Here is a 57,671-nt window from a genome sequence, read left to right on the forward strand (position 1 = left end):
GGCCACGGCGGCCGGACCGTCCCACGGCTCCATCAGCGCGGCGTGATATTCATAGAACGCGCGGCGCTTGGCATCCATCAGCGGGTTGCCCGCCCATGCTTCGGGGATGAGCATCATCATCGCATGGACCAGCGGATAGCCACCCGCCACCAGCAGTTCGAGCGCATTGTCGAGGCTGGCCGTGTCGGACTGACCATGCGGAATGATCGGCCACATCTTGTCGAGGTCGGGACCAAGCAGTTCCGACTGCATCGAGCGGCGGCGCGCGTTGATCCAGTTCACATTGCCGCGAACCGTGTTGATTTCGCCGTTATGCGCGATGAAGCGGAACGGATGCGCCAGCTTCCAGCTGGGGAAGGTGTTGGTCGAAAAGCGCTGGTGAACCAGACCCAGCGCCGAAACGCAGAGCGGGTTCGACAGGTCCGGATAGAAGCTGCCGACCTGCGTGGCCAGCAGCAGACCCTTGTACACGATGGTACGGGTCGAGATGCTGGGCATATACAGTTCGGTCAGGCCCGGCAGACCATGCTTTTCGGCCAGAGCGGCCAGCGGGTTCTGCGTCTGCTTGCGGATGGCCAGCAGCTTGCGTTCAAAGGCGTTCTGGTCGGCGCAATGTTCACCGCGTCCGATGATGCACTGGCGAATCACCGGCATCGATTCCATCACGGCCTTGCCCAGACCATCGGTGTTCACCGGCACATCGCGCCAGCCGATCAGGGTCTGACCTTCCTTGGCGATGAACTTTTCAAAGAATTCAACCACGAAATTGCGGCTGGCTTCATCGCGCGGCAGGAAGCACATGGCCACCGCATAATCGCCGGGCTGGGGCAGGGTCAGACCCGCGCCCTTGGCCCAGTCACGCAGCAGCGCATCGGGGATCTGGATCAGGATGCCCGCACCGTCGCCCAACAGAGGGTCGGCGCCCACCGCGCCGCGGTGGTCGATGTTTTTCAGAATTTCCAGTGCCTGCGTAATAATGGCATGGCTTTTTTCGCCTTTGATATGCGCGACAAAACCCACACCGCACGCATCGTGCTCGTTACGCGAATCATAGAGGCCCTGGGGCTCTGGAAATCCCATCGATTGTCTATCCCACATTTCGCGCCCTCTGCCGTCTCTATGGCAGGGCGCAACCTGAACCCGTGTCTTTGGAACGCGAATCCCCCGCCCGCGCGAACGCGGGAGGAATACGCAACTTGCCCCATGACGTCAGAACGCAGCTTTTGCAACCGGCAATGGCCCAATTTGGCGTATTTGGCGCGTTTCAGGCGAAAGGATTTGCCGTTTGCGCGCCTTTTGTCAGTGTATTGATGCGTTGAGAGGGGTTTTGCGGCAACTATTTAACGTCGCGCAGCGAGGCCAGAGCCGCGCGCAGCGCATCACCCGTGCCATCAGGTGCCGGGGCCAGAGCGGGTTCGGGCGCCACGGATTTGGGGTTGCTCTGCGGTGCGCTTTGATGCCGATGCAGAGCTTGGGCCAGCCTTTCGAGCAATTCGACATGGCTGAGCGATTCGAGCGAAGCCGTCGCGACATGTTCCGCAACGCTTGGCCCATCCAGCGTGATCGAAGGGAAACCGGCCACCGACTTGGGCGTCGGGGCGGGTTGTTCGATGACGGGTTCGATTTTGGTCTGGGCCACAATTTCGGGCACAATTTCGGGCACCGGTTCGATGACCGTTTCCGGCACAAAGCTGGATGACGGGACGACCGGTGCGGCCGGGGCCGGGTCGATCTGGAAAAAGCGGAAGGGCTGGCTGATCGGTTCGGCGTTGGCCGATTGGGCCGGGGTTAGTTCCGCCAGCACCGATTCGGTCAGCACGGGGCGCTGCGCCACCACCTCAACGGGGGCCTGAACCACCACCGGCTGCGGCTTCCAATCCCAAGAGGGTTCTTCGGCCGGCGGGGGCGGGGCGGGCACATCGTGCAAAACCTGCCACGTTTCGGCCACCGGCGGGGGCGGCGAATAGCTGGGCGCGGTGCTTTGCTGATTGACCTGCGGGGCCGGTTCATAGGCGGGCTTTTCAACCGGGTGGTTGTCAAAGCCATGCTCGCCCAATTCGGCATGGGCCTGAATCGGCTGGCGAGCGGGAAAATCGGGATGGGCGTCGGCGCTGCGGCGGCGCAGGGGATTGGCTTCGCGCTGGGCTTCCTGCCACGCCTTTTGCGCATAGGTTTCGCGCGGGGCCAGTTTGCGCACCGCAACCCAGCCCAGCAGCGCGCCCAGCAGGCCAAAGGCCACCGCCAGCATCAACCGCGCCGTGGTGCCCAGCGGGGGCGTCGCCATCGGCAGGATCAGGTCCAGCTGTAAGGACAGAACGATGCGTTCAAGCAGTTCTCCGCGCACGGCCAGCGTCGAAAGCGCGAAAGTGGCCGCCAGCCACACCGGAACAACCGTGCCAAACAACGGATGTTGGGTGATGGCCTGCCAGCCTTGCCCTGCAGAAGGTGAATGCTTCGTTGCCAAGGTCCCGCCCTTACGTCCTGCTCGCTCGGTTTTCTGCGCTTTTCCGGGCGAATCGGTGTGTCATGCCGCTTCGCTACTCCGAAGAATTACATTAACGGGTGCCAGCATTTGGTAAACATTGAGATAACGCTTGGCATTGGTGGCCCAATCATGTGCGCTTTCGACATGATCGCGCCCCGCCGCCAGACGTTGGCCCCAGTTTGATCTATCCGAGAGCAATTCGGCAAGAGCCTTTGCACAGGCATCGGGATTATCCGGGGTAAACAAGGTGCCCGTGACCCCATCGGTCATCAATTCGCGGTGGCCGCCCACGTCGCTGGCCGCCACCAATTTACCCTGCGCCATGGCTTCCAAGGGCTTTAACGGCGTGACCAGATCGGTCAGGCGGCTCTTTTTGCGCGGATAGGCCATGATGTCGCAAAGCGCATAGTAACGCTCGACCTGGGAATGGGGCACGCGGCCCATAAAGCGAATCGCATGGGCTGCGCTCGACCCCGCCGCCCGTTCCCGCAGCGCCGATTCCATCGGTCCGCCGCCCACCAGCAGCAATCGCGCATCGGGATGCACCGCGATCAGGCCGGGCATGGCGTCGATCAGATCGTCGATGCCTTCGTAATCGTAAAAGCTGCCGATAAAGCCGATGACCGGGCCGTCACCCAGCCCCAATTCCTCGGCCAGCGCCGGTTCGCGCTGGGTCGGGTTGCCGAACAGGGCCAGATCGACGCCATTGGGCATGATGGTGATTCGCGCCGGATCATTGCCCCGCGCGATCAGGTCATCCTTCAAACCCTGACAGATGGTGACGACCGCATCCGCACCGCTCACTACGTGGTTTTCCAGGGTGCGGGTCAACATATACTTGATGTCGCCCTGTCGCCCGGTGCCATTGCCGACGGCGGCATCTTCCCAAAAGGCGCGGATTTCATAGACCAGCGGAATGCCCAGTTTTCGCGCGACGCGCAGCCCCGCCATCCCGCACAGCGCGGGCGAATGGGCGTGCAGCACATCGGGGCGCCACTGGCGGCACACATCCTCGATCGATTTGGCAAAGGCGCCGATTTCGCGCCATTCGCGCAGGCCCGCCGGCCCTTTCGCCTCGCCGCGGGTGCGGTAAAAGGTCAGGCCCTCGGCTTCTTCGCAATCCGGCCCATCGGCATAGTGGCGCAACCCCGTCACCCCGCGAACCTCCAGCCCCAGACCTTCCTGCGCCTTCAGAATCGCGCGGGTGCGGAACGTATAGCCACTGTGCAGCGGCAACGAGTGGTCGAGCAGGTGGAGGATGCGTGTCATGGCGGATTTCCTAGGCGATAAAGGCTTAACGTCCCGTCAACCGCTGCTTGCTATTGCCTGTTGCGTGGCTGGTCCTTTGCCGATTCCCGATCCTGTTTCGGGGTGGGTGATCGGATGGCAAAGAGGGCACCTCTTCGATGATTGACTATTTCGCGATCGCCTTGACCCATGGCCTGCTGGCGCTGGCCTGTCTGCGCCTGTTGACGCGCAACGATCTGGACCGCGACCCCGCGCCCGAAGAGGAAGTGCCATTGGAGGCCGAGGCCGAAAAGAAGGCCAAATGGAGGGGCCGCCGTGCTTGATCTATTCCTGACCGGATTTGTGGGCCTGATCTTGTTGATGGGTTTGCGGCGTCCCTTTGTCTGGGTGCTGGCCTATCTCTATGTCGACATCGTCGCGCCACAGAAGATCTCCTATGCGCTGCTGACCAATGTTCAGCTTTCGCTGGTGGTGTTCATGCTGGCGGTGGTCGGCTGGCTGTTCTTTGACAACAAACAGGGCGCACGGGTCAGCGGCCGTCAGGTGCTGATGGTGATGCTGCTGGTCTATTGCTATTTTTCCACCCAGTCGGCCGATTTCCCGGTCGAGGCGGCGGATAAATGGTCGTGGGTGTGGAAATCGCTGGTCTGGGCCATTTTCCTGCCGCTGGCGCTGCGCACGCAATTGCGTATCGAGGCCGCGGCTCTGGTGATGGTGCTGTCGGCGGGCGCGCTGATTATCGATGGCGGGCTCAAGACGATGGCGGGCGGGGGCGGCTATGGCGCGCTCAAACTGTTCATCAATGACAATAACGGCCTATACGAAGGTTCGACCATTTCCTGCGTTGCCATTGCCATCATTCCGCTGGTGCTGTGGCTGGCCAAGGACGGGACGATCTTTCCCGCCAACAGCAAGACACGCATCTTTGCCTATGCGCTGATCTTTGCCGCCTTGCTGATCCCCATCGGGACCGAGGCGCGCACGGGTCTGGTCTGCGCCGGGCTCTTGGCGGTGCTGATGATGCGGGCGGTCAAGTATCGATGGCTCTATGCCGGGGCTTTGGCACTGGCTGCGCTGTTGGTTCAGCCCTTGCTGCCCAACAGTTTTTCCAACCGCATGGGCACGATTGAAAACAACAAATCCGACCAGTCGGCCGCCACCCGCCTTGCGGTGTGGAAATGGACGCTGGGCTATGTGGCCGAACATCCCTTTGGCGGCGGGTTTGACGCGTTCCGCGGCAACAAGCTGGAAATCGTGACCAGCAATGACGATGGTTTCGGCAGCAATTCGACCAAGATCATCGATGAAGGCCGCGCCTATCACTCGGCCTATTTCGAAATGCTGGGCGAACAGGGCTGGCCCGGTCTGGCCATGTGGCTGACCTTGCAGATCAGCGGGCTGATCCAGCTTGAAGGCGTGCGTCGCCGTTTGCGCAAGAGCGAAGCGCCCTCCGACCGGCGCTATGCCGATCTGGCGCTGGCGTTACAGCAGGGGCACTTTGTCTATCTGTTGGGCGCGGGCTTTGTCGGCATTGCTTTCCAGCCGTTTGTTTACATGCTGATCGCGCTGCAAATCGCGTTGGTGCAACAGGTGCGGCGCAAGACGACGCCCGTGACCGTGGCCCAGCGCAAGATGCAGGTTCCCGGCAACAAGGCGCCCATGGCCACCGGAAAACCGGCCGGCGCCAACTGATCGCACAGCCCGGGGGGGATGGGTGGCCACGACAGCCTTTGATCGGACAGCACAAAGCGCTTCAGCCAGCCTGCCCGGACAACGGGCGCTGGCGCCCCAGCTTGACGCGCTGACGGGGCTGCGCGGATTGGCGGCATGGTTTGTCGTGCTGTTCCATGTCCGCGTCACATTGCGCGAGACGATCGGCCCTCTGGGCACCGCGATACTGAGCCAGGGTTATCTGGCGGTGGATCTGTTCTTTATCCTGTCGGGCTTTGTGCTGTGGCATTCCTGCGCGGAAAATCCGGCCTATCGCGGGGCGGGGGGGATGATGCGCTTCTGGTGGCGGCGGATCGCGCGGATCTGGCCTTTGCATCTGGTGATCTTGGGCGGGTTTGTGGGGTTTGTCGGGCTGCTGGCGATCACTGGGCGCGATACGTCCTTCTATCGCTGGGGTGAATTGCCGCTTCATGTGCTGCTGCTGCAAAACTGGGGCATGACCTCCGGGCTGAACTGGAACGAACCGGCATGGTCGATTTCCTGCGAGTGGGCGGCCTATCTGCTTTTTCCCTTTACGGTGATGATGGCCCCGTGGCGGCAATGGTCAACCGGGGCGCTGGTGGCACTGGGCTGCGGCTTTCTGATCGCGCTATGGGCCATTTTCGAGATAGCGGGCGGGGCCGATTACATGGGCCATGACATCACGCATACCGGGTTGATGCGTTGTCTGTGCGAATTCTGGACCGGCAATGTGCTGCGCCTGTTGTGGGAGAGGTGGCGCAATGTGCCACAGATCTGCACCGCAACATGGGCGGCGATGGTTGTCCTGCTCGAAGGCGGGGTGGTGCTGCATCTGCCCGAAGCATCCTATGTCCCGGCCTCTCTGGCGGCGCTGATTCTGGCGCTCTCGCTGGAGGATCGGCTGCTCGCGCGTCTGTTGCGTTCCGGCCCGCTGCACTGGCTGGGAGAGATCAGTTACTCGACCTATCTCTCGCATTTCCTGTTATTTGTGCTGTTCAAACTGGTCTTTGTCGATCAGTCGATGCAGATCGGCTGGGGCAAGCTGGGCCTGTTCCTGCTGATGGTGCTGACGGCCTCGGTGGCGCTTTACTATCTGGTGGAAAGACCGGCCCAGCAATGGCTGCTGTGCCGGTCCATCCATCGCGTCACGGCCTGATCACTCGGGCTTTTTGCCCAGCACCAGATCCATCGCCGTGGCAAAGGCCCGCGCATTGTCGGGATGCACCATCAACAGATCGCTCTGTTCACGCGGCAGGCTGTGGATGATCTCCAGCGGCTTGTCCTCGTAATGCAGCGAATCGAGCCAGTCATAGCTGTTGAACATGCGGATCGGCACATAGCCGCAGGCAACAAACCGGTCGAACAGCGCGGTCCATTCGCCATCATCGGCCGGCGTTGCCTCGACGCTTAACGTCGGGCGGCGGGTGAAGCGGTCTAGCTGGTCAAGGAACTGGTGCAGGACCGGCACTTCGGCGCCTTCGATGTCGATCTTGATGAAGGAGCAATCCGCGCATTCCGCCGCGCTCAACACATGGTGCAGAGGCATCGCCTTGACCTTGGCGCCGCCGGTGCGATGGTCGCCGGGAAGCAAGCTGGTCATGCCGATATTGGTCTGCGGCCCTTCATAGATGGTCAATTCGCCCACTTCGCGGGCCACGGCGCAACTGCGCACATCGATGTTGGTGGCCCCGTTGCGGGCACTGTTTTCCCGCACATATTCGGCCAGACGCGGCAGAGCCTCGATTGCGATCACCTTGCCGTCATGTCCGGCCAACTGACTGAACATCAGGGAATAATAGCCGATGTTCGCGCCAATATCGACGATCACCGTGTCCGGTTCGATCAGATGTTTCATCAGCGCCGTCATATGCGGCTCCCACAATCCGAAATGCAGGATGCTGGCCTGGATCAGATCATGGGCTTCGCAATCGAAACTGGCGCCAAAGACGGTGGTGGCGCGGCTGCGCGGGAAAAACCGATTATAGACCCGCTTGTAAAAGCGCAGCAACGTGCGTTCGCCCCAAGGCACGCTGGCAATCGCTTTGAGCACAAGGCCCGGATTTGGTCTTATTTCCTTTCCGGCAATATTGGTGCCGCCCCATGCCAATGTAACAGCCACGTCACCCTCCTGTCTTTCGGTGGTAACGTGGCTATCATGGGCAAAACTACTGGTGGAGTCTTGTTAACCATGACGTTTTTCTCTTGTGCCGATTCGCGACAAATAGAGAAAAACGTCCAATAGTTGCGGTTTTTTCGTGTTTTGAATCAACGGCTGGGGTGCTTGGCCATCCATTCTTCGACCACCGGAGCAATGCGGCCGCGCCACTTGCTGCCGTTGAAAATGCCATAATGGCCCACGCTTTCGGCCAGAAGATAGCGCTTGTTCTCCTCGGGCAGATTATGCGCCAGCGTCAAAGCGGCGCGCGTCTGGCCGATGCCGGAAATATCGTCGCGCTCACCCTCGACCGCCAGAAGCGCGGTGTCGGTGATCGCGCCCAGATCAATCGGCTTGCCGCGATGAACAAACTCGCCCTTGGGCAGCGAGTGCTTCTGGAACACATGTTCGATGGTCTGAAGATAGAAATCCGCGGTCATGTCGCAGACGCTGCGATATTCCTCATAGAAGCCTTTGGTCGAATCCGCGCTGTCGCCATCGCCTTCGACCAGATGTTTGAACATCTGCCAATGGCTCATCATGTGCGAATGCAGGTTCATGCTGATGAAGCCGGCCAGTTGCAGAAAGCCGGGGTAAACCTTGCGGCCCGCGCCGGGGTAATGCAGCGGCACGGTGGCCACCACATTATGTTCAAACCAGCTGAGGGGGCGGGTGACAGCCACGTCATTGACGCTGGTGGGCGCCTCACGCGTGTCCACCGGGCCACCCATCAAGGTCAGCGTCAGCGGGCGGCAGGGGTGCTTGCCCGCGCCCATGATGGCCGTGGCGGCATAGGCGGGCACCGAAGGCTGGCACACGGCCAGCATATGCGTGTTCGGCCCGATATGTTCGAGATAGCCGATCAGATAGTCGATATAATCGTCCAGATCGAAGCGGCCCGCTTCCATCGGCACCATCTTCGCATCGGCCCAATCGGTGATGTAAACGACGCTGCGTTCCAGCATCCGCGCCACCGTCCCGCGCAGCAGCGTGGCGTAGTGCCCGCTCATCGGCGCGACGATCAAAAGCTTGGGCGCATCGGCGGGCAGGCCATCATGGCTGAAGCGGAGCAGATTGCCGAAGGGGCGGTGCAGTACGATTGCCTCGGTGACATTGTGCGATGCGCCATCGACCGTCACCGTTTCGATGTCGAAACTGGGTTTACCACGAGGCATTGCAGCATGCGAAAAAACATCCAGAGCCGAGGCCATAACCTGTCCCAGACCCAGCGCGGCCATCGGATTGGCCGGATTCGTCAACGTTTCGGCCATCACCGATGCCCATGCGCTGGCACCTGAAAGAAGGCTGCGTTGCATTTCATAAGCGTTGTATAACATCAACTTATCCTCTGCGCGGCGTCGTGATGGGGGAATACGCCACGGTCTTGTTGTCATACATATCGCGATATTCCTTCAATCTTGCAATCCGACGAAGGCTCAACTGTCCGTAGAGAGAGCAGGTAAGGGCCTTAAAGTTGGTAACCATGGCCATCATCGGCGGTTCCAAACCTTGTAAAAATCCTATAGGGCGCTGGCCCATGTCTGCGAGCCAAGCTGAAGCCCCCGTTTCCCCCGCCCCTGTGGCATCTGGCGTGCCCGATGGCGCTTCTGGAGAGGTTGCCGCAACCCAAAAGCCGTCGAAGGATCTGGGGCCTCTGCGCATGGTGTGGCGCGCGGCGGTGGCCTATCCGGGGCGGCTGGCGGCGGCAGGGGCGGCGCTGATCGTCACATCCGCCACTACGGCCAGCGTACCATGGGGTTTCCGGCAAGTGGTGGACAAGGGTTTTGCCCGTGGCAGCGACCCGGCCACGATTGACCGCTGGTTTGAAACCTTGCTGGCGATGGTGGCGGTGCTGGCGATCGGCACGGCGGTGCGTTTCTTTAACGTATCGTGGTTGGGCGAGCGTGTGGTGGCCGACATCCGGCTGGCCGTACAGCGCAACCTGTTGCGCCAACCGCCCAGCTTCTTTGAGGAAAACAGCCCCAAGGAAATTTCCAGCCGCATGACCGCAGACACCGCTCTGATCGAACAGGTGGTGGGCACGACGGTTTCGGTGGCGCTGCGCAATGCGATCACGGCGATTGTCGGCATCGGCATCCTGTTCTTCCTCGCGCCGAAACTGACGGGCATGTTGGTGATCGCCATTCCGGTGGTGGTGGGGCCGATCGTGTGGTTCGGGCGCCGGTTGCGCCGCGAATCGCGATCCAGCCAGGACCGCATCGCCGACATTGGCGCGATGGTGACCGAGGTTCTGGGCGCGGCGCGCATTGTTCAGGCGTTTAATCAGGAAACGCGTGAAAGCGACCGTTTCGCCGCCGCCGTCGAGCGCAGCTTTGGCACGGCGCTGCGCCGGATCAAGATCCGCTCGACCATGACCAGCGTGGTGACGCTGCTGGTTCTCGGCTCGCTGGTGCTGCTGATGTGGCGCGGGGCGCAGGGCGTGGCGTCGGGCGAGATTTCGGGCGGCATCATCGCGCAATTCGTGCTGACCGGCGCTTTGGTGGCGGGGGCCTTTGGCTCGCTGACCGAGGTGTATGGCGATCTGGTGCGCGCGGCTGGCGCGGCGAGTCGTTTGTCCGAATTGCTCAACGAACGCCCCGCGATTGCGCCGCCGGCCAAGCCGATTGCCTTGCCCAGCCCGGCGCGTGGCCAGATCAGCTTTGAAAATGTCACCTTCCGCTATCCCACCCGGCCTGAAGTGGCGGCACTGTCCAGTTTCGACCTGAAAGTCGAGCCGGGCGAGACAGTGGCGATTGTCGGCCCGTCGGGCGCGGGCAAATCGACGATCTTCCAACTGGCCGAACGTTTCTATGATCCGCAGGGCGGGGCGATCAAGCTGGACGGCGTGCCTCTGACCGGCGCCGATCCGGCGGAAATTCGCCAGCGCATGGCTCTGGTCCCGCAGGAAGGCGTGCTGTTTGCCGCCAGCGCCCGCGACAATCTGCGTTATGGCAATTGGGGCGCGTCGGACGAGGCGATTTGGGAAGCGGCCCGCGCCGCCAATGCTGAAACCTTCCTGCGCGAATTGCCCGAAGGCTTGGACACATTCCTTGGCGAAAATGGCGCGCGCCTGTCGGGAGGTCAGCGTCAGCGCATGGCAATTGCCCGAGCGATCCTGCGTGATGCGCCGATCCTGCTGCTGGACGAGGCCACATCGGCGCTGGACGCGGAAAGCGAGCGTCTGGTGCAGGATGCGCTGGAGCGCCTGATGAAGGGGCGCACCACGCTGGTCATCGCGCACCGTCTGGCCACCGTGCGTCAGGCCGACCGCATCGTCGTGATGGAAGGCGGGCGCATCGTCGAGGTCGGCCGTCACGATGAATTGACCCAGGCGGGCGGCCTTTATGCCCGCCTTGCCAGTTTGCAATTTGACGAACGGGCCTTTGCAGGCGATGCTTGAGCCTCTCCTCTCTCGCCAAAATTAAGGACAATTCATGCCCTTGCTTGTGACCGCCATCCTGCTCGGCATTGTCGAAGGTCTGACGGAATTTCTGCCGGTGTCCTCGACGGGGCACCTGATCCTTGCGGCCAAGCTGTTCGGCTATGACGATGCGCAATGGTCGGTGTTCAATATCGTGATCCAGCTGGGCGCGATTCTGGCTGTGGTGGTGCTCTATTGGCGCACGTTCTGGGCGGTGGGTCTGGGCCTGATTCGCGGGGAAAAGACCGCGATCCAGTTCATCATAAACCTGCTGGTGGCCTTTATCCCGGCGGTGGTGCTGGGGCTGATCTTTAAAAAGAAGATCGACATTCTGCTCGAAAGCCCGCTGGTCGTGGCATGGGCGCTGGTGGTTGGGGGCGTTGCGATCATCGCCATCGAACGTTTTGCCAAGGGCGGCGATTATGTCGGCATCGGCCAATTGCCGGTGATCAAGTGCCTTGGCGTGGGCCTTGTGCAATGTCTGGCCATGGTGCCGGGCGTGTCGCGTTCGGGCGCGACGATCATGGGCGCGCTGTGCATGGGCATCAACCGTTCGACGGCGGCGGAATTCAGCTTCTTCCTGGCCATCCCCACCATGCTGGGCGCGACGGTGCTGCAATTGGCCAGCCATCGTGATGAGTTGACCGCGGGCACGTCGGCGGTCGGCATGAGCGAAATTGCGGTGGGCTTTGTCGTGTCCTTTGTTGTGGCGCTGGCCGTGATCAAGGGCTTTGTTACCTATATCAGCCGTCGCGGTTTCACGCCTTTTGCGATCTATCGCATCATCGCGGGCGCGGTGGCGATCTATGCGTTGAGCCATGTCGGCTGACGGGCTTTGCCGTGGCGCATGGGTGTCACGGCATTGCATTGGCCCGATGGCGGGCACGGGATGGCGCATTTCATGCCCAAAAGACGCATAAATCTTTCACCCGGCTTGTAGTAAGCTGCGCATGAAAGGAATCGCGCGATGACCCTGCTTGCCCTTTTGCTGATCGGTGCCCTTGTCGGATTGTTGACCGGGGCGGTGCTGCGGCGCGTTGGCATCATTTCCAGACTGGCCGATATGGGCTTTGGGCTGGTGGGGGCCTTTGTGGTGGGCGCCATGGGGTCTGGCGCGCTGATACAGGGGCTGGATCGTCATTACGCGGCCTTTGCGGCGGCGGGGGCGGCCGGGCTTGTGCTGCTGGTTCATGTCGCATCCGCGCTGCTTCGGCCCGTTCATGCCAAATATTACAAGCGCCGATAGGCAATCGCGCTTGACTCTGCGCCCCGGCTAAAGCATGGGGCCACCCTCTTGTTGGGCGGCGCGCAAGGTGCCGCTTGGCTCATGTGAATTTTGCCCTGGTTGGCGCGCCGCTGTTTCAGCGATGCAAGGACCGGGTCTGGAACAATTAGGAAAGTGTCATGGCAAAGCCCGCAACCGTCAAGATCCGTCTGGTTTCCAGCGCCAACACCGGCTTCTTCTATGTGACCAAGAAGAACCCGCGCAACACCACGGAAAAGTTCAGCTTCCGCAAGTATGATCCCGTTGCCCGCAAGCACGTGGAATTCAAGGAAGCCAAGATCAAGTAAGATTCAGGAGCGGTTCAAGCCTGCGTCTGTATAAGCGCGGGCATGAAAAACGCTCAGAACTTACCGAATCATCCGGCGCCGCGTTTTAGAATGCTGCGTCTGGCCATGGGGCTGCTGGTTGCGGGACCGGCGGCCCTTTCGCTTGTTGCCTCAAGCCCCGCCTTGGCCGCGCCGGCCGCGAATCCGGCCGCCACGATCAATCAGGCCGTCGCCGCGCTGCGCGGCATCGAGACGATGCGCGCCAATTTCGTCCAGCGTTCCGATGCCACCGGCCAACAAGTGACCGGCGTGCTGAGCCTGAAGCGTCCGGGCAAGATTCGTTTTCAATATCAGGCCGGCTATCCCGTCCTGATCATTTCGGACGGCAAGGCGCTGACCGTTGTCGATTCGGAAGTGAAGCAGACCCAGCGCTGGCCGATCGGCAAAAGCCCGATGGGCGCGCTGTTGAACCCGACGCGCGATGTCGCGCAATATGGCACGCTGCTGCCCAGCCTTGACCCCAATGTCGTCAACATCCGAGTCGCGGACCGTATGCATCCCGAATATGGGGTGATGTCGCTGACCTTTGCCCGCAAGGCCAGTGCGCCGGGCGGGCTGGAGCTGGTGGGCTGGCAGACGGTGGACGCACAGAATCGCCGCACGACGATTATCCTTACCGGACATCAATATGGGCTGGGTTTGGGTGATGATTTGTTCAAATATCTCGATATTCGCGGCCGTTTCGGCAAATGATACGCTTAAATTTCATTGCTGTGACAAACTGCGACAATGCTGGCGATCTCGTTCATAAGAGAGCAAGGCAAGCAGCCGTATAGAGGTTCTCGACAAGACGGACGAGCTGGTGGGTTTTCCCCCCTGTTGCCCACCCCCTCTAACGAGATCCGTCTGTCAGCGTGACGAACGCTACACGAACCCTCGCTTCCCATGCCCCCGGGAAGCGAGGGTTTTCTTTATCCGGTTATCGAAAAAGGCGGTGCCACTTTGCCCGCGATGCATTAAGGGCAGCGCCATGATCTCTATTGCCACTTGGAACATCAACTCGGTGCGGCTGCGTATGCCGCTGGTCGAACGCTATCTGGCGGAACATGCGCCCGATGTGCTGTGCCTTCAGGAAATCAAGACAGTGGCAGAGCTGTTCCCGGCGCAGGCCTTTGCCGATCTGGGTTACACCTATCAGGCGGTGCATGGGCAAAAGGGGTATCACGGCGTGGCCACGGTCGCCCGCATTCCCTTTACCGAAGTGTCGCGCAATGACTGGCAGGCCAATGGCGAGGCGCGCCATGTCGGCGTGCGGCTCGATGGCTGCGGTGTGCTGGTGGAAAACGTCTATATTCCGGCGGGCGGCGATGAACCCGACCGCACCATCAACCCCAAGTTTGGCCAGAAGCTCGATTTCCTTGAGCGCATGACGCAATGGGCCGAAGGGCTGAAGGAACCCACGCTGATCATGGGCGACTTTAACATCGCCCCGCTGGAAAGCGATGTGTGGAGCCACAAGGCGCTGCTCAAGGTGGTCAGCCACACGCCGATCGAGGTCGAGACGTTGGCGCGCTTTCAGGCCGCGCATGATTTCGTCGATATCGGCCGCCAGATGATTGCCGCGCCCGAACGCTATTATTCATGGTGGTCGTACCGCGCCAAGGACTGGCGCGTGAATGACAAGGGGCGCCGTCTGGACCACATCTGGGGTTCGGCCAGCGTCGCGGCGCAGGCCCGCGGACACAGCGTTTTGGAGGACGCGCGCAATTGGGAAAAATGTTCGGACCATGTGCCGATCATCACGGAGTTTGATCTGTAATGAGCGCGACGCGGCGGGTTGCGCGCGCGCTGGATGCGTTGCGCCATGGCTGGGCGGTGCGGGTTGGCCCATGGGTGCTGTTGCCCGCCGAAACGGGTTTCGGGGCCGGTGTGGCCTCGACCCGGATGCTGATTTCCGCCGCCCGCGCCACCACGCTCAAACTGGCCAATCAGCGCGATGCCGCCGAACCCGAAAGCCCGGTGATGATTCGCGGGGCCGATGGGTTTGACCTCTCGCTGGCCCGCGCCATGGGCGATCCGGCGCTCGATTTGGCCAATCCGCTCAAAGGCCCGTTTCTGGCCCAGCCGATCGACGATCATGCCAGCGCGGTGGCGGCTATGGAGCTGGCGCGTCTGGCCGGTGTCCTGCCCGCGTTTCTTGTCGACCCCAGCGGGGTGGAGGAAGCGCAGGAAGTTTCCGCCGCCGATCTGGAGGACTGGAAAGACCCGCGCCATCTGAGCATCGCCTCTCGCGCCCGCCTGCCGGTGTCGGTGTGTGAAAGCGCGGAAATCGTTGCGTTTCGCGCTCTGGATGATCTGCGTGAACATGTGGCGCTGGTTCTGGGGCGGCAGAGCGCGGACCGGGTGCCCTTGGTGCGCCTGCATTCCGAATGTCTGACCGGCGATGTGCTGGGCAGCCTGAAATGCGATTGCGGGCCGCAATTGGACGCGGCATTGGCCGCGATGGCGGACGAGGCGAATAATGGCGGCTGGGGCGTGCTGCTCTACCTGCGTCAGGAAGGGCGCGGCATCGGTCTGGTCAACAAGCTGCGCGCGTATCAGCTTCAGGATCAGGGCTTTGACACGGTGGACGCCAACCAGCGTCTGGGCCTGCCGAATGAAGCGCGCGATTTTCCGGTGGCGGCGCGGATGCTCGCGCTCTTGGGCGTGCATGGCATTAGGCTCATGACCAACAATCCGGCCAAGGTCGAAACGTTAAAGTCCGTGGGCGTCAAGGTTATCGAGCGCGTTGCCCATGCCTTGCCCGCCAATCCGCATAATGCGCGCTATCTGGCGACGAAACGGGATCGTTCGGGGCATTTCCTTTAACGCCGCCATCCCGGTTTGATGAATTGGCGTCATAGGCTCTATCATTTTCACCTGATTATCCTGCGCGCTTGAATGGAGTATGGTCCCCGGCAATCATTTGTCGGGAGAACATCCATGCCCAAGCTCACCGTGAACGGCCAAAGCCGCGAGGTGAAGGCCTCACCCGATACGCCCTTGCTTTATGTGCTGCGCGGCGAACTGGACGTGATGACGCCCAAGTTCGGTTGCGGCCTTGCGCAATGCGGCGCCTGTTCGGTGCTGGTCGACGGCGAAGAAATCCGCGCCTGCATCACACCCATCGGGTCGCTCGATGGCAAGGAAGTCACCACGGTCGATGGCCTGCCCGCGCGCTGGGCCAAGCAGAAGGGCCTGACGCCGGACCCCGACCGTCTGCATCCGGTGCAACAGGCATGGGTCGATGAACAGGTGCCCCAATGCGGCATTTGCCAATTCGGCATGATGATCAAGGTCACCGAATTGCTCGAACATAACCCAAAACCGACGGATGCCGATATCAAGGCGGCGCTGACCACATCGGGGCCGTCGCCGCATCTTTGCCGCTGTGCATCCTATGCGGCGATTCTGGACGGGGCGCATCGCGCCGCCAAACTGATGGCAGGGGAGGCGTAATCATGACTCAAGTGATGGAAACCCCCGACCAGTTCGACATTCACGGTGCGGCACTTTCCCGGCGCGGCTTTCTGGGCGCGGGCGGCGTGATGCTGGTCATGCTGGGCTTGCCTGCGGGCCGGGCATCGGCGCAGACCAATTCGCTTGATGCGGCAAAACCGGCCAGTTGGATCGAGATCCACGCCGATTCCACCGTGACCATGCGCACGGGCAAATGCGATTTCGGGCAAAGCTCGATCTACACCGCCTATCGTCAGATCGTGGCCGAGGAATTGGGCATGAGCGTCGAGGCGATCACCACGGTGGTGGCGGGCGATACCGACCGCACCCCCGATGGCGGCGGCACCTTTGGCCTGCTGCGCAACGCGGGCACCAATATGCGCAAGGCCGCCGCCTATACGCGCGAAGCGGTGCTGGAACTGGCCGCCCAGCGCTTTGGCGTGCCACGCAGCGCGGTTTCCGTGGCCAAGGGCGTGATCACCGGCGGCGGCAAGAGCGCGACCTATGGCGAAATCATTGCGGGCCAGACCCTGCGCCTGATCATACCCACCGAAGGCTCGCTCACCGATTTTCGCGGGCTGGTGGTCACCGGCAATCCGCCGCTCAAGAAGATCGCTGATTATACCGAGGTGGGCAAACCCGTTACCAACCCGATCATCGCGCCCAAGGTTTCGGGTAAAACGCAATGGGTGGGTGACGTCAAATTGCCCGACATGCTGCACGCCCGCGTGATCCATCCGGCGACTTTGGGTTCGACGCTGGTCACGCCGGGGCGGCTGGACGCGGCGCAATATCCCGGCGCGAAACTGGTGCAGGTCGGCAATCTGCTGGCTGTCGTCTCGCCCGATGAATGGCAGGCGGTGATGGCGGCGCAGGCCGTGGCCGCCGATACGAAATGGAGCGACTGGAAAGCGTTGCCCACCTCGGAAAAGCTGGCCGAACATCTGCGCGCCAAGGTGGACTGGAGCGAGGTGCCCGCCACCAAGGGCGTGACCAAGGGCGACATATCAACCGCTGCGGCCAAGAAGCATAGCGGCGCCTATTTCATGCCCTATCTCAAACATGCCCCTATCGGGCCGACGGTGTCGCTGGCGGATGTGAAGGGAGATGGTTCGGTAACTGTCCATACCCATTCGCAAAATCCGCAATTCCTGCGCGCCGCCATCGCGAAAATGCTGGCCGTGGGCGAGGATAAGGTCGTGGTACGCACCTATCCGGGGCCGGGCCATTTTGGCCGTTCGAACGGCGGCAATGCGGGGTCGGAGGATGAGGCCGTCCTGCTGTCGCGCGCGCTGGGCGTGCCGGTGCGGGTGCAATGGATGCGCCACGATGACATGGGATGGTCGACGCAAAGTTCGTGCATGGTGGCCGATATCAAGATCGGCCTTGGTCCCGATGGTCGCATTGTGACCTATGAGGCGACCCATTCCGGCCCGCCGATGCAGGATGACCGCCCGATTGGCGCGCTGCTGGCCGGGTTGCCGGTGATTTCGCCGCCCGCGCCCGCCAACCCTTCGCCCATTCACACGGCGCGGATCGCCATTGCCGATCGCTGGATCTATGATGCGGTGCCCCATGTCGCCGAAACGGGGCGGGGCACCTATCAGATCGGTGAACGCGAATCGCCGCTCAAGGTCGGCCTGCGCGACCATTCGATGCGCACCCCGATCCAGTTCCAGCAGAACTTCCCCCGCGAGGTGGCGATGAGCGAGGCGGCGATGCTGGCGGGCAAGGATGCGCTGCAATTCCGCATCGACCATACGCAGGACCCGCGCGTAAAAGCCGTTCTGGAACGGTTGCGCACCGAATCGGCATGGGACAATCGCTCCTCGCCCGCCAAGGGGGCCAGCGCCAGGGGCGCCAAGGTTGTGCGTGGGCGCGGCGTGTCGATGATGCTGCGCGACAATGGCTATTGGGCTTGCGCGGCCTTTGTCGCGGTCACCCCCTCGACCGGCGAGGTCAAGGTTGAGCGCATGGTTCTGGTGTCCGATCCGGGCATTGTGGTCAACCCGCTGCAATTAAAGCGGCAGGCGCAGGCCGGGTGCCTGATGGGTATTTCCGAGGCGCTGCACGAAGAGGTCAGCTTTGACACCGGCGCTGTCACCAGCCTCGACTGGTCGACCTATCCGATCCTGACGGCGGCGGAAATGCCGGACCTGAAGGTGGTGATCGCGCCCTATGCCGGGGCGGAGGTCTATGGTCAGGGTTCGGAAAGCGCCAATGCTCTGGCCGCGCCCGCGATTGCCGGGGCGTTCCTTGACGCAACCGGGCGGCCTGCGCGCCGCATCCCGCTGCGCCCGGAATATGTAAAGGCGATGCTGGCCTGATTTGGGGAAGGCCGCAGGGGATGCCTTGCGGCCATTTCCGCGATGCGCGCTTTGACAATCGCTGCGGGGGGATTATGGGCGCGGCCATACATCTTCCGGGCGGTCATTCCATGGTCGCCGATTCACAAGGACCCAATCGCGTGACCAAGGCCATCAAACTGTCGCTGACCGAAGACGAAGCCGAAATGATCGTGGACGCGCTGGAAGCGGACATGGAAGGCTATCTGGAATCGGCCAAGGAAGCACGCGGCAACAACAACCGCGAAGACGTGAAGACCTTTACCGAAGCGGCCGAACGCATCGGCGCGATGATCACCAAGCTGCGCGCGCTTCTGGATTAATCCCCGCGATAGCGCAGGGCCTCGACCAGCAGGGCAAAGGCTGGCGAGGCCTGGCGGCGGCTGGGGTAATAGAGGTGGTATCCCGCAAAGGGCGGGGTCCAATCCTCCAGCACGCGGATGAGGCGGCCTGCGGCAATGCCGTCACGCACCACGTCATCGATGGTCATGACCAACCCCATGCCCGCCTCGGCCGCCTGAACCAGCATGCCCGATCCGCCAAAGGGCAATTGGCCTTCGACGCGGACATTCATCACCCGCCCGTCTTTTTCAAATTCCCATGCGTAAAGGCCGCCCGAACTGGGCAGGCGCAGGTTGACGCAATTGTGCTGGGCCAGATCCTGCGGCGTTTGGGGCATGGGGTATTTGTCGAAATATTCGGGCGATCCGACACAGGCCATGCACAGCGCAGGCCCGATGCGCACCGCGATCATGTCGCGCGCAATCGCCTCGCCAAGGCGGATACCGGCGTCGAACCGTTCCTCGACAATATCGACAAAGCCGTTGTTGATGCTGACCTCGACACGGATGTCGGGATATTGCGGCAACAGCTTTTGCAACGCGGGCCACAGCAGCGTGCGGGCGGCATGTTCGGATGCCGTGATGCGGATGTTGCCCGCCGGGCGTTCGCGCATCTTTGTGACTTCACCGATCCCGGCGTTGATCTGATCGAGCGCCGGGCCGATCGTGGCGACCAGCTTTTCCCCCGCCTCGGTCGGCGAAACCGAGCGCGTGGTGCGGGTCAGCAGCCGCACGCCCATCTTGGCCTCCAACCGCCGCATCATGTGGCTGAGCGCGGATTGGGAAACGTCCAGCTTGGCCGCGGCGCGGGTAAAGCTGCGCTCCTCCGACACCACCAGAAAGGCCGCCAGATCGGCCAGATCGCTACGATCAACGCTCACTCGCGGGGCTTCCTCATGCTGCGTATGGTCAGGGCCAGGCTGGCGTAAGCGGCCAGCCCGCCAAAGGCGATTGTATAGGCCATCGGGCGCGGCGTGCCATCGGCGCAAAGGCTGATAAGGGCCGAACCGATCATGCCCGACCCATATTGCGCCGCGCCCATCATTGCCGAAACGGCGCCGGCCTGTTGGGGATGCTCGGCCATGGCGCGGGCCATGGAATTGGCGACGATCAAACCCGATGCCGCGACATAGACAAAGCAGGTCAGCGCCAGCGTAACCATCCCGCCCCATCCCGTCGTCACGACGATGGCCATGGCCACGCCCGACACGGCGGTTGCGATCACGCCCCAACGCATCAGCGCCCATCCGCCAAAACGCGGCAGCAGGCGCACATTGGCCATATTGGCCGCCATGATCCCGATGATGCCAATGCCAAAGACCACGCCAAAGGCCTGCACCGGGACATGGTGATAGGTGATAAAGGTAAAGGGGCTGCCCGCGACATAGGCATAGACGCCCACGTAATAGAACCCCCCGATCAATGCGCAGGACATCACGCGCGGGTCCATCACCAGCCGCCGATATTGGCCAAAGGCCTCCATCAAGCCGACCTGCGAACGCCGCTCCACCGGCAAGGTTTCGGGCACTGTGGCCAATCCCAGGCCGGTGACTATGCCGATCCCGACCAACAGCCAGAAGATCGCCCGCCACCCGGCCCAGACCAGAATCTGTCCGCCCAGCAAAGGCCCGATCAGCGGGGCAATCGCCATGACGGTGATCAGGGTGGAAAGCATCTGACCCGACCGTTCCGCGCCATAGAGGTCGCGCACCATCGCCCGCGACAGGACCACACCCGCACACGCGCCCAGCGCCTGAACCACGCGCCATGCGATGACGGCATGGGCCGACCCCGCCATGGCGCAACCGGCCGATCCGATCACGAACAGCACCAGCCCAATGGCGATCGGCCTCTTGCGCCCATAACGGTCACCCACCGGCCCCCAGAACAATTGCCCGCCCGACAGGCCCACCAGATAGGCCGCGATGGTCAATTCCATCGTGCCGGGGCCAACGCCAAAGGCATGGGCCATGGTCGGCATCGCGGGCAGGTAGAAATCGGTCGAGATCGAGGCAAAGCCCATCAGCGCGCATAAAACGGCCATCAGGCGCAGCTGATTGGACTCCGCTGCGCCTGTCGAGGCTGATTGGGTGGCAGGGGCGCTCACAGGCCCGTCATGGCTTCGGCGGCCGGTGTGTAACGCGCGCCCTGCACTTCGATCCGGGTCAGCCATTGCGCGATCTGTTCAAGGTCGCCCGGCGTCAGCACTACATTGGCCGCGCCCAGATTCTCCTCCATCCGGTGCAGTTTGGTCGTGCCGGGGATGGGGACGATATAGGATCGTTGGGCCAGCAGCCATGCCAGAGCAATCTGGGCCGGGGTGGCGTCATGTTGCGCGGCAATCGCCTTTAACCCATCGACTAGCGCCAGATTGGCCGCCAGAGCATCGGCCTGAAAACGGGGCAGGGTGGCGCGGAAATCGCCCTGCGACACGTCGGCGGTGCTGGCAATCGCGCCGGTCAGAAAGCCTTTGCCCAGCGGCGAATAGGGGACAAGGCCGATGCCCAGTTCATCGCAGGCGTCGAGAATGCCATTGGTTTCAACCTGCCGCGTCCAGAGCGAATATTCGTTCTGCAACATCGCAACCGGTTGAACCGCATGGGCGCGGCGCAAGGTGGCCGCAGAAGGTTCGCTCATGCCGAAATGCTTGACCTTGCCCTGCGCAATCAGGTCGCGCACGGTTCCCGCGACATCCTCAATCGGCACATTGGGATCGACGCGGTGCTGGTAAAACACGTCCAGCGCATCGACGCGCAGGCGCTTGAGCGAGGCCTCGGCCACGGCGCGGATGCGTTCGGGGCGGCTGCACGCGCCGCGCATGGCGCGGGTTTCCGGGTCAATGTCGAAACCGAATTTCGTGGCGATCACCACCTGTCCCTTAAAGGGTTCGAGCGCCTCGCCCACGGTTTCCTCGTTGGACCACGGGCCATAGACTTCGGCAGTGTCGAAAAATGTCACGCCGCGTTCAACCGCAGCGCGGATCAGGCTGATCCCTTCGGCGCGCGAGACGGTGTGGGCATAGCCAAAATCCAGCCCCATGCAGCCATAGCCGATGGCGGAAACCTTGGGGCCGTTCTGGCCAAGCTGACGGGTATTCATAAGCCGGTCACTCCTGCTGGGGGTATGACGGGCTTTTACCCCATCGGGCTTATGAGGATTAGCGGGGGATGGCGGCATGCGGTTATGAACCTTGCTCATGAAAGGTGAGGGAACCTTTCCCGCATGCCGCCTTGGAATGGGGTATCAGAACCCCATGATCTTCTTGTTCAATGCGCGATCCGAACCCGAATCGGCGAAGTCATCGAAAGCATGCTCGGTGACCGGAATGATATGCTTGGCAATGAAGGGGGCGCCTTCGGTCGCGCCCACTTCGGGGTGTTTGAGCGCACATTCCCATTCCAGCACGGCCCAGCCGGCATAGTCATACTGGGCCATCTTGCTGAAGATCTGGCCGAAATCGACCTGACCATCGCCAAGGCTGCGGAAACGGCCCGGACGGTTGACCCAGCTCTGATAGCCGCCATAGACGCCGCTGCGGCCCGACGGGCGGAATTCGGCGTCCTTTACGTGGAAGCACTTGATGCGTTCGTGGTAAATGTCGATGAACTGAACATAATCCAGACATTGCAGCACGAAATGCGACGGGTCGTACAGGATGTTGGCGCGCGGGTGGTTGTCCACGCGTTCAAGGAACATCTCAAACGTCACGCCATCATGCAGGTCTTCGCCCGGATGCAGTTCAAAGCCGATATCGACGCCGTTTTCATCAAACACGTCCAAAATCGGTTTCCACCGGCGGGCCAGTTCGTCGAACGCATCCTCGACAAGCCCTGCAGGACGCTGGGGCCAGGGGTAGACATAGGGCCATGCCAGCGCGCCGGGGAACGAGGCGTGCGTGGTCAGGCCCAGACGCTGCGAAGCCTTGGCGGCAAAATGCAATTGTTCGACCGCCCACGCCTGACGCGCGGCGGGATTGCTGCGCACATGCGGCGCGGCAAAGCCGTCGAATTGCGCGTCATAGGCCGGATGCACCGCAACCAATTGCCCCTGAAGATGGGTCGACAGCTCGGTGATTTCCAGCCCCTTGTCGGCCAGCATCCCCTTGATATCGTCGCAATAGGTCTGGCTTTCCGCCGCCTTGGCCAGATCGAACAGGCGTCCGTCCCATGACGGAATCTGGATGCCCTTGTAACCCAGCCCCGCCATGTAATCGGCGATCGCGGGCAGCGAGTTGAACGGCGCGGCATCGCTCGCGAATTGCGCGAGGAAGATGCCGGGGCCTTTGATGGTCTTCATGTGTCGGTTCCTTAAACCGTGAATGGGGTCCAGCCCGCGCCCGCCTTGGACAGCGCAACGGCCTGTTCGATCAGCGCCATGCCGCGCAGGCCATCGGCGATGCCGGGGACCAGCGAGCCTTCCTCGCCCCGGATCTGGCGTGCGAAATCGCGATAAAGATTGGCGAAGGCTTCGAGATAGCCTTCCGGATGGCCGCCGGGCGTGCGCGTGGCGCGCAGCGCATCAGGGCCGAGGCTGGGATCACCTGCCTGTACCACTTCGCTGTGGCCGTCATCGTGAAAGATCCAGAGCATGTTGGGATCTTCCTGACGCCAGCGCAGGCCCGCCTTTTCGCCATAGATGCGCAGGCAAAGGCCGTTGCGTTCGCCCACCGAAATCTGGCTGGCCAGCAAGGCGCCGCGTGCGCCATTGGCGAAACGCAGCAGGATCTGGCAATCGTCATCGACGCGGCGGCCCGGAACCACCGTGCCCAGATCGGCAAGGATCTCGGTCACCTGCAAACCCGTCACGAATTCGGCCAGATGGAAGGCATGGACGCCAATGTCGGCCACGCAGCCGCCAACGCCGGACCGCGCCGGATCGCCACGCCATTCGGCCTGCTTGCCGGTGTCGGGTTTGGCCAGCCAGCCCTGCGGATATTCGACCACCACCTTGCGGATCGGGCCAAGCACGCCGGCGGCAATGCGCGCGCGGGCTTCACGCACCAGCGGATAGCCAGAATAGGTATAGGTCAGGGCAAAGGGCTTGCCCGCCTTTTCAACGATCTCGGCCATTTCATGCGCCTGCGCCAGAGTGGTTGTCGCGGGCTTGTCGCAGATCACGGCAAAGCCAGCCTCCAGCGCGGCCTTGGCCGCGGGCAGGTGCATGTGGTTGGGCGTGGTGATCGCCACAAAATCAATCGGGTCCGAACGCTTGGCTTCCTCGGCCAGCATGGTGGCGATGTCGGCATAGGCGCGGGCCGGGTCGATCCGGTACGCTTCCCCCGCCGCCCGCGACTTTTCCGCGCTGGAACTGAAGGCCCCCGCCACCAGTTCAATCTCGCGGTCCATTTCCGCCGCAATACGATGCACCGGCCCGATAAACGCCCCCGGACCACCGCCAATCATTCCCATCCGCAAGCGGCGCATTTCACTCTCCCTTGGAGACAGGGGCTATGCCCTGTCATAAATCAGAATTGAGGTTCTGATTTATCCATGACCTTATAAAACTGTCAAGCGCAGCCATCGCCGGGCCAGCCATCAGGCCCGGCGATGGCCCAACCCATTACGCCACGAATTTGGCCAGATAATCGTGGCTGATCTTCATCGATTCAAAGCGGTCGCGCGTGAAGGGCGCTTCCTGTTCGACATAGAAATGTTCAACGCCCGAATCGACGCAGGCCGGCAGGATCTTGTGCCAGTTGAGCATGCCAAGGCCCACTTCGGCCGGATCCTGCGCCAAGGCATAATTGGTCTTGGTCGAGGACTTGATGTCTTTGAGGTGGACCATCTTGATCCGGCCCTTCAACCGGCGGATTTCAGCCGCCGGGTCCAGACCGCCGGCCGCCGCCCAACCCAGATCGAGTTCAAGGAACACCAGCTTGGGGTCCAGTTCGCCCAACAGGACGTTCCAGCCCGTGGTGCCGCCCTGCGGACGGAATTCCATGTTGTGGTTGTGATAGCCCAACTCGATGCCATAGGGCTTGAGCGCGGCGGCGCGTTCATTGAGCACACCGGCCAGACGCTTCCACATGTCCAGACCGCCTGCATCGACCGCCTTGACCAGGGCTTCGCGGACATTGCCGTTGGTGGGCATCACGAAATCATCGGGCAGCAGCGGCATGGGCAGCACTGCCTTGTGAATGCCCAGCGTACCCAGAGCGTCCGCGATTTGCTGCGGGCTGCTCATCAGCGTCAGCGAGCCGGGGGGAAGACGCTGGGGCATGCCCATGTGGATGCAGCCAAAGCGCACACCCGCCGCATCGGCGTCGGCGCGCAGATCCTTGGGGTTGCGGCCATAGAGGCCGGGGAGTTCGAAATCGGTGTAGCCAATGGCCGCCAGACGCTTGAGCGTGCCCGCCATGTCCTTTTGCGCGGCTTCACCCAGAGCATAGAGCTGAACGCCAAGCGGCTTGTTGATACGCTTGAAGAGCGGCGTGCGCGGTGCGCCAAAGGCGGGTACGGCAGCGGCAAGGCCGCTCGCGCCCATGGCGGCCAACAGGCCACGGCGATTGATATTGATGGTCATCAGGCGTCCTCCGAAGCTCCGACCGGTGCGGCCGTGGGCGGGTGAAAAGCAAAGGCCAGTACAAGCGCGCCAAGCGTGGCAAGACCGGCAGGAACAAGGAACAGCGTGCGGTAATCCACCACGCCATCGGCCCCCGTCAGCTTGGCGACAAGGTTGGGGAAGAAATAGCTGGCCACCATATTGCCGATGCCAAGGATCAGCAGGTTGAACAGGCCCTGTGCGCTGGAACGCACGTCCTTGGGAAAGGCTTCGTCCACGAAGATGTAAACCGTGGCGAAGAAGAAGGCGTAGCAGATGCCGTGCAGCAATTGCACCGCAACAATGGCCGGAATGCTGTCCGACAGGAAAGAGAAGGCGAGGAAACGCGCCGCATGGCCCAAAATGCCCACGATCATCGTCTTGCGCCAGCCCAGCTTGCCCAGCACCGTGCCCAGCACCAGCATGGTCAGTACTTCGGCGATCTGGCCAAGTGAGAGGACGACCATCGACAGGTTGCCCGCAATCCCGACGCGATTGGTCAGGAACGAGTCCGCCATCACGAAATAGCCATTGTGCACGACCGAATCGATGAAGGTGACGAAGAACAGCACCGCCACAAACGGCTTTTTCAGCAGGCCGATGGCGCGGCGCCATGCCAGAGCATCGACATCATCCCCGCCCTTTTTCGGCGGCGTGTGGGGCAGGGTGAGCGAATAGGCCGCCAGCACCAGCGAGATCACGCCCGAAACGATGAAGATCGAGCGCACTTCTTCCGGCCCCGAATGCGCGCCCAGAATGAACACGAAGGGCCATGACGCCATCACCCAGCCTACGGTGCCGCCCGCGCGGACCGTGCCGAAATCCTTGCCTTCCTTCAGGTTGGCAAAGGCGATCGTGTTGGTCACCGACAGGGTGGGGACGTAAAGCAGGCTGTAGGCCAGATAAAAGGCGAAGAAGGGCAGGAACTGGGTCGAGAATGCTGCGCCCATCATGCACAGGCCGCCGATCAGGTGGCTGGCCGCCAAAAAGCGTTCAGCCGAGAAGTTGCGGTCGGCAAACTGATTCGAAAAGAAGATGCCCACGACCGAGGCAATGCCCCAGCACGAGCCGACAAGTGCCTGTTGTCCTGCGGAAAAACCGAGCATGCCCATGTAAGGGAACAATTTCGGCGCCCAAGCCCCCCAGATGGCCAATTGCAAGGCCATCATGATGAAAAGGCTTATTTTTCGGGTCTGCGATGAAGTGGTTGTTGACAAGGCCTCGTCCTCTGTCCCATATTTTTGTAAACGTTGCCAGAACGAAGCGGCATCGGTCAAGAATCAAATTTCGGGAAGAGGAGAAGATGAGGATGATCGAACTCGATCGCCGCCACATGCTTGAAGGTCTTGCTGCGCTCATCGGACTGAGCGCGCTGTCCGGCGAAGCTCTTGCTGCTGCAGCAAAAAAGCCTCCTCTTCTGGATGCTCCCACCACGGCTCTGCTGGTCGCGGTTTGCGACACGCTGATCCCGCGCACCGACACGCCCGGCGCGGTTCAGGTCAAGGTGCCCGCCACGATTGACGCCTTGCTGCGCGACTGGGCCAACCCTGCGCATCGCGCCGCGCATCTTGCTGCGCTCAAAGCCATCGACACCGCCGCCCGCGCCAAGACGGGCAAGCCTTTCGCATTGCTGACGCCTGCTGCGCGCAAGACGTTCCTGTCGGCTTATGATGCGGAAAATTTTGCCGGCAACCCCGACTATTACAAGCTTAAGGACCTGCTGGTCACCGCCTATTACATGAGCGAACCGGGCGCGACGCAGGAATTGCGCTATGAACATATCCCCGGCGCGTGGGAGCCTTCGATCCCGCTGACCAAGGATACGCGCGCATGGGCCGGGCATAACGTCGGCTGATAAGAGATTCTGGGAGAGTAAGATGTTCGACGCCATTGTAATCGGCTCTGGTATGAGCGGCGGGATTGCCGCCAAGGAATTGTGCGAACGGGGCCTCAAAACGCTGGTTTTGGAGCGTGGCCGCAAGATTGAACACGGCGCGTCCTACAATGACTGGATGCAGCCGTGGGATCTGCCCAATGGCGGCGGTGTGCCCGAGGAAGTTCTGGCCAAGGATTATCCGATCCAGCGTCAGTGCTATGCCGTCAACACCGCGACCCAGCAATATTGGGTCAAGGACAGCCAGCACCCCTATGAAACCCCCGAAAACAAGCCCTTCAGCTGGATTCGCGGCTATCATCTGGGTGGCCGCTCGATCATGTGGGGGCGTCAGACCTATCGCTATTCGGAAATGGACCTGAGCCAGAATGCCCGCGACGGGCATGGCGTCGACTGGCCGATCCGTTATGCCGACCTTGCGCCGTGGTATGACAAGGTGGAAACCTTCATCGGCGTTTCGGGCGAAAACGAAGGCCTGCCTCAACTGCCCGACGGCAAGTTCCTGCCCGTCACGCCGATGACGGATGGTGAAAAGCTGTTCAAGGCGGCGGTTGAGAAGAATTTCGCGGGCCGCAAGGTCATCATGGGCCGCTGCGCCCACCTGACCCAGCCCCAGCCGCATCACATCGAACTGGGCCGTAACCCTTGCCAGTATCGCTCGCTGTGCGAACGCGGCTGCTCGTTTGGCGCCTATCATTCCAGCCTGTCCTCGTCGTTGCCCGCGGCCCAGCGGACCGGCAATATGACGCTGGTGACCGACGCCATCGTGCATTCGATCATCACCGACCCCAAGACCGGCAAGGCCACGGGCGTCCGCGTGATCGATCAGAACACCAAAAAGGCGACGACCTACGAAGCCAAGGTCATCTTCCTGTGCGCCTCGACCATCGGCAGCGCGCAGATCCTGCTTCAATCGGGCAATGAAGCCAACCCGCGCGGTCTGGCCAACAGTTCGGATCAGGTCGGCCGCAATCTGATGGACCACGTTTATGGTCCGGGCGTGATGGCCTTGATGTCCGGCCCGGAAACCTTCCACCGTGGCCGTCGTCCCAACGGCATCTACATCCCGCGCTATCGCAATCTGGACGGCCAGAGTGAGCCTTACCTGCGCGGTTATGGTTTCCAGGGCCGCGTGATGCGTCAGGGATGGCACGGCGTCGCCATGGGCGCACCGGGCGTAGGCGTGGAACTGAAGAACCGCATCCGTCATCCCGGCGAATGGATGGTGGGCCTGTCGGGCTTTGGCGAAATGTTGCCCAACCCGGAAAACCGCGTCACGCTGCATGCGACCAAGAAGGATGAATGGGGCCTGCCGCTGCTCAACATCCATTGCGAACATGGCGCTAATGACAAGGAACTGGGCCGCGTCATGCTGGAAGATGCCAAGGCGATGGTCACGGCCGCGGGCGGTCGCATCATCCGCGAAAGCAGCAAGCTGCACCCTCCGGGCCTTGGCATTCACGAAATGGGCACCGCGCGCATGGGTCATGATCCCAAGACCAGCGTGCTGAACAAGTATAACCAGACCCATGACGTGCCCAACCTGTTCATCACGGACGGCGCGGCCATGACCTCCAGCGGTTGCCAGAACCCCTCGCTGACCTATATGGCCATGTCGGCGCGGGCGGCCTATCATGCTTCGGAATTCCTGAAAGCGGGCACGATCTGACGGGGGAGTTAAAGCAAAGCGTGGTCACCATTCGCGATATTGCCAAGCGTGCAGGCGTCTCGGTGGCCACGGTTTCGCGCACGTTGCGAGAGCCGGAAACAGTGCGTCCGGCCAAGCGCGATGCGGTCAATCAGGCCATCGAGGAAATGAAATACGTGCCCAACGCAATTGCCCAGCAATTGCGTCGGCCACGGCACGAGGCGATCATTGTGATCGTGCCCGCAATCGCCAACCCGTTCTTTTCCGAAATCGTGCAAAGCATCGAGAATGTTGCGCATGAGCTGGGATACCGGGTCTTGATCGGCGAGACACAGGGCAAGCAGGAGCGTCTTGATTATTATGCCGAAATGGTCACGTCGCGGGTGGCGGACGGGCTGATTTTGCTCGGCTCGCTGCTGCCTTCGGTGGTGCGCGCCACGGTCAAGGCGGGCAAGCCTTTGCCGATGCCGCTGGTGCTGGCGTGTGAAAGCTATGCTGGGTTGAATTGTCCGCATGTGGTGATCGACAATGTCGCGGCGGCCCATCTGGCGGTGCAGCATTTGATCGAAGTGGGGCGCAGGAAGATTGCCACCATCACCGGGCCGATGATCAATACGCTCAGCGCGGATCGACTGCGCGGTTATCATGCCGCGATGGTTGAGGCCGGGTTCAGTCCGGAGCCGGGCTGGATTGTGGATGGCGATTTTTCCATCGAATCGGGTCATGCGGCCATGCTGCGTCTGTTGGCATTGGAATCACGGCCCGATGCGGTGTTTTGTGCCAATGACGAAATGGCCATTGGTGCGCAACAGGCGATTCACGAAGCGGGCCTGAACGTGCCGCAAGATATTGCCATCGTTGGTTTTGACGACCTGCGCTTTGGCGCTTTTGCCTCGCCGCCCTTGACCACTATTCGTCAGCCGACCAGCGGGCTGGGTGAAACGGCGATGCGGATGATCGATTCCATGCTGCACAACAAGCCCCTTACAGAGCAAAGTGTTGTATTGCCGCATCAGTTGATCATTCGTCGCTCATCGGGTGCACAGGACTGACTTGCACCTAATAGATGTTGCCGCTAAACGGTAATGCACAAGAAGCGTGGAGCCACCGAAACTGGCCCGGCATGAATGGAGAGGATTGAAAGGGGTTTGCGGCTTTTTGCCGCATTTATTTCCCGAAACTTTGAAAACGATACCAAGCCTTGCCTGCATTGATTCCGGTCGAGCGGTAAGGGGCAATACCCAGTAAGCTGTTGCCAATCTGATAACGTTTTCATTCGATGGCCGCTGACCCCCGCGCCGCATGATCTGCGGCGGGGCAGCTATGTAAATTGCTTAAACAGGAGAGGGATAGGCAATATGAAGTTTTCACGTATTCTGGGCGCCTCGGTGCTCGCTATGGCCGTTGCCAGCCCCGCCATGGCGCAGGAAACCCGCGTCAGCCCCGATGGCGACATCATCGTGACCGCCACGCGTTTTGAAACGCTCGCGTCCAAGACCCCGATCGCGCTGACCGCGGTTTCGGGCGACGCGCTGCGCACCGCGGGCATCACCAACCCGACCAATCTGGGCGACCAGGTCCCCAGCGTGATGATCAACCGTAACAACGGTCTGCAGATCACCATCCGCGGCGTGACCAGCTCGGACGGCACCGAAAAGGGTGATCCCTCGGCCGCCTTCATGATGGATGGCGTCTATATCGCTCGCCAGCAGGCCCAGGAAACCAGCTTCTACGACATCAGCCGCGTCGAAGTTCTGCGTGGTCCGCAGGGCACGCTCTATGGCCGCAATACGACGGCCGGTGCGGTCAACCTGATCACCAACCGCCCGACCTTTGACAAGATCAAGGGCAACCTTGACGTTGCCTATGGTAACTACAACAACACCCAGGTCGGCGGCGCGATCAACGTTCCGGTCACCGAAAACCTGGCCGTGCGCGGCGCGTTCAACTTTGACCACCGCGACAGCTTCCTGAAGGCTGGTGCCAACCTGTCGGGTCTGAACCTCTCGCCCTTCAAGGACAATATCTCGGGCCGCCTGCAGGCGCTGTTGAAGTTTGATGGTGGTGAACTGCTGGTTCGCGGTGACTATAACGAAATGCGCGGCATCAGCTCGAACGCTCTGCCCACCAGCAACTTCTATTCGGGCTACACCACCAACACCGTCATGCCGGTCTATACCGCCAACGGCAAGTCGAACGCCCAGCTGCTGACGCTCAACGCGCCGACCGCCGATGGTCTGCCCAAGGTCAGCGCGGCCAACGACCTGCGCCGCAACAATGCCGCCTATGGCCTTGACGTGGACTTCAAGTATGACTTTGGTGCGGTGACCCTGAACTATCTGGGTTCGTATCGCGAATTCAAGCGCCACGAAGGCAATTACAGCTATTATGGCCCGGTGAACGCGGTCAACATTGGCGGCATGGCCCCCAACAAGTTCGACGGCTGGTACTGGCAGAACAGCCAGGAACTGCGCCTGTCGACCAATGGCACGGGTCCGGTGCGCGCTCAGGCGGGTATTTACTACTTTAAGGAACGCGCTGACATTCAGCTGTTCATCTATGACCGCACCAATGCCGCGACCGGCCTGCGCTACACGCCCAACCAGACCGGCTTTGTGTTCGGCTTCCCCCAGCACTATGTGATGTCCTCGTCGGTGGCCGGTTTCGGTCAGATGACCTATTCGCCCACCGAAAAGCTGCACATCACGGCTGGCGCGCGTTACACCAAGGATGAAAAGGCCCGTACCGGCGCCACTGTTCAGTGCGCCTATACCTCGGCTTGCAACACCACGGGCGACATCGTCACCCCCAACATTGCCAAGCGTTCGTATGAAAAGGCCACCTGGAAGGTCGGCGTGGATTACAACCTGAACGCGGCCACCATGCTGTTCGGTACGGTTTCGACCGGTTACAAGGCTGGTGGTTTCAACGACGGTTGCGAAGCCGGCACGGCGGTTGGTTGTACCTTGCCCGCCAGCACGCTGTACTATCAGCCCGAAACGCTGACCGCCTATGAAATCGGTGCAAAGGCTCGTCTGTTCGACAACAAGCTGCGCCTGAACTTCTCGGCCTTCCACTATAACTACAACAACCTGCAGCTGACCCAGGTTGGTCCGTTCTGCGCCGGCGGCACCCAGTGCACCCAGACCACCAACGCCGCTTCGGCCAAGGTGGATGGTATCGAAGCTGAGGCTGTCTATAACATCGTCAAGAACGGCAAGCTCGACGTTCAGCTCTCGCTGCTCGATGCGCGTTACGGCACGTTCTATCCCAATGCCGCAACCTATCCGACGCTGAATCTGGCCAACACCCGTCTGGACCGTTCGCCCACCACCACGCTGACGGTTGGCTATACCCACACGGTGCCGTTGGCCAATGGCGGCGAAATCATCGCCGGTGTGCGTTCGAAGTATTCGAGCAGCTATAATATGCTGGCGCTCTCGATCTACAGCCGCTTCGTTCAGCCGTCCTATACGCAGACCGAAGTCAACGTGACCTATAATTCGCCGAACAAGACCTATTACGTTCAGGCCTATGGCAAGAACCTGGAAAACAACCTGCTCGTCACCGCTGTTGGCGCGGGCGTGAACGGTACGCTCCAGGTTTCGGACCCTCTGATGTACGGCGTTCGCGCCGGCTTCAAGTTCTGATAGTAACCTAACCCTGACCTGTGGCCGGGCTGCCTTTATGGCGGTTCGGCCACCTTTATGTCTGAACGATAAGGAGAGAATGTCTTATGCTGCGCAAAACCCTCATGATGTCATCTCTCCTTGCGCTGGCGGTTCCCATGGCGGCCCTGTCGGCCGCGCCCAAGGGGCCCGTCACCAAACAGCCTGTGGTTGAAAGCCGCAGCAAAGCGATCATCACCGTCAAGGGCCTGCGTTTCCGCGATCTTGATGGCGACGGCAAACTGACCCCTTACGAAGACTGGCGCCTGTCTCCCGAATTGCGCGCGGCCGATTTGCTGCGCCGCATGAGCGTTGAGGAAAAGGCGGGCCAGATGCTGCATGGCACTTTGCCCGGCATCGGCGGGATCGTGGGGCAATCGAACAAGGGCTATGACCTTGAGACCGCCGCGCCCATGCTGCGCGAAAAGCATATTTCCAGTTTCATCACCCGCCTGCCGCTGGCCCCGGCCGCGATGGCGGAACAATCGAACGCGGTGCAGGCGCTGGCCGAGAGCACCCGCCTTGGCATTCCCGTCACCATCAGCGCGGACCCGCGCAACCATTTCCACCACGTTCTGGGCGCGGGTGAAAGCGCGACCGGCGTAACGCAATGGCCCGAACTGCTGGGCCTTGGCGCGCTGGGCGATGTGGCCCGTGTCAAGCGTTTTGGCGAAATCGCCCGCATGGAATATCGCGCCGTCGGCATTCAGGAAGCCTTGAGCCCGCAGGTCGATCTGGCCAGCGAGCCGCGCTGGAGCCGCATCACCGGCACGTTCGGCGCCGATCCGCAATTGTCCAGCGTGCTGGGCGGGGCCTATGTGCAGGGTTTTCAGGGCGCCCCCAACGGTCTGGCCCGTAATGGTGTGATGACCGTGGTCAAGCACTGGGTCGGCTATGGCGCATTGCCGGAAGGGTTTGACAGCCACAATTATTATGGCCGCATCGCCAAGCTGACAACCGCACAGCTCGACATGCATATTGCCGCCTTCAAGGGCGCGCTGGCGGCGGGTTCGGCGGGTATCATGCCGACCTATCCGATCATCACCGGACCCAAGCCTTTGGGCAAGGATCTGGAACCCTATGGTGCGGGGTACAGCAAGGTTTTGCTGACCGATCTGCTGCGCAACAAATTGGGTTACAAGGGCATCATCCTTTCCGACTGGGCGATCACGGTGGATTGCAATGAACGCTGCAGCAACCCGACCGCCGAAAACCCCCAGCGCCCGCAGGACATCTCCACCGCATGGGGCGTCAATGACCTGACCGTCGAGCAGCGCTATGCCTTGGGTATCAAGGCGGGCATTGACCAGTTCGGCGGCACGCAGGATGTGGCCCCGCTGCTCTCCGCGCTGAAGAAGGGGATGATCGCCACCGCCCGCCTCGATGAATCGGTACGCCGCATTCTGGTGGCCAAGTTCAAGCAGGGCCTGTTTGACGATCCCTATGTCGATCCGGCGGCCGCCGCGCGCATGATTGCCAATCCCTCCAACCACGCCCTTGCCGAACAGACCCAGCGCGAGGCGCAGGTGCTGCTGACTAACAAGGGTCTGCTGCCGGTGGCGCCCGCGGGCAAGAAGGTCTGGCTGTTCGGGGTCGAACCCAAGGCGGCGCAGGCGGCTGGCCTGACCGTGGTGTCCGATCCGGCGCAGGCCGATTTCGCCGTGGTCCGCGCCGAAAGCCCGTCCGAAATGCTCCACCCCAACCATTTCTTTGGCGGGCGTCAAAAGGAAGGCCGTCTGGACTTCCGCGACGGCGATGCGGCCTATGACGCGCTGAAATCCGTCAAGGCGGCGGGCAAGCCGGTGGTCTTTGCGATCTTCCTCGACCGTCCCGCGATCCTGAGCAATGTCGTGGACAAGGCCGACGCGATCCTCGCCAATTTCGGCGCCAGCGATGCCGCCGTCCTCGACGTCGTGCTGGGCCGTGCCAAGGCCAAGGGCCATCTGCCTTTCGAACTGCCCTCCAGCATGGCGGCGGTGGAAAAGCAGGACCCGGCCGTGCCCAATGACAGCGAAAAGCCGCTGTTCAAGATGGGCGCCGGTCTTTAATCCCGGCGATGCTCGCGGCTGACATCTGGCTGCTGGGGATCAGCATCGGCGGGATCGCTCTGGCGATCCTGCTGATTGCGCGGCTGGGGCTGCATCCCTTTATCGGCTTGTTGACGGGGGCCTTTGTCACGGGCCTTGCCGCGCAATTGCCGCCCGAAAAATTGGCCCAGACGATTGAAAAGGGCTTTGGCGATATCCTGCGCGGCACCGGCATGGTGGTCGCGCTGGGGCTGGGCCTTGGCGCGATGTTGCAGATTTCGGGCGGGGCGCGGGCGCTGGCCAAATCGGTGCTGGACCGCACCGGGGATCGCTATGCCAGCCTGGGCGGGATGGCGGCGGCGCTGTTGATCGGCATGCCGTTGTTTTTCGAAACCGGCACGGTGCTGCTGCTGCCGATCATTGCGGCGGGCATGGCGGACAAGGCGCAAAGCGGGGCGCTTCGGCTTAAGGTCATGCTCTCGACCTTGGCGGGCCTGTCGGTTCTGCATGCGCTGATGCCGCCGCATCCGGGGCCGCTGATCGCGGTGCGAGAGCTTGGCGCCGATCCGGCGCGCACGATGTTGATGGGCCTGTTGGCCGCCATTCCCACGGCGCTGATCGCCGGGCCTCTGCTGGCGCGGTTGACCACACGCGGGGTGGTGACGGAAAAACTGCCTCTGATCGAACCGGATGAAGGGTTGGCGACACCGGCATGGCGGGCGCTGATCGTCCTGCTGCTGCCGGTGGGGCTGATCGCGGCGGGGGCCTTGATGCGGATGGGCGGGGGCGAGGTTTCGCCCGTTGTCGCCTTGCTTTCCGATCCGGTCGTCGCGCTGTTGATCGCCAATGCGGCGGGGCTGTTGCTGTTGCTGGGCCCGCGCATGGTCGATCGCGGGCTACAGGATATGATCTGGCGCGAGGCGATGTTGCCGGCGGGTGGCATTCTGCTGGGCATTGGCGCGGGCGGGGCGCTGAAACAGGTGCTGGTTGATATTGGCCTGCCCGCGATGTTTGGCCGTATGGCGCAGGCCAATTTCGTCGGGCCGGTGGTGATGGCATGGCTGGTGGCCGCCGCGATCCGCGTGGCGACGGGTTCGGCCACGGTGGCGACGATCACCGCCTCGGCCATCATGGCGGGGGTGATGGGCCAGCAACAGGTTGACCCCAGCCTGCTGGTTCTGGCGATTGGCGCGGGGTCGGTGTTCTTTTCCCACGTCAATGATCCGGGCTTCTGGCTGGTCAAAGCCTATCTGGGCACCAGCACGCGCGACACGTTCCGCACATGGTCGATGCTGGAAAGCGCGATCTCGGTGGTGGGCTTGGGCTTTGTGCTGATTCTGGCGCGGGTGCTTTAAGGGCGGGCGTAGCGGACCACGCCCGGATCGATCTGGTTTGCCCCGATAACGATGCGCCCGCCGGACCAATCGCGTACAAAGGCCGGGCCACGCGGCGCGCCGGGCGCCATTTTCAGCGTATTGCCCTCGATCACCAGCCCGTCGGTGGGGTGGTCGCGACTCTCGGCGGACAGGGCGATGATCGTACCGGGGTTTTCCTTTCGCGGCCCCTGTACCATCCAATTGCCCGAAATCCGCCCCGTGCTGCCCGCGGGCAGGTCGATCAGATAGTTTGAATTGCGCCCGCCGGTGTCGTCGATGACATTGTCGCGGATATCGACCACGCGGGCGCGGATCTTGATGTAATGGCCGCCGTCGCCCATTTCGAACCGCGATCCGGTGATTGTCACACGGTCGTAGAAATTCAGATAGACCGAATGCGCGCAGGACAGGCCCCGGTCGCACCGCCCCAGATGGGTGAAGGTCGAATGGTCAATGGCAATCGTGCCGCGCGGGTCATTGTTGGCAAGGATGCCCTCGTCACTGTCGCGAAACCAGCTTTGCGTCACGGTCAGATTGCCATGTTCAAGGCGGATGCCCGAACCATTGCCGTCCTGATGGCGCATATTGGCAAAGATCAGCCCCTCGACGCGCGACGAACGTCCGCGCAGCACCAGCGCCGCCTTGTCTTCGCACAGGCGTCCGTCGAAGATGGTCTTGCCCGGCACGGCGGCGACGAATTTGACATCACCCGCGATCTGGGCCGCGCAATCGCGCCAGCGGCCTGCATCGATGCGGATCGTGCCGGTCTTGTCGCCAATGGCGAAAAGGGCGTCTTGCAGCCGGTTGAACTTCTGGCCCGTCTCCACCACCGTATAGGGGCTGGTCTGCTGATAGGCAGCCTGAGCATGAGCCAGAGCAGGAGCGCATAGCGCGGCGAGCAGGAGGAGAGGGCGCTTCATAGGCCCCGCTTTAACGGGTGCGCGTTAAGATCCGCCCAACGGCACGCAACATGGCGACAGGCCTGCGCACGCAGCGGTCGCAATGACCACAGGTGCGGGGCGGATGCCCCCCGAAATGGCGCAGCAGCACCGCGCGGCGGCACCCCCATGTGCGGATGAAACGCTCCATCGCCCGCCAGCGCCCTTCCTGTCCGCGCTCATTCCCGCTGGCGATGGCGCGGTGGAGGCCGCCTTTCAGATCCTTGTCCGCCCACAACAGCAAGGCCAGCGCGGGCGCTCCATCGCGGCCCGCACGGCCCGTTTCCTGATAATAGGCCTCCACCGACAAGGGCGGCGAGAGGTGGACGATGAAGCGCACGTCCGGCTTGTCCACACCCATGCCAAAGGCGATGGTCGCCACCATCACCGCGCTGGGGCTGTCGAAAAAGCGTTGCTGATGGGCGCGGCGTTGTTCGGGGCGCATGCCCGCGTGATAGGGCAGCACGCGGCGGCCTGTGCCCGAAAGCGCATCTGCGGTCTGCTCCACCTCGGCGCGGGTGCGGGCATAGATGATGCCGGGGCCGGGGTTCTGCGCCAGAACCTTGCGCAATTGGGCCAGCGTGTCGCCCAGAGTCGCCCTGCGACGGACAGCGGCATAATGGATGTTGGGCCGGTCATAGCCGCCAATGATCCGACCATCTTCGGGAATGGCGAAATGGGTGGTAATGTCGGCGGCGGTATGTGCATCCGCCGTCGCCGTCAGGCACAGGCGCGGGGCGGGATGGGCGTCAAGCAGGGGCAGCAAAGCGCGGTAATCGGGGCGGAAATCATGGCCCCATTCCGACACGCAATGCGCCTCGTCCACGGCGAAGAGGACGATGGGTATGTCGGCCAGCAGCGCGGCGAAGTCCTCACGCGCGGCGCGTTCGGGCGCGACATAGAGCAGATCCAGCGCCCCCCGGCGCAGCAGGTCGATGGTGCGGCCCTGATCCTCGTCCGCGCTGGTCAAAGTGGCGGCGCGCAGGCCATGGGCTTTGGCGGCGCGCATTTGGTCCTGCATCAAGGCGATCAGCGGGCTGATGACGATGACCGTGCCGGGCTGCAGCAGCGCGGGCAATTGATAGGTCAGCGATTTGCCGCCCCCGGTGGGCATGACGGCCAGAGTATGCTTGCCCCCCATGATGCGCTCGATAATGGCGCGTTGGGTGGGGCGGAAATCATCATGGCCGAAATGCTCGCGCAGGGCGCCCGTCAATTCATCCATGTCAATTCATCCATATTCGCGCACGACCCGCAGGAAAGCGTCGCCATAGGCATCCAGCTTTTTTGCGCCGACGCCCGAAATCTGGGCCATTTCCTGCATCGATCCGGGACGATCGCTGGCCATCTGGCGCAGAGTGGCGTCGTTGAAGATGACATAGGGCGGAACCTTCGCCTCGGCCGCCAGATCGCGGCGTAGAGCGCGCAGGGCCTCGAACAAGGGATCGCCGCTGGGGTTGGGGGTGGTGCCACGGTCGCGGCGCACGGATTTGGTGCGTGCGGGCGGCTGGGCCATGACCATCGCCATTTCGCCGCGTAAAATCGCGCGTGCATCCCCTGCCAGTTGTAGCCCGCCATGTTCAGTCGCATCAAGGCACCCGCGCGCCTGCAAAGCGCGGGCGAGGGGGCGCAGCAGCGCGGCATCTTCGCCCGAAACAATGCCATGGACCGAGAGCGTATCATGGCCGCGTTGGCGGATCAGATCGTCGTCGGCCCCGGTCAGAACCTGGCTGACATAGCCCAGCCCAAAGCGCTGGCCCGTGCGATAGACGCCCGAGAGCAGCTTTTGCGCCAGTTGCGTTACCTCGATCACCTTGGGCGGGGACAGGCAATTGTCGCAATTGCCGCAATGGGGTGGCGCGTCCTCGCCGAAATGGCGGCGCAGCAGGGCGCGGCGGCATCCGGCGGTTTCGACCAAGGCGGCCATGCTGTCCAGACGGGTGCGTTCGCCTGACTGGCGTTCGGGCTCAACCTCGCCAATGCGCTGGCGGGCGCGGACGAAATCCTCGGCCCCCCACAGCATCAGCGCCACCGAAGGGTCGCCATCGCGCCCCGCACGGCCGGTTTCCTGATAATAGGCCTCGATGCTTTTGGGCAGGCCCGCATGGGCGACAAAGCGTACGTCCGGCTTGTCGATGCCCATGCCAAAGGCGATGGTGGCCACCATCACCATATCCTCGCTGGCGACAAAGGCGGCCTGATTGGCGGCGCGCATTTCGGGCGGCAGGCCCGCGTGATAGGGCAATACCCGGCGCCCGGTCGCGCCCAATTGCTCGGCCAGCTTTTCCACCCCGGCGCGGGTTCCGGCATAGACGATGCCGGGGCCGGGGACTTCGGCCATCAGTGTTTTGATCTGCGAGAGGGGATTGTCACGCGGGGCGATGCGGTATTGAATATTGGGCCGGTCAAAGCCCGACACGATCAGGCCATCGGCCGGAATGCCCAATTGGTCCAGAATATCGCCGCGCGTATGCGCATCCGCCGTCGCCGTCAGCGCCAGTCGCGGCACATCGGGAAAAGCATCCATCAACGGGCGCAGCAGCCGGTAATCGGGCCGGAAATCATGGCCCCATTGCGACACGCAATGCGCCTCATCAATGGCAAACAGGCCGATGTTCGATTGTTCGAGCAATTCCCGGAAATGCGGCTGGCTGGCGCGTTCGGGCGCGACATAGAGCAGGTCAAGCGCCCCATCACGCAGCGCCGCCATCGTCGCGCCCCGGTCCATGTCGGCGCTGGTCAGGCTGGCCGCGCGGATGCCATTGGCGCTGGCCGACCGCAATTGGTCGTGCATCAGCGCGATCAGCGGCGATATCACCACGCAGACGCCGGGCATCATCACCGCAGGCAATTGATAGGTCAGCGATTTGCCCGCACCCGTCGGCATCACGGCCAGTGTCGATTGGCCCCCCAGAACGCGTTCGACCACATCCTGTTGCACCCCGCGAAACCCGGAAAAACCGAAAATGCGGTGGAGCGTGTCGAGCGGATTGAGCGTTTGCGTGTTCACGCCCCCGCTATGGCAGAGCGGGGCGGGAAGCGGAAGCGCGTGCGACCACTTCTTCTTCGCGCGCGGTAAAGGCGCTGCGGCCCTTGGGCGCGTCATCGGCGACCGCTGTGGTGAAAAAGGCCATGCCCCGGCCCCGCACCGGATCGACCCAGAGGCCCGATTTCAACCCATAGGCATCGCCCGCATGGCCGATCCGCTTTACCCCATCGTCAAACAAATCATCGCGGCACCCCTTGCCGCCTTCTGCCAAAGTCTGCACCGCCAGCCCATAGGCGCAAAAGAACCCGTCCCCCTCGCCATTTTCGCCAAGGCCGTTGGTGCCGTCAAAGCGCCATTGCGGGCGGATCATCTCGGCAAAGGCCGGGGCGCTGATGAAACCCTTGCCGCCCCGCGCCATCATTTGCCCGATCCGCGCCAGATCCATCATGTTGATCCGCAGCCCCCCTTGCGGGGAAAACAGCGCGCCATTCTCGCCCGGCCGATAGGCGGACAGGTCGCAATTGTGCCCCGGCGTCACCTCGACCGGACAGGCGGGCAAGGCGCCATGCAGGTCATCCTTGGCCACATCGCCATTGGCGCGATAGAGGACGACCGCCTGCCCGGCCTCCTGCGCCGAACAGGGCGACCAGTTGTAGCAGGCCGAAAGCCCCAGCGGCGCAAGGACAAGCCGGTGCATCAAATGATCGAACCGCTCGCCCGTTGCCTTTTCCATCACGCTGGCCACGACGGGAAAGTTGAGGTTGGTGTAATGGAACCAATCGCTGCCCGGACCATGCACCTTGTCCCATGCGCGCGGATCGGCAAGGCGGGCACGCAGGCTCTCGCCCAGCGGGATGACATAACCGGCATCATCAGTGAGGCTGGATCGGTGCGAGAGCAGCAGGCGCAGCGTGATCGGCACGTCGGGAAAGGCCGGATTGCGCAAGGGCCAGCCCAGATAATCCGACACGTCCCGATCCAGATCGAGCGTCCCGTAATCCACCAGCCGCATCACCCCCAGCGCCACCACCAGTTTGGAAATCGAGGCGATGCGCACCGGCGATTGCGCATTGGCGGGGCGGCCCGTAGCGCGATCGGCGGCCCCTTCGGCCAGAACCACGCTGGCTTGGCGGCGGTCGAATTGCACCGCCACGGTTGCGGGCACAGGGGTGGGGCCAGAGGCAGGGCCAGAGGCGGGGCCAGAGGCGGGGATGGCGGCGGGGATGGCGGCGGCCAGCAGGAGCGCGGATAAAGGCATGGACGCAGGATTGCCGGGGGGCGCCCGCCGGTCAAGTGGATTAGGCAATAGTGCGGGGCCGGGACTTTCGCCGAAATTCACCATATTTCCGCAAGAACAGGCAGGCAGCAGCAAAGCAGGCCAACCATGACCACCATGACCCGGATCGAATGTGAAGAGGCTCAGGAACCCGCGCCCCTGACCGAGGAGGAGGTGCTGCATCTGATGGTCGGGCGGTTGTGCGATGGGCTGGACCATCCCGAAATCTGGGAAGACCTGTCGATATTCCTGACGCATTTTCCCGGCCTTCGGCACAGGCTCGATCATTCGCAGGCCAATAATGTGAAGGGGCGGCTGGCGCTGGATGTGCTGCGGGCGGTGGCTTTGGTGTTCAACGATCCGCCATCTGCGCGCGATGCGATCAGTCGGCTGGCCACCCGCCACAGTCTGTCGGCACTGGTGCAGGGGGCGGTGTTCTTTATCGAATCGCGGTTGGACCCGGAGAATCCGAAATATGATCTGACCGACCGTTTCTGCCCCACGCCCTTTGAACAGATCGACGTGCTGGATGGCGGTACGCATCTGTGCTGCGCCAGCTGGATCACGCAGAGTTCGGGCAACCTGTCCGAAAAGCCGTGGCAGGATGTGTGGAACTCGCCCGCATCCATCGCCATTCGCGAAAGCATTCAGGACGGTTCATACCGATATTGCAACAAGACCGCATGCCCGCGCATCGCATCGGGAACCTTGCCCACGCGCGGCGATATGGCGGCGAAGAACAGCTTTTGGAGCGATGTGGTCGAAGGGCGCTTGACCGAAATGGCGCGTGGGCCGGGGCGGGTGAACCTGTCCTATGACCAGACCTGTAACCTTTATTGCGAGAGTTGCCGTTCGCACAAGATCGCCTCAGACAGCGCCAAGCGCGAGACTTTTGCCCGGATGCAGGAGGAAAAGATCCTGCCCATGCTGAAAGATGCGCGTCTGGCCATTGTGACCGGATCGGGCGACCCGTTCGCCAGCAAGAATTTCCGCCAGTTGATCGAGCGGATGACGGCCGATGAATTCCCCGATCTGCGCTTTCAGGTGATGACCAACGCCATGCTGCTGACCGAGCGGGAATGGGACAACTTTCCCGCCCTGCACGAGCGCACCGCCCATTTGCGGATCAGCATCGATGCCGCCACCGGCCCCACGCATGAAAAGCTGCGGCGCGGCGCGAAATGGGATGTGATGGAGCGGAATCTGGAATTTGCCGGGCGTTTGCGTGCGGCCGGACAGGTCAAGAGCCTCGACCTCAGCTTTGTCGTGCAGGTGGATAATTACCGTGAGATGGGCGACTGTGTCGATCTGGCGCGGGGGCTTGGGGCGGACAATATGGATTTCCTGCGCCTGACGAATTGGGGCACGTTCAGTTCGAACGAATATGCCGCGCGGGCGGTTTTCCTGCCCCAGCATCCAGAGCATGCGGATTTTCTGGCGGTGATGGCCGATCCGCGCCTGCGTGATCCCATCGTGCACCTGTCGGACCTGGCCGATTTCGCGCCCAAACAATAGAGGCGGGGTTTTGACGCCCCGCCCTCATCATCAATCCAGATTGGGCCGCAGCCAGCGGCGGGTGTCCTCGATGGTCTGTCCGCGCCGCTCGGCATAATCGGCCAATTGGTCCTCGCCGATGGTGGCGACGCCGAAATACTGGCTTTCCGGGTGCGCGAAGTAGAAGCCGCTGACGGCGGCAGTGGGCAGCATGGCTTGGCTTTCGGTCAGCACCAGCCCGGCATTGTCGCCGGCGTTCAACAGATCGAACAGGATCGGCTTTAACGTATGGTCCGGGCAGGCCGGATAGCCGGGGGCGGGGCGGATGCCGCGATATTGTTCGCGGATCAGTGCCTCATTGGTCAATTGCTCGCCCGCGGCATAGCCCCACAGATCACGGCGGACATGGGCGTGCAGCGCTTCCGCAAAGGCTTCGGCAAAGCGGTCGGCCAAAGCCTTCAAGAGAATGTCGCTGTAATCGTCATGGTCCGCCTTGAAACGTTCCAGATGCGGCTCGATCCCATGGATGCCCACGGCAAAACCGCCCAGCCAGTCGTCGGCCGTGTCGATGAAGTCGGACAGGCAGAAATTGGCGCGGCCCCGGCTCTTGATGAATTGCTGGCGCAGCATGGGCAGGCGGGTGCCGTCGTCGAGCAGGATGTCATCGCCCTGGCGATGCGCGGGCCAGAAAGCGCAGACGCCCCGCGCGGTCAGCCACTTTTCCTCGATGATCCGCGCCAGCATTTTCTGCGCATCGGCAAAGAGGCTGCGCGCCGATTCGCCCACGATCTCGTCGTCCAGAATCGCCGGATAGGTGCCCGCCAATTCCCATGCGCGGAAGAAAGGCGTCCAGTCGATATAATCGACCAGATCCGTCAGGCTCCAGTCGTCATAGCGATGCAGGCCGGGCCGGGCCGGGGCCGGGGCCTTTTGCGCAGGGTCGATCACGAAAGCATTGGCGCGCGCGTCCGCGATGGAGAGCAATTTCGATCCGCCCTTGCCCGCGCGCGCAATCCGCACCGCTTCATATTCATCCGCCGTGGCCGCAATGAAACCCTCGGCCTGCGTGTCGGACAGCAACTGGCTGGCCACGCCCACCGCGCGGGATGCGTCCAGCACATGCACCACCGGCCCGTCATAGGCCGGATCAATGCGCAGCGCGGTGTGAACCTTGGACGTCGTCGCCCCGCCGATCAGCAGCGGGATAGTCATCCCTGCGCGCTGCATTTCCTCGGCCACGGTCACCATTTCGTCCAGAGAAGGCGTAATCAGGCCCGACAGGCCGATGATATCGACCTCTTCCTTTCGCGCCGTCTCGATGATCTTGCTCCACGGCACCATCACGCCAAGGTCGATCACCTCATAGCCGTTGCATTGCAGGACGACGCCCACGATGTTCTTGCCGATGTCGTGGACGTCGCCCTTGACGGTGGCCATGATGATCCGGCCCTTGGCCTTGGCGCCTTCTTCCTTGGCCGCCTCGATAAAGGGGATGAGATGGGCCACGGCCTTTTTCATCACGCGGGCCGATTTCACCACCTGGGGCAGGAACATCTGGCCCGATCCGAACAGGTCGCCCACGCGGTTCATGCCTGCCATCAGCGGCCCCTCGATCACCTCGATCGGGCGGGCGTGGAGGAGGCGGGCTTCTTCGGTGTCCTCGACGATATAGGCGTCGATGCCCTTGACCAGCGCATGCTCAAGGCGTTTCACCACGTCATAGGAGCGCCATTCCTCGGCGGCCTTTTCGGCGGCTTTGTCCTGTCCCTTATAGCTTTCGGCCAGAGTGATCAGGCGTTCGGTGGCGGTCTGTTCGCCCTCTACAGGGCGCATCAGGATCACATCCTCGACCGCATCGCGCAGCACGGGGTCGATCTGGTCATAGATGTCGATTTGCCCCGCATTGACGATGGCCATGTCCATGCCTGCCGGAATGGCGTGATAGAGGAACACGCTGTGCATCGCCCGGCGCACGATCTCATTGCCGCGAAAGCTGAAAGACAGGTTCGACAGGCCGCCGCTGATATGGACATGGGGACAGGCCGCCTTGATGTCGCGGCACGCCTCGATGAAGTCGAGGGCGTAACGGTCGTGCTCTTCAATGCCGGTGGCGACCGCAAAGACATTGGGGTCAAAGATGATATCTTCGGGCGGGAAACCGATGCCTGTCAAAAGCTTGTAGGCGCGGCAGCAGATTTCGACCTTGCGTTCGCGCGTGTCGGCCTGACCCTTTTCGTCGAACGCCATGACCACCACGGCCGCACCGTAATCCATGCATTTGCGGGCCTGCGCCAGAAAGGCTTCCTCGCCTTCCTTCATGCTGATCGAATTGACGATCGGCTTGCCCGACACGCATTTCAGACCCGCCTCGATCACGTCCCACTTGGAACTGTCGATCATGATCGGCACGCGGGCGATGTCGGGTTCCGAGGCAATCAGTTTCAAATAGGTCGTCATCGCCGCATGGGCGTCGAGCAGGCCCTCGTCCATGTTGACGTCGATGATCTGGGCGCCATTTTCCACCTGCTGGCGGGCGACCTCGATGGCCTTGGCATAATCACCGGCCAGAATGAGCTTCTTGAACGCCGCCGATCCGGTGACATTGGTGCGCTCGCCCACATTGACGAAACGAGCCGAACTTTGAGTGGTCATCAGTAATTCCAGCGATCAGGCGAAGATAAAGGGTTCAAGACCGGCAAGGCGCGTCACCGGCGTCAATCCGGGCAATTGCCGCGAAGGCAGGCCGGACACCGCGCGCGCCATGGCGGCAATATGCGCGGGCGTTGAACCGCAGCATCCGCCCAGCACGTTGACCTGTCCGGCATCCGCCCATTCCTTGACCAGACCCGCCGTGGTTTCGGGCAATTCGTCATAGGCACCCAATTCATTGGGCAGGCCCGCATTGGGATAGACCATGATCAGCGTATCGGCGATTTCGGACAGGGCCTTCACATGCGGGCGCAATTGCGTTGCGCCAAACGAACAGTTGAGGCCAATCGTGACAGGCCGCGCATGGCGCACCGCCCACCAGAAAGCCTCGACCGTATGGCCAGACAGATTGCGTCCCGACAGGTCGGTCAGCGTCATCGAGAGCATGATCGGGATTTCCCGGCCCAGCTTCTGCTCGACATGGCGCACGGCCATGATGCCCGCCTTGGCGTTCAATGTGTCGAACACCGTTTCGATCAGAATGAAATCCGCGCCCCCTTCGACCAGCGCTTCGACCTGTTCGGCATAGACATCGACCAGATGGTCCCAGTCGATCTCGCGGAAGCCGGGGTCGTTCACGTCGGGGGAAAGGGAAAGCGTCTTGTTCGTCGGCCCGATGGCGCCTGCCACAAAGCGGGGGCGCCCATCCTTGGCGGTGAATTCATCGGCAACCCGGCGGGCCAGCTTGGCGCTCTCGATGTTGATGTCGCGCACCAGATGTTCCGCGCCATAATCGGCCTGCGAAATACGGTTGGCGGAAAAGGTGTTCGTCTCGGCCAGATCGGCCCCGGCGGCGAAATAGGCGCGGTGGATCGCCTCGGGCACCTCCGGCTTGGTCAGCGCCAGAATGTCATTATTGCCCTTCTGATCGTGGCCAAGGCCCAGATTGCCGGCATAATCGGCCTCGGACAGGCCGTAATTCTGGATCTCGGTGCCGAACGCGCCATCGGTGATCAGGATGCGCTGCGTGGACTGCTCAAGCAAAGCCTTGCGGGCGGCGGAAGGAATTAGAGACATTTCAGGCAGCCTTTTCTTGGGCAACGATCCGCGCGGGGTTGGGGCGCACCCCCAGCAGATGACAGATCGCATAGGAGAGTTCAGCGCGGTTGAGCGTGTAGAAGTGGAAATCACGCACACCGCCCGCATAAAGCTTGCGGCAGAATTCCGCCGCAATCGTCGCCGCGACCAGAGCGCGTGCGGGCGGGTGGGTGTCCAGCCCTTCGAACAGGCCCGCCATCCACGCCGGAATTTCCGCCCCGCATGCGGCGGCGAATTTCTGGGTCTGGGCGAAATTGGACACCGGCAGGATGCCGGGCAGCACCGGCGCATCAATCCCCGCGGCGGCCAGACGGTCGCGATAGCGGAAGAAGGTTTCCGGCTCGAAGAAGAACTGGCTGATCGCGCGGGTGGCGCCCGCGTCCAGCTTGCGCTTGAGATTGTCGATGTCTGCCTCGACGCTGGGCGAATCGGGGTGGCTTTCGGGATAGGCGGCGACCGAGATTTCAAACGGCGCCACGCGCTTCAGCCCCGCCACCAGATCGGCGGCATTCTGATAGCCATCGGGATGCGGCACGAAAGGCGCGCCCGGCTGGCCCATATCGCCGCGCAGAGCGACAATGTGGCGAACCCCCGCCTCCCAGTAGGCTTCGGCCACAGCGTTTACCTCGGCCTTGCTGGCGTCCACACAGGTCAGGTGTGCGGCGGCGGGCAGGCGCGCTTCGGAAATGATGCGGGCCACCGTGCCATGGGTGCGGTCACGCGTCGTCCCGCCCGCGCCATAGGTGACCGAGACAAAGGCCGGATCAAGCGGGGCGAGCGTCTTCACCACTTCCCAAAGCTGGGCCATCATTCCGTCGCTTTTGGGCGGAAAGAATTCGAACGATACGCTGATATCGCCCGGCAATCCGGCAAACAGAGGTGCGTCCAGCGCCTTGCGGGCCTCGTTCAGCGCTTCATAGCTGGCGTTCATCAGCAAATACCTTTTGGAAAGTGTGGGGCGCGCCAAGGCGGCGCCCGGTCCAGATTTTGACGGTCAATTGGCCGCCATGCAGCGCGATGGGCGCATCGGCGGAAAATCCTGCGGCGGCAAACCATTGCGCCATCTGCTCGTCGGAAAAGCCGAGGCGGGCGTGAGCATGGCGTTCGCGCAATTCTTCATGGGCATGGGCGGCCAGATCGACGATGGCCAGATGCGCACCGGGCCGCGCCACACGCGCCGCTTCGGCCAGAACGGCCTCCGGCGCCTGAGCATAGTGCAGCACCTGATGCATCAGCAGCGTGTCGAACGAAGCATCGGCAAAGGGCAGAGCGGTAAAATCGCCCTGCACCAAATCGACCTTGCCCGATGGCAGATCCTGAAGCCGGGTACGGGCGATGCGCAGCATGTCGGGGCTTTTGTCCAGCGCCGTGACATGCGCGGCGCGCGGGGCAAAGCATTGCGCCATCCGGCCCGTACCGGTGCCAATATCCAGCAATTGGCCCAGCGCGTCGGGCAACAGGCGCAGCAGGGCTTCCTCCACCGGCTCATCGGGGCTGAGCAGCGAGCGGATCTGGTCCCATTCCTCGGCATGACGGGCGAAATATTGGATCGAGGCGGCTTCGCGCGCGGCACGGATCGCGGCCAGACGGCGGCGGTCTTCGGCGCATTGCGCGGCGAAATCGGCGTCCTCATCCTCGGCGGCGGCAAGAAGGCGGGCGCTGGCGGCGCGCAGCGATGGGCCGTCGAGGGCAAAGGGCGCGATTTTCAGGAAGACCCAGCTTCCCTCCTTGCGTCTTTCGGCAAGGCCCGCGTCGCACAGGATTTTGACATGGCGCGAAACGCGCGGCTGGCTCTGGCCCAGAACCTGCGCCAATTCGCCCACGGCCAGCTCCATCGCCGCCAAAAGGCGCATGATGCGCAGGCGCGTGGGATCGGCCAACGCGCGCAACAAGGGGTCAATGAGCAGGTTCTTTGTCATGGCTGGCATCACATATAAAGATATCTTTATATGATTACAACCACTACCACGATAGGATTAGAGAAGGCTTGATGGCCGCCTGTGGGAATTGCCTTTGCCCCTTGCCTTTTGGGCGCGCGGGCCTAGTTTCAAATCCTGTATTTAGCCCCAAAACGTGAGGATTCCCATGATTTCGCAACGCCAACGCGCCCTTGCTCTTGCTGTCGTCGCCTCGCTGGCCGTGGCCGCATGCGGCAGTTCGGACAAGGCGGCCGATGCGGTGACGCCCGAAAACGTGGAAATGCCTGCCGAATCGGCCCTCGCCCCGGTTGAGGCCGCACCGGCCGCAGATTCGGCCGCCTCGGCCGCGCCCACCACCACCGAAGGCGTCGCCGCCGCCGCGGGCCAAGCTGCCGCCGATGTGGCGGCCGCCGCCGCCGCCGCCGGTGCCGACATCAGCCCGACGCCCAGCGCATCGCCCGCCAAAAAGCCCTGATGAAAAAAAAAGGCCCGGACAAGGGGGATGCCTTGATCCGGGCCAGTTCGATGGCGTTATGTGGAAACCCACAAGCCCATCGGGTCGCAAAGGGAATGCTAGTAATCCATAGTTTCCGCCGCATCCCATGAATGTGGTATAAAAGAAATTTTATGCCGTTGCGTGGTTTTGAGCTCATTCCTGCGGGCGCTGGACGCCGACCTCGGCCTTGCCTATTGATGCGCCATGCCGCGCATCCCCGTCACCCGATCGATCAGCATCGATGAAAGCGAACTTGACGAAAGCACGACCCGTTCGTCCGGGCCGGGCGGACAGCATGTCAACACGACCGACAGCGCGGTGATCCTGAAATTCGATGTGGCGGCCTCGCCTTCTCTGCCCGATGCGGTGAAATACCGTCTGGCGCGGATTGCCGGTTCGCGCATGACATCTGAAGGCGTGCTGGTGCTGCGTTCCGAAGGGTCGCGGTCGCAATTGATCAACCGGCAAGAGGTCCGCGCCCGCCTGATCGCGATGATCGTCGAGGCGACATTCGTGCCCAAGGCGCGCAAGGCGACCAAGCCCACCAAGGCTTCGCAGACGCGGCGCATGGATGGGAAAGCGCGGCGTTCCTCGGTGAAGGCGGGGCGGGGGAAGTGGAAGGAATAGAGGTTTTTGCCTCCGGCGGGTTAAGGGCGGGGGCCCTTAACAATCCCATTTTTGGGGTGGGATCGCGGGGGTGTTTTGGGTTTTTATAGCCTGCGGCGCGGTGAGCTAGCGCTGAATGGCGCCGCAGGCTTTCAATATTCATCGCTGCGTCCGACACCAAACGCCGAACTCGACACGCAACGTGGACAGTAACGGGAGCGCGAGGGTCTAGACCCTCGCATCATCCTCATTCCCCGCCTTCTTCCTTTTCAACCTCGACCGTCGCTTCCGGCTCGGCTTCCGGTTCAACCCGGCCCGTCAACCCGGCCATGTCCTCTTCAAAACCCAATTCGACGAAATCCTCGGGCAGGGGGGCGACGGCATGGATCGGCGGCTTGCCTTCGCGCAGGACGGTCAGTTCGGCGGCGTGGAGCATCGTGCGCCCCCCGCCCGTGCCATCGCCGTAAATCGGATCGCCGACCAGCGCGGCGCCCAGACCCTTTTGCGCATGGACGCGGATCTGGTGGGTGCGCCCGGTTTCGGGGCGGAATTCGACCAGGGTCATGCCGTCGATCTCGACGATCTTGCGCCAATGGGTGACGGCGGGCTTGCCCTCGTGCGAGGCGACCATGCGCCAACCGCCATATTTGCTCGATGTCTTGAGCAGGTTGAGCGAGATCGTGCCCGATTCCTTGCGCACCGGCCCGTTGACGATGCCAAGGTAACGTTTGGACACGACGCGGGCCTCGAACGCGGCACAGAATCGTTTATGCGCCTTGGGATTGCGCGCCAGCAGCAGGCAGCCCGACGTGTCCTGATCAAGGCGGTGGACGGGCAGAGGCTCACGCGCAAAGCCAAGGCGCAGATCGGGAAGGAAATCTTCCAGAGCCACGCCGCCCTTGCGCGGACGGTCGAGGGGGAGGCCCGCAGGCTTGTTGACGATCAGCGCTTCGCCGTCTTCAAACAGGATGGGAATGTTCATTCCCACCCCATAGATCATTTGAGGGCCGAAGCAATCCGGGCGAAGGCCTGCGTCAGCTTTGCATCATCGGCGGCAAAGGAAATGCGGAAACCGGCAAAGCCGCAATGCTCGCCGCCAAAGGCGCTGGCGGCCACAATCGCCACGCCATGTTCGATCAGGTGCATGGCCAAAGCCTCGTCATTGCCAAAGCGGGGCATCAACGGGGCGGCGTCGATCATGCAATAAAACGCGCCATCGGGAATGGGCGTCGACAGGCCGGGGATGGCATTGATCGCGCCCACGCACAGATCGCGCCGCGCCCGGAATTTCTCGCGCCAGTCGAGCAGGAATTCCTGCGGCCCTTCAAACGCCGCCACCGCGCCCGCCTGCGAAATCGAACAGGCATTGCCCGACACATGGCTCTGGAGCCGCCCCATGGCGGCGATCAGCCATGCCGGACCCGCCGCCACGCCAATGCGCAGGCCGGTCATCGCATGGCTTTTCGACACGCCCGAAATGGTCAGCACCCGGTCGGCCAGATCGGGGCATTCCACCGCCAGCGTCGCATGAACCCCGCCATTGTAACGCAGCGGGGCATAGATATCATCGCTCAGCACAAGGATATGGGGGTGTTTGCGCAGCACCTCGCCCAGCGCCTGCAGGTCGGCCGCGCTATAGGTCGCGCCGGTCGGATTGCCGGGGCTGTTGAGCAGCAGCCAGCGGGTGTTCTTGGTGATCGCCCCCGCCAGAGCATCGGCCGACATGCGGAACCCATCGGCGGCGTAGGTCGCCACCGGCACCACACTGGCCCCGGAAAAGCGCACTATTTCGGGATAGGACACCCACCATGGCGCGGGGATCAGCACCTCATCGCCCGGATTGAGCGTGGCCATCAGCGCGAGGAAGATCGACTGTTTGCCCCCCGACGACACCAGAATGCGCGCCGGATCGACCTTTAACCCCAGATCGCGTTCGAAATGCAGCGCCGATGCGCGGCGCAGCGCCATCGTGCCCGCCACCGCCGTATAGCGCGTGTCGCCCGCGTCCAGCGCGGCCTTCATCGCATCGACCACATGGGGCGGGGTGGGAAAATCCGGCTCGCCCACTGACAGGCTGATGATGTCGCGCCCTTCATCGCGCAGGGCGATGGCGCGGTCGGTCATGGCATTGGTGCGCGAGGGCTGGATGCGATCAAGAGCGTGCGAAATGGAGGTGGGCGAAATGGTCATGGCATGCGCGTTAAACGCAAAGCCGTGCCCGCATCAAGCCGCGCAGGGCATTGCCGATAAAGAATCCGTCCTCCAGATCCTCCAGCGTCAATTCCGCTTCACGCGCGCGGCCTTCCTCGATCAGGGTCCGGCGCAGAACCCCCGGCAACAGGCCCAGCGCCAATGGCGGGGTCAGCAGGATGCCGTCGCGCTCGACAAAGATGCTGGTGAAGCAGCCCTCGGTGACCAAGCCATCGTCGCGGACAAAAATCGCCTCACGCGCCCCCTCGGCCCGTGCGGCCTTTAACCCGGCGTCATAAAACCATCGGTCCGTGGTCTTGTGTCGCAAACGCCAGTCGCCCGTATCCAGCGGGATCGGCAAGGCGATGACCGGCACCGGCGCATCCCCATCCATCGGCGCGGGCAAGGGGCCGACCTCAAGGCTGATCGCCCCGCTGCGCCCCAGAACAAGGCGCAGGCGTGATGGCTTTTCGACCTCAAAACACAGGGCATGGATCGCGTTGCGCGCGCCATGGCGGTCAAAGGAAAAGCCCAGCAGCCCGGCGCTCTCCTTCATCCGTTCCAGATGCGCCTCCAGCATGGGCACGCCCAGTTCGGGGTCAAACGCCATGGTCTCGATCAGATCGAAACCCGCGATCATTTTGTCCGGCGCTGGCTGATGCACGAAACCCCCTTTGACCAGACATTCCCGCCATTCGTCGATGGCGACCGAATCCGCCACCACCGCCGACCCCACGCCCAGCACCGCTTTCCCATCAGGCGCAAGGCGAAGCGAACGAATTGCCACATTGAATGAGGCGCTTCCAGCAGAATTGGTGGCATTGGCCGGGTCAATATGGCCCAATGACCCGCAATAGATCCCGCGCGGGTCGCGTTCATGGGCATGGATCAATTCCATCGCGCGGATCTTGGGCGCGCCCGTCACCGATCCGCAAGGAAACAGCGCGCGGATCACATCGACCAGGCTGCGCCCATCCTCTAGCGTCGCATTCACGGTCGAGACCATTTGATGCACGGTGGGATAGGATTCGATGGCAAAGGGCGCATCGACGCGCACGCTGCCCGCATCCGATACGCGGGCAATATCGTTGCGCATCAGGTCAAGGATCATCAGGTTTTCCGACCGATCCTTGACGCTTTCAAACAATTCGCGGGCCAATGCGGCGTCGCTTTCGGGGGTGCTGCCGCGCGGGCGGGTGCCTTTCATGGGTTTGGCGCGCAATTGGCGGCCCTGCGCCTCGAAAAACAATTCGGGCGACAGGCTGAGCAGCCAATATTGCCCGTCGAACAGGATGCCGCCATGGCCGCCCCCGCCGCTGGCGCGCAATTGGGCATAGAGGCTGATCGGATCACCCGACCATGGCCCGGTCAGGGGAAAGGTGAAATTGGCCTGATAGATGTCGCCCGCACGGATGGCTTCGGCAATATGGTCAAAGGCTTGCGCATAGGCGCCTGCGCCAATGGCGGGCACCATCGGGCCGATCCGGGGGGCGGGATTTGGCATGGCGCATTCATCCAGCCATGCGGCCACCTGCGCGCTGCTCATATCGCGCCAGCCATCGAACGCGCCCATCCAGATCAGCGGCCCATCGGCCCCGCTGCGCGCATCGGCCAGAGGCGCGAGACGAGGTTCGAGCGCCAGCCCTGCTTCATAACCGATATGGCCCGCCATCGCATAACCCTGCGACAACAGCGCCTCGATCCGGGCCAGAGCGGGGGCGACCTCGTCCGGGCGGCGGGCGATGACGATCTCACGCGGGGCGACATACAGCCTCGCGCAACCCTCCATCCCGACGCGCGCATCGTCGAGCAGCACAAAGGGCGCATCACGCACCCTATCGAAAGTTATGGATTCGCCCATAGTGCGCGGCTTCTAGCGATGTCGCGCCAAGGTTGCAAAAGCCCATTGAGGAACAAAGGCCCCCGGCTTCGCAAAGCGCCGGGAAAGTCATATAATTGTTGTGATACTGTCATTATGTTGCTCTTATATCGGGGGTTTCGAACCGGGTCGGTTCGTTTTCGATGGATCAACACGGTGCCGCCCCGATGCGTCCGGCGCCTGATACGGAGAGCGATCATGCGTTTTCGTCTGCTGGCCGGCACTTTGCTATCCGCCGCATTGATCCTGCCGCATGGCGCCATGGCCGCGCCGCGCCCGCGCCATCCCGCGCCAAAGGTTACGCCCAAGACGCCCCCCAAGGTGCCCGTCGCCCCCGTTGTCGCCACCCCGGCCCCGCCCGCACCGCCCCCGCCGCCCGCGCCCAAGGGGCGGCTGGAAGGCGCGATCACGCCCGCTTTCTATCGTCTGGACATGACCGTCGATCCGGCCAAGGAACGCTTTTCCGGCCATGTCGAAATTGACGCGCTGCTGCATGGATCAAGCCGCTATGTCTATCTCCATGGCCGCGATCTCAATGTTACCAAGGCATCGGTCAATGTGAACGGGCGCAAATTTGCCGCCCATTGGAAACAGGTGGACGATACCGGCGTCGCCCTGCTCAGCTTTGATGAAGAAATTCCCGCCGGACAGGCGACCTTTGCCTTTGACTATGACGCGGCGTTTCAGGACGGGCCGCAGGGCATGTTCCGGGTGAAGGTGGGCGATCAGTGGTACAGCTGGACCCAGTTTGAATCGATCGACGCGCGCGCTGCCTTCCCCTCGTTTGATCAGCCGGGGTATAAGCAACCCTTCACCGTGACCCTGCGCACGCCCAAGGGCATGATGGCGGTCTCCAACGCGCCCGAGGTGGACACCACCGACGACGGCGCGATGACCGTCCACCGCTTTGAACAGACCGCGCCGCTGCCCACCTATCTGGTGGCGATGATGGTGGGCAATTTTGCCGTGGCCAAGGGCGAGGTGCCCGCCACGCCGCAGCGCGAAAAGCCGCTGCCGCTGCGTATTATCTCGACCCAGCAGAACAAGGACAAGCTCTCCTTCGCGCTGGAAAATTCCAAAAGCATCATTGCCCATCTGGAAAGCTATTTCGGCTCCGCTTTCCCCTATCCGAAACTGGACCAGATCACCGCGCCCATCATGCCCGGCGCAATGGAAAATGCCGGGGCCGATCTTTATCAGGACAATCTGCTGATTCTGGATGACCATGCCACCACGGCGCAAAAGCGCGCCTTTGGCATGGTGGTGGCGCATGAATTGGCGCACCAATGGTTTGGCGATCTGGTCACGCCCGCGTGGTGGGACGACATCTGGCTGAATGAAAGCTTTGCCAATTGGATGGGCTATCGCATCGGCAATGAATGGCGGCCAGACCTGAACATCGGGGCGGGCGCGCTGGAGGAAGGCTTTGCCGCGATGGGCACCGACGCCCTGTTGGCAGGGCGGCCGATCCATCAAAAGATCGACACCAACGCCCAGATCGACGCGGCCTTCGATTCGATCACCTATGGCAAGGGCGGCCATGTTGTCGCGATGATCGCGGCCTTTATGGGCGATGATAAATTCAAGGCGGGCGTGCGCGAATATATGGCCGCCCATCGTTACGGTAATGCGACCAGCGCCGACTTCTTCGCCTCGCTGGCCAAGGCGGCGGGCGATCCGCGCATCCTGCCCGCGATGCAGAGCTTTACCGATCAGCAGGGCATCCCCTTGCTGACCTTCAGCGGCAGCAAGGGCGATTATTACGCGGTGCAGAGCCGCTATGCCCGGTTGGGCACCAAAGAACCGGCCGAGCGCTGGAGCATCCCCTTCTGCGTCCGCGTGGACAAAGAGCGCCAGTGTCAATTGCTGGATGGCGAAGCGGCCAAGATCGATGTCATCGTCAAGGGGCCGTTGATGCCCAATGCGGGCGGCACGGGCTATTACCGTTTTGAATTGCCCAAGCCCGAATGGGACCGCCTGATCGCCATTTCGAACACGTTGCCCGGCGGCGAAGGTCTGGCCTTGGCCGACAGCCTGTTCGCCAGTTTTCAGGCGGGGCGTTCGGGGCCGGAATTGCTGGTCAAAATGGCGCGGACCATGGTGAACAACCCCGATTCCTATGCCAGCGAGGCGGCAACCTCGCCGTTGCAGACGCTGGAACGGGCCGGTTTCTATGATGCCGATGCCGAAGCGGCCTATCGCGCCTTCTTCACCCGCCTCTACGCCCCGATGCTGGCCAAGTCCGGGTTCAATCCGGCGCAGGGCGCCTATTCGGGCGAGGATGCGGAAAGCTCGCAGCGCCGCGTGCAACTGGTGCGCAAAATGGCGGGCGTGGCGCATGATCCGGCGCTGCTGGCCACGTTGACGCAGGCCGCTTCGGCATGGCTGGGCGGGAACAAGGCTGCGCTGGACCCGGCGTGGTACGGCGTGGGCTTTGGCGCATGGCTGGAGGCGCAGGGCAAGGCCGGGACCGGGCTGGCCGCGGCCAAGTCTCTGTTTGAAAAGGCGCTGGCTTCGCAAGACCCGCTGTTCCGCCCCTCGGCGCTGGGCGCGTTGGCGGGGACGGGCAAGGCCGATATTGCCCAATGGCTGCTGGACGATGCCAAGGATCAGCGCCTGCGCCTGTCCGAGCGTGTGCAATTGGTGATGGGCGTGGCGGTCAACACCAAAACCCGCGATATGGGCTATGACTGGCTGCGCGCCCATGCCGATGAATTGCTCTCGGGCAGTTCGGGCATCTTCCTTGCCTCGCGCCTGCCGCAGGTGTTCGGCACATTCTGTTCGGTCGAAAAATCCGACGCGATTGCCAAGGATTTCGGCGCGCGGCTGGCGGGCAAGACCGGCGAACTGGAACTGGCCCGCGTGATCGAGCGGGTGCGCAGTTGCGGCGTGCTGAAGGATGCGCGCGGGGCGGAAGTCTCGACCTTGATGGCGCGGGTGAAATAACCCGCGCCCTTCAGGCCGGAAGCGGCAGCCAGAGCGTCGCCATCAACCCCACAACCACGCCTTTCTCATCGGTGCGGTTGTTCAGCGTCAGCCGCCCGCCATGCTGGTCCGCAATCGCGCGGGCCAGCGTCAGGCCAAGCCCCGCGCCGCCGGTGGCCGTGTTGCGCGAAGGCTCGCCGCGGGTAAAGGGTTCGAACATCTTTTCAATGTCGCCGCCAATGCCCCGACCGCTGTCCACAACGCGGATCACGGCCCATGGTTTGCCCTCGGCTTCTTCGCGCATCATCGTCACCTGCGCGCTGCCGGCATAGCGCAGCGCGTTGCCGATCAGATTGCGCAAGGCCCGGCGCAACCATGTCGCCCGCGCCGGCATGACCAGGCGCGGCGCATGGTCGAATTCGACATCATCGCCCATATCCTCATATTCCTCGACAATCGAGGCGACAAGGGCGGCCAGTTCGGTCGGCTCCACCGGATCGCTGGGACGGCCCACGCGGGCCAGCGACAGGATGTCGTCCAGCGAGCGGGTGATATCCTCAATGGTCTTGGCCATCTTGTCGCGTTCGGCATCATCCTCGACGCTCTCGATCCGCACGCGCAGCGCGGCCAGAGGCGTTTTCAGATCATGCCCGATCGCGCCCAGCATCACGTCCTTTTCATTGATCAGCGTGGTGATCCGCTGCTCCATCGCATTATGCGCCTCGATCAGATGGCGCACGTCGGCGGGGCCTTCCGGCTCGATCTGATTGGTGGATTCGCGGGTGCGGGCAAATTGATCGACCCGGCTGGTCAGCGCCGCCAGAGGCCGCGCAATCCGCCGCAGGATCAACGCAATCGCGCCCACCAGCACGGCGTAAATAAACAACGTCTGCGCAATCAGCGTCACCAGCAGCCATGGATCGCGGGCCGGAATGCTCGACCGCACCACCATCCATTCGCCGCCGGGCTGAATCTGGGCGGCGGCCACCAACAGGTGCTTGGGCTTTGGCGGGGCATGGTCGCCCATCATCGCGTAACGCTTGTTGACGCGCTTTTGCCAGAACGGGTCATCCACCAGATCACGTTCGACCACCATCAAACGCAGCGGTTTGAGATCCTGCGAACCCAGCAATTCATTGAGGCGCTGGCTGATTTCGGGCTTGGCCTCGTCACCCGGATTGGGCTGAAAGTCCTTCACCCGCACCGGACGCGGCCCACGCGGCATGTCGTCGGGGCCGGGGCGGCCGATCATCATGGGCGGATTGTCGCGGTGATGTTTCTGACGCTCACCCTCACCCGGCATGGGCGGGGGCGGCGGGGGCA

47 protein-coding genes (2 of these 47 only partly in view) are annotated in these 57,671 nt (G+C 62.5%); 23 read left to right on the forward strand and 24 right to left on the reverse strand.

The window, feature by feature from the left end; genetic code table 11:
* From gltB to AC2S2E_RS05415, 3 genes are all read right to left on the reverse strand, one after another.
* Positions 1-1,080, reverse strand: partial view of a glutamate synthase large subunit gene (gene gltB / locus AC2S2E_RS05405; protein ID WP_486524006.1) — the start only. The gene continues 3,561 nt to the left of window position 1, outside the view; the window shows 1,080 of its 4,641 coding nt (coding positions 1-1,080); the start codon lies at positions 1,078-1,080; the stop codon falls past the left edge of the window.
* Between the two features lie 256 nt (positions 1,081-1,336).
* The gene (locus AC2S2E_RS05410; RefSeq protein ID WP_486524007.1) at positions 1,337-2,464 is read right to left on the reverse strand and encodes a hypothetical protein; all 1,128 of its coding nucleotides are present in this window, start codon (positions 2,462-2,464) and stop codon (positions 1,337-1,339) included.
* 60 nt (positions 2,465-2,524) lie between these two features.
* Positions 2,525-3,754 (reverse strand): TIGR04063 family PEP-CTERM/XrtA system glycosyltransferase, encoded by a 1,230-nt coding sequence (locus AC2S2E_RS05415; RefSeq protein ID WP_486524008.1) that lies wholly within the window; start codon positions 3,752-3,754, stop codon positions 2,525-2,527.
* Positions 3,755-3,891: 137 nt separating this feature from the next.
* Here AC2S2E_RS05415 and AC2S2E_RS05420 point away from each other — a divergent pair, with 137 nt between their 5' ends.
* Genes AC2S2E_RS05420 through AC2S2E_RS05430 form a run of 3 tightly spaced genes read left to right on the forward strand, consistent with a single transcriptional unit; the run spans position 3,892 to position 6,581 of the window.
* Positions 3,892-4,056 carry a hypothetical protein gene (locus AC2S2E_RS05420; RefSeq protein ID WP_486524009.1) on the forward strand — a complete coding sequence of 55 codons (165 nt, stop codon included), beginning with the start codon at positions 3,892-3,894 and terminating at the stop codon, positions 4,054-4,056.
* The gene (locus tag AC2S2E_RS05425; protein WP_486524010.1) at positions 4,049-5,425 is read left to right on the forward strand and encodes a DUF5935 domain-containing protein; all 1,377 of its coding nucleotides are present in this window, start codon (positions 4,049-4,051) and stop codon (positions 5,423-5,425) included. Before AC2S2E_RS05420 ends, AC2S2E_RS05425 begins: the two co-directional genes overlap by 8 nt.
* Before the next feature lie 22 nt (positions 5,426-5,447).
* A complete protein-coding gene (locus AC2S2E_RS05430; protein WP_486524011.1) occupies positions 5,448-6,581 on the forward strand; it encodes an acyltransferase family protein in 1,134 nt (377 codons plus the stop codon).
* Here the strand turns inward: AC2S2E_RS05430 and AC2S2E_RS05435 are convergent, their stop codons facing one another.
* The gene (locus AC2S2E_RS05435) at positions 6,582-7,544 is read right to left on the reverse strand and encodes an FkbM family methyltransferase (RefSeq protein WP_486524012.1); all 963 of its coding nucleotides are present in this window, start codon (positions 7,542-7,544) and stop codon (positions 6,582-6,584) included.
* Between the two features lie 146 nt (positions 7,545-7,690).
* Positions 7,691-8,917 carry a polyhydroxyalkanoate depolymerase gene (locus tag AC2S2E_RS05440; protein ID WP_486524013.1) on the reverse strand — a complete coding sequence of 409 codons (1,227 nt, stop codon included), beginning with the start codon at positions 8,915-8,917 and terminating at the stop codon, positions 7,691-7,693.
* 323 nt (positions 8,918-9,240) lie between these two features.
* On the opposite strand from AC2S2E_RS05440, the gene AC2S2E_RS05445 reads away from it, so the two are divergent.
* From AC2S2E_RS05445 to AC2S2E_RS05490, 10 genes are all read left to right on the forward strand, one after another.
* A complete protein-coding gene (locus AC2S2E_RS05445) occupies positions 9,241-10,980 on the forward strand; it encodes an ABC transporter transmembrane domain-containing protein (RefSeq protein ID WP_486524559.1) in 1,740 nt (579 codons plus the stop codon).
* A gap of 34 nt (positions 10,981-11,014) precedes the next feature.
* Complete coding sequence (locus AC2S2E_RS05450; protein WP_486524014.1) at positions 11,015-11,830, forward strand: undecaprenyl-diphosphate phosphatase; 816 nt, start codon at positions 11,015-11,017, stop codon at positions 11,828-11,830.
* Positions 11,831-11,968: 138 nt separating this feature from the next.
* A complete protein-coding gene (locus tag AC2S2E_RS05455) occupies positions 11,969-12,247 on the forward strand; it encodes a hypothetical protein (protein WP_486524015.1) in 279 nt (92 codons plus the stop codon).
* 158 nt (positions 12,248-12,405) lie between these two features.
* Complete coding sequence (rpmG, locus tag AC2S2E_RS05460) at positions 12,406-12,573, forward strand: 50S ribosomal protein L33 (protein WP_168603399.1); 168 nt, start codon at positions 12,406-12,408, stop codon at positions 12,571-12,573.
* Positions 12,574-12,663: 90 nt separating this feature from the next.
* The gene (locus tag AC2S2E_RS05465; protein WP_476105816.1) at positions 12,664-13,305 is read left to right on the forward strand and encodes a LolA family protein; all 642 of its coding nucleotides are present in this window, start codon (positions 12,664-12,666) and stop codon (positions 13,303-13,305) included.
* Positions 13,306-13,582: 277 nt separating this feature from the next.
* On the forward strand, positions 13,583-14,371 hold the full coding sequence (locus AC2S2E_RS05470; protein WP_486524016.1) for an exodeoxyribonuclease III: 789 nt from the start codon (positions 13,583-13,585) through the stop codon (positions 14,369-14,371).
* Positions 14,371-15,420, forward strand: a complete 1,050-nt coding sequence (ribA, locus tag AC2S2E_RS05475; RefSeq protein ID WP_486524017.1) for a GTP cyclohydrolase II — start codon at positions 14,371-14,373, stop codon at positions 15,418-15,420. The genes AC2S2E_RS05470 and ribA overlap by 1 nt, the downstream gene beginning before the upstream one ends.
* Positions 15,421-15,534: 114 nt before the next feature.
* Complete coding sequence (locus tag AC2S2E_RS05480) at positions 15,535-16,050, forward strand: (2Fe-2S)-binding protein (RefSeq protein ID WP_476105810.1); 516 nt, start codon at positions 15,535-15,537, stop codon at positions 16,048-16,050.
* Positions 16,051-16,052: 2 nt separating this feature from the next.
* Positions 16,053-18,377, forward strand: a complete 2,325-nt coding sequence (locus AC2S2E_RS05485) for a molybdopterin cofactor-binding domain-containing protein (RefSeq protein WP_486524019.1) — start codon at positions 16,053-16,055, stop codon at positions 18,375-18,377.
* A 140-nt stretch (positions 18,378-18,517) separates the two neighbouring features.
* Positions 18,518-18,718, forward strand: coding sequence for a hypothetical protein (locus tag AC2S2E_RS05490; RefSeq protein WP_476105804.1), 201 nt, complete (start codon positions 18,518-18,520; stop codon positions 18,716-18,718).
* Here AC2S2E_RS05490 and AC2S2E_RS05495 read toward each other — a convergent pair.
* From AC2S2E_RS05495 to AC2S2E_RS05525, 7 genes are all read right to left on the reverse strand, one after another.
* Positions 18,715-19,617 carry a LysR family transcriptional regulator gene (locus tag AC2S2E_RS05495; RefSeq protein ID WP_486524020.1) on the reverse strand — a complete coding sequence of 301 codons (903 nt, stop codon included), beginning with the start codon at positions 19,615-19,617 and terminating at the stop codon, positions 18,715-18,717. The genes AC2S2E_RS05490 and AC2S2E_RS05495 overlap by 4 nt on opposite strands.
* Complete coding sequence (locus tag AC2S2E_RS05500; RefSeq protein ID WP_486524021.1) at positions 19,614-20,780, reverse strand: multidrug effflux MFS transporter; 1,167 nt, start codon at positions 20,778-20,780, stop codon at positions 19,614-19,616. The genes AC2S2E_RS05495 and AC2S2E_RS05500 overlap by 4 nt, the downstream gene beginning before the upstream one ends.
* A gap of 59 nt (positions 20,781-20,839) precedes the next feature.
* Positions 20,840-21,835 (reverse strand): aldo/keto reductase, encoded by a 996-nt coding sequence (locus AC2S2E_RS05505; RefSeq protein WP_486524023.1) that lies wholly within the window; start codon positions 21,833-21,835, stop codon positions 20,840-20,842.
* 144 nt (positions 21,836-21,979) lie between these two features.
* The gene (locus tag AC2S2E_RS05510) at positions 21,980-23,032 is read right to left on the reverse strand and encodes a sugar phosphate isomerase/epimerase family protein (RefSeq protein WP_486524024.1); all 1,053 of its coding nucleotides are present in this window, start codon (positions 23,030-23,032) and stop codon (positions 21,980-21,982) included.
* A gap of 11 nt (positions 23,033-23,043) precedes the next feature.
* Positions 23,044-24,159: a Gfo/Idh/MocA family protein gene (locus AC2S2E_RS05515; protein ID WP_486524025.1), complete on the reverse strand. Its 1,116-nt coding sequence runs from the start codon at positions 24,157-24,159 to the stop codon at positions 23,044-23,046.
* Between the two features lie 136 nt (positions 24,160-24,295).
* Positions 24,296-25,258 carry a sugar phosphate isomerase/epimerase family protein gene (locus AC2S2E_RS05520; RefSeq protein ID WP_486524026.1) on the reverse strand — a complete coding sequence of 321 codons (963 nt, stop codon included), beginning with the start codon at positions 25,256-25,258 and terminating at the stop codon, positions 24,296-24,298.
* On the reverse strand, positions 25,258-26,445 hold the full coding sequence (locus tag AC2S2E_RS05525; protein WP_486524027.1) for an MFS transporter: 1,188 nt from the start codon (positions 26,443-26,445) through the stop codon (positions 25,258-25,260). The genes AC2S2E_RS05520 and AC2S2E_RS05525 overlap by 1 nt, the downstream gene beginning before the upstream one ends.
* Positions 26,446-26,585: 140 nt before the next feature.
* Between AC2S2E_RS05525 and AC2S2E_RS05530 the strand changes: the two genes are divergently transcribed.
* From AC2S2E_RS05530 to AC2S2E_RS05555, 6 genes are all read left to right on the forward strand, one after another.
* The gene (locus AC2S2E_RS05530) at positions 26,586-27,131 is read left to right on the forward strand and encodes a gluconate 2-dehydrogenase subunit 3 family protein (RefSeq protein WP_476105787.1); all 546 of its coding nucleotides are present in this window, start codon (positions 26,586-26,588) and stop codon (positions 27,129-27,131) included.
* Between the two features lie 22 nt (positions 27,132-27,153).
* Positions 27,154-28,839: a GMC family oxidoreductase gene (locus tag AC2S2E_RS05535; protein WP_486524028.1), complete on the forward strand. Its 1,686-nt coding sequence runs from the start codon at positions 27,154-27,156 to the stop codon at positions 28,837-28,839.
* Between the two features lie 20 nt (positions 28,840-28,859).
* Complete coding sequence (locus AC2S2E_RS05540) at positions 28,860-29,870, forward strand: LacI family DNA-binding transcriptional regulator (RefSeq protein ID WP_476105783.1); 1,011 nt, start codon at positions 28,860-28,862, stop codon at positions 29,868-29,870.
* A gap of 306 nt (positions 29,871-30,176) precedes the next feature.
* A complete protein-coding gene (locus AC2S2E_RS05545) occupies positions 30,177-32,468 on the forward strand; it encodes a TonB-dependent receptor (RefSeq protein WP_486524029.1) in 2,292 nt (763 codons plus the stop codon).
* A gap of 86 nt (positions 32,469-32,554) precedes the next feature.
* Positions 32,555-34,534 carry a glycoside hydrolase family 3 protein gene (locus AC2S2E_RS05550; protein WP_486524030.1) on the forward strand — a complete coding sequence of 660 codons (1,980 nt, stop codon included), beginning with the start codon at positions 32,555-32,557 and terminating at the stop codon, positions 34,532-34,534.
* A gap of 8 nt (positions 34,535-34,542) precedes the next feature.
* Positions 34,543-35,868, forward strand: coding sequence for a GntP family permease (locus AC2S2E_RS05555; RefSeq protein WP_486524031.1), 1,326 nt, complete (start codon positions 34,543-34,545; stop codon positions 35,866-35,868).
* Here the strand turns inward: AC2S2E_RS05555 and AC2S2E_RS05560 are convergent.
* From AC2S2E_RS05560 to AC2S2E_RS05575, 4 genes are read right to left on the reverse strand one after another with little or no spacing between them, the layout of a single operon-like run.
* Entirely contained in the window at positions 35,865-36,809 is a 945-nt protein-coding gene (locus tag AC2S2E_RS05560; RefSeq protein ID WP_476105774.1) for a right-handed parallel beta-helix repeat-containing protein, read from the reverse strand. The two genes, AC2S2E_RS05555 and AC2S2E_RS05560, sit on opposite strands and share 4 nt — an antisense overlap.
* Before the next feature lie 10 nt (positions 36,810-36,819).
* Complete coding sequence (locus AC2S2E_RS05565; RefSeq protein WP_486524032.1) at positions 36,820-38,052, reverse strand: RecQ family ATP-dependent DNA helicase; 1,233 nt, start codon at positions 38,050-38,052, stop codon at positions 36,820-36,822.
* 6 nt (positions 38,053-38,058) lie between these two features.
* Positions 38,059-39,933 carry a DNA helicase RecQ gene (gene recQ, locus AC2S2E_RS05570; RefSeq protein ID WP_486524033.1) on the reverse strand — a complete coding sequence of 625 codons (1,875 nt, stop codon included), beginning with the start codon at positions 39,931-39,933 and terminating at the stop codon, positions 38,059-38,061.
* Positions 39,845-41,074, reverse strand: a complete 1,230-nt coding sequence (locus AC2S2E_RS05575) for a serine hydrolase domain-containing protein (RefSeq protein WP_486524034.1) — start codon at positions 41,072-41,074, stop codon at positions 39,845-39,847. Before AC2S2E_RS05575 ends, recQ begins: the two co-directional genes overlap by 89 nt.
* A gap of 126 nt (positions 41,075-41,200) precedes the next feature.
* Between AC2S2E_RS05575 and AC2S2E_RS05580 the strand changes: the two genes are divergently transcribed.
* Positions 41,201-42,607, forward strand: a complete 1,407-nt coding sequence (locus tag AC2S2E_RS05580; RefSeq protein WP_486524035.1) for a radical SAM/SPASM domain-containing protein — start codon at positions 41,201-41,203, stop codon at positions 42,605-42,607.
* Positions 42,608-42,637: 30 nt separating this feature from the next.
* On the opposite strand, the gene metH is transcribed toward AC2S2E_RS05580, so the two are convergent.
* Genes metH through AC2S2E_RS05600 form a run of 4 tightly spaced genes read right to left on the reverse strand, consistent with a single transcriptional unit; the run spans position 42,638 to position 48,252 of the window.
* Positions 42,638-45,238 (reverse strand): methionine synthase, encoded by a 2,601-nt coding sequence (gene metH / locus AC2S2E_RS05585; RefSeq protein WP_486524036.1) that lies wholly within the window; start codon positions 45,236-45,238, stop codon positions 42,638-42,640.
* Positions 45,239-45,253: 15 nt separating this feature from the next.
* Positions 45,254-46,312 carry a homocysteine S-methyltransferase family protein gene (locus AC2S2E_RS05590; protein ID WP_486524037.1) on the reverse strand — a complete coding sequence of 353 codons (1,059 nt, stop codon included), beginning with the start codon at positions 46,310-46,312 and terminating at the stop codon, positions 45,254-45,256.
* A 1-nt stretch (position 46,313) separates the two neighbouring features.
* Positions 46,314-47,264 (reverse strand): methylenetetrahydrofolate reductase [NAD(P)H], encoded by a 951-nt coding sequence (metF, locus tag AC2S2E_RS05595; protein WP_486524038.1) that lies wholly within the window; start codon positions 47,262-47,264, stop codon positions 46,314-46,316.
* Positions 47,248-48,252, reverse strand: a complete 1,005-nt coding sequence (locus tag AC2S2E_RS05600) for an ArsR/SmtB family transcription factor (protein WP_476105757.1) — start codon at positions 48,250-48,252, stop codon at positions 47,248-47,250. Before AC2S2E_RS05600 ends, metF begins: the two co-directional genes overlap by 17 nt.
* Positions 48,253-48,418: 166 nt before the next feature.
* Here AC2S2E_RS05600 and AC2S2E_RS05605 point away from each other — a divergent pair, with 166 nt between their 5' ends.
* Together AC2S2E_RS05605 and arfB are read left to right on the forward strand one after the other, a co-directional pair.
* Complete coding sequence (locus tag AC2S2E_RS05605) at positions 48,419-48,727, forward strand: hypothetical protein (RefSeq protein ID WP_476105755.1); 309 nt, start codon at positions 48,419-48,421, stop codon at positions 48,725-48,727.
* 225 nt (positions 48,728-48,952) lie between these two features.
* Complete coding sequence (arfB, locus tag AC2S2E_RS05610) at positions 48,953-49,375, forward strand: alternative ribosome rescue aminoacyl-tRNA hydrolase ArfB (RefSeq protein WP_476105753.1); 423 nt, start codon at positions 48,953-48,955, stop codon at positions 49,373-49,375.
* Between the two features lie 226 nt (positions 49,376-49,601).
* Here arfB and AC2S2E_RS05615 read toward each other — a convergent pair whose 3' ends face one another.
* The 3 genes from AC2S2E_RS05615 to pabB are packed head-to-tail and all read right to left on the reverse strand — an operon-like array spanning position 49,602 to position 53,405.
* A complete protein-coding gene (locus tag AC2S2E_RS05615) occupies positions 49,602-50,336 on the reverse strand; it encodes an RluA family pseudouridine synthase (protein ID WP_486524039.1) in 735 nt (244 codons plus the stop codon).
* Between the two features lie 14 nt (positions 50,337-50,350).
* Positions 50,351-51,544, reverse strand: a complete 1,194-nt coding sequence (locus AC2S2E_RS05620) for a pyridoxal phosphate-dependent aminotransferase (protein ID WP_486524040.1) — start codon at positions 51,542-51,544, stop codon at positions 50,351-50,353.
* A gap of 10 nt (positions 51,545-51,554) precedes the next feature.
* Positions 51,555-53,405 carry an aminodeoxychorismate synthase component I gene (gene pabB / locus AC2S2E_RS05625; protein WP_486524041.1) on the reverse strand — a complete coding sequence of 617 codons (1,851 nt, stop codon included), beginning with the start codon at positions 53,403-53,405 and terminating at the stop codon, positions 51,555-51,557.
* A gap of 216 nt (positions 53,406-53,621) precedes the next feature.
* On the opposite strand from pabB, the gene AC2S2E_RS05630 reads away from it, so the two are divergent.
* Positions 53,622-56,369 carry a M1 family metallopeptidase gene (locus AC2S2E_RS05630; RefSeq protein ID WP_486524042.1) on the forward strand — a complete coding sequence of 916 codons (2,748 nt, stop codon included), beginning with the start codon at positions 53,622-53,624 and terminating at the stop codon, positions 56,367-56,369.
* Positions 56,370-56,379: 10 nt separating this feature from the next.
* Here AC2S2E_RS05630 and AC2S2E_RS05635 read toward each other — a convergent pair whose 3' ends face one another.
* Positions 56,380-57,671, reverse strand: the 3' portion of a protein-coding gene (locus AC2S2E_RS05635) for a sensor histidine kinase (protein ID WP_476105743.1). The gene runs 220 nt beyond the window's last position; the window shows 1,292 of its 1,512 coding nt (coding positions 221-1,512); its start codon lies off the right edge, out of view; it ends in the stop codon at positions 56,380-56,382.

It is taken from the genome of Novosphingobium sp. 550D, from assembly GCF_057401885.1.

Coding starts and splice junctions, on each gene's coding strand:
- AC2S2E_RS05415 (WP_486524008.1), bottom strand. CDS start 3,754: ATGACACGCATCCTCCACCTGCTCGACCACTCGTTGCCGCTGCACAGT.
- AC2S2E_RS05420 (WP_486524009.1), top strand. CDS start 3,892: ATGATTGACTATTTCGCGATCGCCTTGACCCATGGCCTGCTGGCGCTG.
- AC2S2E_RS05440 (WP_486524013.1), bottom strand. CDS start 8,917: ATGTTATACAACGCTTATGAAATGCAACGCAGCCTTCTTTCAGGTGCC.
- AC2S2E_RS05445 (WP_486524559.1), top strand. CDS start 9,241: ATGGTGTGGCGCGCGGCGGTGGCCTATCCGGGGCGGCTGGCGGCGGCA.
- AC2S2E_RS05450 (WP_486524014.1), top strand. CDS start 11,015: ATGCCCTTGCTTGTGACCGCCATCCTGCTCGGCATTGTCGAAGGTCTG.
- AC2S2E_RS05455 (WP_486524015.1), top strand. CDS start 11,969: ATGACCCTGCTTGCCCTTTTGCTGATCGGTGCCCTTGTCGGATTGTTG.
- rpmG (WP_168603399.1), top strand. CDS start 12,406: ATGGCAAAGCCCGCAACCGTCAAGATCCGTCTGGTTTCCAGCGCCAAC.
- AC2S2E_RS05465 (WP_476105816.1), top strand. CDS start 12,664: ATGCTGCGTCTGGCCATGGGGCTGCTGGTTGCGGGACCGGCGGCCCTT.
- AC2S2E_RS05470 (WP_486524016.1), top strand. CDS start 13,583: ATGATCTCTATTGCCACTTGGAACATCAACTCGGTGCGGCTGCGTATG.
- ribA (WP_486524017.1), top strand. CDS start 14,371: ATGAGCGCGACGCGGCGGGTTGCGCGCGCGCTGGATGCGTTGCGCCAT.
- AC2S2E_RS05480 (WP_476105810.1), top strand. CDS start 15,535: ATGCCCAAGCTCACCGTGAACGGCCAAAGCCGCGAGGTGAAGGCCTCA.
- AC2S2E_RS05485 (WP_486524019.1), top strand. CDS start 16,053: ATGACTCAAGTGATGGAAACCCCCGACCAGTTCGACATTCACGGTGCG.
- AC2S2E_RS05500 (WP_486524021.1), bottom strand. CDS start 20,780: ATGGCCGTTTTATGCGCGCTGATGGGCTTTGCCTCGATCTCGACCGAT.
- AC2S2E_RS05505 (WP_486524023.1), bottom strand. CDS start 21,835: ATGAATACCCGTCAGCTTGGCCAGAACGGCCCCAAGGTTTCCGCCATC.
- AC2S2E_RS05510 (WP_486524024.1), bottom strand. CDS start 23,032: ATGAAGACCATCAAAGGCCCCGGCATCTTCCTCGCGCAATTCGCGAGC.
- AC2S2E_RS05515 (WP_486524025.1), bottom strand. CDS start 24,159: ATGCGCCGCTTGCGGATGGGAATGATTGGCGGTGGTCCGGGGGCGTTT.
- AC2S2E_RS05520 (WP_486524026.1), bottom strand. CDS start 25,258: ATGACCATCAATATCAATCGCCGTGGCCTGTTGGCCGCCATGGGCGCG.
- AC2S2E_RS05525 (WP_486524027.1), bottom strand. CDS start 26,445: ATGATGGCCTTGCAATTGGCCATCTGGGGGGCTTGGGCGCCGAAATTG.
- AC2S2E_RS05530 (WP_476105787.1), top strand. CDS start 26,586: ATGATCGAACTCGATCGCCGCCACATGCTTGAAGGTCTTGCTGCGCTC.
- AC2S2E_RS05535 (WP_486524028.1), top strand. CDS start 27,154: ATGTTCGACGCCATTGTAATCGGCTCTGGTATGAGCGGCGGGATTGCC.
- AC2S2E_RS05545 (WP_486524029.1), top strand. CDS start 30,177: ATGAAGTTTTCACGTATTCTGGGCGCCTCGGTGCTCGCTATGGCCGTT.
- AC2S2E_RS05550 (WP_486524030.1), top strand. CDS start 32,555: ATGCTGCGCAAAACCCTCATGATGTCATCTCTCCTTGCGCTGGCGGTT.
- AC2S2E_RS05555 (WP_486524031.1), top strand. CDS start 34,543: ATGCTCGCGGCTGACATCTGGCTGCTGGGGATCAGCATCGGCGGGATC.
- AC2S2E_RS05560 (WP_476105774.1), bottom strand. CDS start 36,809: ATGAAGCGCCCTCTCCTCCTGCTCGCCGCGCTATGCGCTCCTGCTCTG.
- AC2S2E_RS05565 (WP_486524032.1), bottom strand. CDS start 38,052: ATGGATGAATTGACGGGCGCCCTGCGCGAGCATTTCGGCCATGATGAT.
- recQ (WP_486524033.1), bottom strand. CDS start 39,933: ATGACGCGCCCAAGGGCCGCAGCGCCTTTACCGCGCGCGAAGAAGAAG.
- AC2S2E_RS05575 (WP_486524034.1), bottom strand. CDS start 41,074: ATGCCTTTATCCGCGCTCCTGCTGGCCGCCGCCATCCCCGCCGCCATC.
- AC2S2E_RS05580 (WP_486524035.1), top strand. CDS start 41,201: ATGACCACCATGACCCGGATCGAATGTGAAGAGGCTCAGGAACCCGCG.
- metH (WP_486524036.1), bottom strand. CDS start 45,238: ATGACCACTCAAAGTTCGGCTCGTTTCGTCAATGTGGGCGAGCGCACC.
- AC2S2E_RS05590 (WP_486524037.1), bottom strand. CDS start 46,312: ATGTCTCTAATTCCTTCCGCCGCCCGCAAGGCTTTGCTTGAGCAGTCC.
- metF (WP_486524038.1), bottom strand. CDS start 47,264: ATGAACGCCAGCTATGAAGCGCTGAACGAGGCCCGCAAGGCGCTGGAC.
- AC2S2E_RS05600 (WP_476105757.1), bottom strand. CDS start 48,252: ATGACAAAGAACCTGCTCATTGACCCCTTGTTGCGCGCGTTGGCCGAT.
- AC2S2E_RS05605 (WP_476105755.1), top strand. CDS start 48,419: ATGATTTCGCAACGCCAACGCGCCCTTGCTCTTGCTGTCGTCGCCTCG.
- arfB (WP_476105753.1), top strand. CDS start 48,953: ATGCCGCGCATCCCCGTCACCCGATCGATCAGCATCGATGAAAGCGAA.
- AC2S2E_RS05615 (WP_486524039.1), bottom strand. CDS start 50,336: ATGAACATTCCCATCCTGTTTGAAGACGGCGAAGCGCTGATCGTCAAC.
- AC2S2E_RS05620 (WP_486524040.1), bottom strand. CDS start 51,544: ATGACCATTTCGCCCACCTCCATTTCGCACGCTCTTGATCGCATCCAG.
- pabB (WP_486524041.1), bottom strand. CDS start 53,405: ATGGGCGAATCCATAACTTTCGATAGGGTGCGTGATGCGCCCTTTGTG.
- AC2S2E_RS05630 (WP_486524042.1), top strand. CDS start 53,622: ATGCGTTTTCGTCTGCTGGCCGGCACTTTGCTATCCGCCGCATTGATC.